The sequence below is a fragment of the Christiangramia aquimixticola genome, assembly GCF_048285835.1.
GTDB lineage: Bacteria > Bacteroidota > Bacteroidia > Flavobacteriales > Flavobacteriaceae > Christiangramia > Christiangramia aquimixticola.
Map to the genome: position 1 here is coordinate 604732 of NZ_JBLVTL010000002.1, position 43088 is coordinate 647819.

General features: G+C 38.5%; 44 protein-coding genes. 32 read left to right on the plus strand and 12 right to left on the minus strand.

Annotated elements, in window-relative coordinates:
• Positions 1 to 296, plus strand: a 296-nt coding sequence (locus ACNKXV_RS06380) for a F0F1 ATP synthase subunit delta/epsilon (RefSeq protein WP_417906870.1), incomplete at its 5' end; no start/stop codon positions are given.
• Between the two features lie 66 nt (positions 297 to 362).
• On the opposite strand, the gene ACNKXV_RS06385 is transcribed toward ACNKXV_RS06380, so the two are convergent.
• From ACNKXV_RS06385 to ACNKXV_RS06395, 3 genes are read right to left on the minus strand one after another with little or no spacing between them, the layout of a single operon-like run.
• The gene (locus ACNKXV_RS06385) at positions 363 to 2138 is read right to left on the minus strand and encodes a M61 family metallopeptidase (RefSeq protein ID WP_417906871.1); all 1776 of its coding nucleotides are present in this window, start codon (positions 2136 to 2138) and stop codon (positions 363 to 365) included.
• A 55-nt stretch (positions 2139 to 2193) separates the two neighbouring features.
• A complete protein-coding gene (locus ACNKXV_RS06390; protein ID WP_417906872.1) occupies positions 2194 to 2397 on the minus strand; it encodes a helix-turn-helix domain-containing protein in 204 nt (67 codons plus the stop codon).
• 2 nt (positions 2398 to 2399) lie between these two features.
• Positions 2400 to 2909, minus strand: a complete 510-nt coding sequence (locus ACNKXV_RS06395) for a DUF2975 domain-containing protein (RefSeq protein WP_417906873.1) — start codon at positions 2907 to 2909, stop codon at positions 2400 to 2402.
• A 241-nt stretch (positions 2910 to 3150) separates the two neighbouring features.
• Between ACNKXV_RS06395 and ACNKXV_RS06400 the strand changes: the two genes are divergently transcribed.
• The 7 genes from ACNKXV_RS06400 to mnhG are packed head-to-tail and all read left to right on the plus strand — an operon-like array spanning position 3151 to position 8945.
• Positions 3151 to 5490 (plus strand): putative monovalent cation/H+ antiporter subunit A, encoded by a 2340-nt coding sequence (locus ACNKXV_RS06400; protein ID WP_417906874.1) that lies wholly within the window; start codon positions 3151 to 3153, stop codon positions 5488 to 5490.
• A gap of 13 nt (positions 5491 to 5503) precedes the next feature.
• On the plus strand, positions 5504 to 5920 hold the full coding sequence (locus ACNKXV_RS06405; RefSeq protein WP_417906875.1) for a Na+/H+ antiporter subunit B: 417 nt from the start codon (positions 5504 to 5506) through the stop codon (positions 5918 to 5920).
• A gap of 1 nt (position 5921) precedes the next feature.
• A complete protein-coding gene (locus ACNKXV_RS06410; protein WP_417906876.1) occupies positions 5922 to 6275 on the plus strand; it encodes a Na+/H+ antiporter subunit C in 354 nt (117 codons plus the stop codon).
• Entirely contained in the window at positions 6272 to 7786 is a 1515-nt protein-coding gene (locus ACNKXV_RS06415) for a proton-conducting transporter transmembrane domain-containing protein (protein WP_417906877.1), read from the plus strand. The genes ACNKXV_RS06410 and ACNKXV_RS06415 overlap by 4 nt, the downstream gene beginning before the upstream one ends.
• 6 nt (positions 7787 to 7792) lie before the next feature.
• Positions 7793 to 8269 carry a Na+/H+ antiporter subunit E gene (locus ACNKXV_RS06420; protein WP_417906878.1) on the plus strand — a complete coding sequence of 159 codons (477 nt, stop codon included), beginning with the start codon at positions 7793 to 7795 and terminating at the stop codon, positions 8267 to 8269.
• Positions 8266 to 8538: a monovalent cation/H+ antiporter complex subunit F gene (locus tag ACNKXV_RS06425; protein ID WP_417906879.1), complete on the plus strand. Its 273-nt coding sequence runs from the start codon at positions 8266 to 8268 to the stop codon at positions 8536 to 8538. The genes ACNKXV_RS06420 and ACNKXV_RS06425 overlap by 4 nt, the downstream gene beginning before the upstream one ends.
• Entirely contained in the window at positions 8535 to 8945 is a 411-nt protein-coding gene (gene mnhG, locus ACNKXV_RS06430; RefSeq protein WP_417906880.1) for a monovalent cation/H(+) antiporter subunit G, read from the plus strand. Before ACNKXV_RS06425 ends, mnhG begins: the two co-directional genes overlap by 4 nt.
• Positions 8946 to 8953: 8 nt before the next feature.
• Here the strand turns inward: mnhG and ACNKXV_RS06435 are convergent, their stop codons facing one another.
• Complete coding sequence (locus ACNKXV_RS06435) at positions 8954 to 9391, minus strand: MgtC/SapB family protein (RefSeq protein WP_417906881.1); 438 nt, start codon at positions 9389 to 9391, stop codon at positions 8954 to 8956.
• Between the two features lie 32 nt (positions 9392 to 9423).
• Here ACNKXV_RS06435 and ACNKXV_RS06440 point away from each other — a divergent pair, with 32 nt between their 5' ends.
• The 7 genes from ACNKXV_RS06440 to ACNKXV_RS06470 all read left to right on the plus strand — a co-directional run bounded on the left by ACNKXV_RS06440 (position 9424) and on the right by ACNKXV_RS06470 (position 16676).
• Positions 9424 to 10575, plus strand: a complete 1152-nt coding sequence (locus tag ACNKXV_RS06440; protein ID WP_417906882.1) for an aminotransferase class I/II-fold pyridoxal phosphate-dependent enzyme — start codon at positions 9424 to 9426, stop codon at positions 10573 to 10575.
• Positions 10576 to 10580: 5 nt separating this feature from the next.
• Positions 10581 to 11204, plus strand: a complete 624-nt coding sequence (gene bioD, locus ACNKXV_RS06445; RefSeq protein WP_417906883.1) for a dethiobiotin synthase — start codon at positions 10581 to 10583, stop codon at positions 11202 to 11204.
• The gene (gene bioA / locus ACNKXV_RS06450; RefSeq protein WP_417906884.1) at positions 11192 to 12478 is read left to right on the plus strand and encodes an adenosylmethionine--8-amino-7-oxononanoate transaminase; all 1287 of its coding nucleotides are present in this window, start codon (positions 11192 to 11194) and stop codon (positions 12476 to 12478) included. The genes bioD and bioA overlap by 13 nt, the downstream gene beginning before the upstream one ends.
• A gap of 77 nt (positions 12479 to 12555) precedes the next feature.
• Complete coding sequence (locus tag ACNKXV_RS06455; RefSeq protein ID WP_417906885.1) at positions 12556 to 13155, plus strand: SET domain-containing protein; 600 nt, start codon at positions 12556 to 12558, stop codon at positions 13153 to 13155.
• Between the two features lie 57 nt (positions 13156 to 13212).
• The gene (locus ACNKXV_RS06460) at positions 13213 to 14361 is read left to right on the plus strand and encodes a beta-ketoacyl synthase N-terminal-like domain-containing protein (protein ID WP_417906886.1); all 1149 of its coding nucleotides are present in this window, start codon (positions 13213 to 13215) and stop codon (positions 14359 to 14361) included.
• A gap of 87 nt (positions 14362 to 14448) precedes the next feature.
• Complete coding sequence (gene bioB, locus ACNKXV_RS06465; protein WP_417906887.1) at positions 14449 to 15540, plus strand: biotin synthase BioB; 1092 nt, start codon at positions 14449 to 14451, stop codon at positions 15538 to 15540.
• Positions 15541 to 15794: 254 nt separating this feature from the next.
• Entirely contained in the window at positions 15795 to 16676 is an 882-nt protein-coding gene (locus ACNKXV_RS06470; protein WP_417906888.1) for a cupin-like domain-containing protein, read from the plus strand.
• Here ACNKXV_RS06470 and ACNKXV_RS06475 read toward each other — a convergent pair.
• From ACNKXV_RS06475 to ACNKXV_RS06490, 4 genes are all read right to left on the minus strand, one after another.
• Positions 16666 to 17142: a regulatory protein RecX gene (locus tag ACNKXV_RS06475; protein WP_417906889.1), complete on the minus strand. Its 477-nt coding sequence runs from the start codon at positions 17140 to 17142 to the stop codon at positions 16666 to 16668. The two genes, ACNKXV_RS06470 and ACNKXV_RS06475, sit on opposite strands and share 11 nt — an antisense overlap.
• 314 nt (positions 17143 to 17456) lie before the next feature.
• Positions 17457 to 17939 carry a YciE/YciF ferroxidase family protein gene (locus ACNKXV_RS06480; protein WP_417906890.1) on the minus strand — a complete coding sequence of 161 codons (483 nt, stop codon included), beginning with the start codon at positions 17937 to 17939 and terminating at the stop codon, positions 17457 to 17459.
• Positions 17940 to 18132: 193 nt separating this feature from the next.
• Positions 18133 to 19671: an Rne/Rng family ribonuclease gene (locus ACNKXV_RS06485; RefSeq protein WP_417906891.1), complete on the minus strand. Its 1539-nt coding sequence runs from the start codon at positions 19669 to 19671 to the stop codon at positions 18133 to 18135.
• A 312-nt stretch (positions 19672 to 19983) separates the two neighbouring features.
• Positions 19984 to 20274 carry an HU family DNA-binding protein gene (locus tag ACNKXV_RS06490; RefSeq protein WP_026913962.1) on the minus strand — a complete coding sequence of 97 codons (291 nt, stop codon included), beginning with the start codon at positions 20272 to 20274 and terminating at the stop codon, positions 19984 to 19986.
• A 140-nt stretch (positions 20275 to 20414) separates the two neighbouring features.
• On the opposite strand from ACNKXV_RS06490, the gene mutY reads away from it, so the two are divergent.
• The 7 genes from mutY to ACNKXV_RS06525 all read left to right on the plus strand — a co-directional run bounded on the left by mutY (position 20415) and on the right by ACNKXV_RS06525 (position 29351).
• Positions 20415 to 21467 (plus strand): A/G-specific adenine glycosylase, encoded by a 1053-nt coding sequence (mutY, locus tag ACNKXV_RS06495; protein ID WP_417906892.1) that lies wholly within the window; start codon positions 20415 to 20417, stop codon positions 21465 to 21467.
• Positions 21468 to 21575: 108 nt separating this feature from the next.
• The gene (locus tag ACNKXV_RS06500; protein WP_417906893.1) at positions 21576 to 22046 is read left to right on the plus strand and encodes a single-stranded DNA-binding protein; all 471 of its coding nucleotides are present in this window, start codon (positions 21576 to 21578) and stop codon (positions 22044 to 22046) included.
• Positions 22047 to 22067: 21 nt separating this feature from the next.
• The gene (locus tag ACNKXV_RS06505; protein WP_417906894.1) at positions 22068 to 23390 is read left to right on the plus strand and encodes a gliding motility-associated protein GldE; all 1323 of its coding nucleotides are present in this window, start codon (positions 22068 to 22070) and stop codon (positions 23388 to 23390) included.
• A complete protein-coding gene (gene gldD, locus ACNKXV_RS06510; protein WP_417906895.1) occupies positions 23387 to 23947 on the plus strand; it encodes a gliding motility lipoprotein GldD in 561 nt (186 codons plus the stop codon). The genes ACNKXV_RS06505 and gldD overlap by 4 nt, the downstream gene beginning before the upstream one ends.
• 90 nt (positions 23948 to 24037) lie before the next feature.
• On the plus strand, positions 24038 to 27016 hold the full coding sequence (locus ACNKXV_RS06515; protein ID WP_417906896.1) for a SusC/RagA family TonB-linked outer membrane protein: 2979 nt from the start codon (positions 24038 to 24040) through the stop codon (positions 27014 to 27016).
• Between the two features lie 7 nt (positions 27017 to 27023).
• A complete protein-coding gene (locus ACNKXV_RS06520) occupies positions 27024 to 28352 on the plus strand; it encodes a RagB/SusD family nutrient uptake outer membrane protein (RefSeq protein ID WP_417906897.1) in 1329 nt (442 codons plus the stop codon).
• Between the two features lie 93 nt (positions 28353 to 28445).
• Positions 28446 to 29351 (plus strand): DMT family transporter, encoded by a 906-nt coding sequence (locus tag ACNKXV_RS06525; protein WP_417906981.1) that lies wholly within the window; start codon positions 28446 to 28448, stop codon positions 29349 to 29351.
• A 47-nt stretch (positions 29352 to 29398) separates the two neighbouring features.
• Here the strand turns inward: ACNKXV_RS06525 and ACNKXV_RS06530 are convergent, their stop codons facing one another.
• Together ACNKXV_RS06530 and ACNKXV_RS06535 are read right to left on the minus strand one after the other, a co-directional pair.
• Positions 29399 to 31462: a M16 family metallopeptidase gene (locus ACNKXV_RS06530; protein WP_417906898.1), complete on the minus strand. Its 2064-nt coding sequence runs from the start codon at positions 31460 to 31462 to the stop codon at positions 29399 to 29401.
• A gap of 16 nt (positions 31463 to 31478) precedes the next feature.
• Entirely contained in the window at positions 31479 to 32804 is a 1326-nt protein-coding gene (locus ACNKXV_RS06535) for a M16 family metallopeptidase (protein WP_417906899.1), read from the minus strand.
• Between the two features lie 165 nt (positions 32805 to 32969).
• On the opposite strand from ACNKXV_RS06535, the gene ACNKXV_RS06540 reads away from it, so the two are divergent.
• The 3 genes from ACNKXV_RS06540 to rpmA all read left to right on the plus strand — a co-directional run bounded on the left by ACNKXV_RS06540 (position 32970) and on the right by rpmA (position 34303).
• Entirely contained in the window at positions 32970 to 33434 is a 465-nt protein-coding gene (locus ACNKXV_RS06540) for a DUF4199 domain-containing protein (protein ID WP_417906900.1), read from the plus strand.
• A 102-nt stretch (positions 33435 to 33536) separates the two neighbouring features.
• Positions 33537 to 34016, plus strand: coding sequence for a 50S ribosomal protein L21 (rplU, locus tag ACNKXV_RS06545; protein ID WP_417906901.1), 480 nt, complete (start codon positions 33537 to 33539; stop codon positions 34014 to 34016).
• 26 nt (positions 34017 to 34042) lie between these two features.
• Positions 34043 to 34303, plus strand: a complete 261-nt coding sequence (gene rpmA / locus ACNKXV_RS06550; RefSeq protein WP_417906902.1) for a 50S ribosomal protein L27 — start codon at positions 34043 to 34045, stop codon at positions 34301 to 34303.
• A 203-nt stretch (positions 34304 to 34506) separates the two neighbouring features.
• On the opposite strand, the gene ACNKXV_RS06555 is transcribed toward rpmA, so the two are convergent.
• Positions 34507 to 35730, minus strand: a complete 1224-nt coding sequence (locus tag ACNKXV_RS06555; RefSeq protein ID WP_417906903.1) for an LVIVD repeat-containing protein — start codon at positions 35728 to 35730, stop codon at positions 34507 to 34509.
• Between the two features lie 144 nt (positions 35731 to 35874).
• Here ACNKXV_RS06555 and miaB point away from each other — a divergent pair, with 144 nt between their 5' ends.
• The 7 genes from miaB to groL all read left to right on the plus strand — a co-directional run bounded on the left by miaB (position 35875) and on the right by groL (position 42550).
• Positions 35875 to 37320 carry a tRNA (N6-isopentenyl adenosine(37)-C2)-methylthiotransferase MiaB gene (miaB, locus tag ACNKXV_RS06560; RefSeq protein WP_417906904.1) on the plus strand — a complete coding sequence of 482 codons (1446 nt, stop codon included), beginning with the start codon at positions 35875 to 35877 and terminating at the stop codon, positions 37318 to 37320.
• 52 nt (positions 37321 to 37372) lie between these two features.
• On the plus strand, positions 37373 to 38638 hold the full coding sequence (locus ACNKXV_RS06565; protein WP_417906905.1) for a sigma-54 interaction domain-containing protein: 1266 nt from the start codon (positions 37373 to 37375) through the stop codon (positions 38636 to 38638).
• A 6-nt stretch (positions 38639 to 38644) separates the two neighbouring features.
• Positions 38645 to 39151, plus strand: coding sequence for an LptE family protein (locus ACNKXV_RS06570; protein WP_417906906.1), 507 nt, complete (start codon positions 38645 to 38647; stop codon positions 39149 to 39151).
• Positions 39151 to 40029, plus strand: a complete 879-nt coding sequence (locus tag ACNKXV_RS06575; protein ID WP_417906907.1) for a hypothetical protein — start codon at positions 39151 to 39153, stop codon at positions 40027 to 40029. Before ACNKXV_RS06570 ends, ACNKXV_RS06575 begins: the two co-directional genes overlap by 1 nt.
• 2 nt (positions 40030 to 40031) lie before the next feature.
• Positions 40032 to 40379, plus strand: a complete 348-nt coding sequence (gene secG, locus ACNKXV_RS06580; protein ID WP_417906908.1) for a preprotein translocase subunit SecG — start codon at positions 40032 to 40034, stop codon at positions 40377 to 40379.
• A 150-nt stretch (positions 40380 to 40529) separates the two neighbouring features.
• Positions 40530 to 40805, plus strand: coding sequence for a co-chaperone GroES (locus tag ACNKXV_RS06585; protein ID WP_417906909.1), 276 nt, complete (start codon positions 40530 to 40532; stop codon positions 40803 to 40805).
• 104 nt (positions 40806 to 40909) lie between these two features.
• Positions 40910 to 42550, plus strand: a complete 1641-nt coding sequence (gene groL, locus ACNKXV_RS06590) for a chaperonin GroEL (protein ID WP_417906910.1) — start codon at positions 40910 to 40912, stop codon at positions 42548 to 42550.
• Between the two features lie 70 nt (positions 42551 to 42620).
• Here the strand turns inward: groL and ACNKXV_RS06595 are convergent.
• Positions 42621 to 43088, minus strand: a 468-nt coding sequence (locus tag ACNKXV_RS06595; protein ID WP_417906911.1) for an SRPBCC domain-containing protein, incomplete at its 5' end; no start/stop codon positions are given.

Sequence of the window (43088 nt, forward strand, 5' to 3'; positions counted from 1 at the left end):
TGTATTTAGAGATAGTAACTCCAGAGGCAGTAGTTTTTAAAGCTGAAGTTGACGCGGTGAAAGTTCCGGGTCACGATGGTGAGTTTCAAATGTTGAATAATCACGCCCCTATAGTTTCAACCCTTGCTGAAGGTGATGTTAAGATTAGTCTTGCAGCCGGTAGTAAGAATGAGGTTAAATCTAAGGATCAAAGTGCTTTTAAAACAGAAAACTCTGAGCCTAATGTGCTTTACTACACTATTAAAGGTGGAGTTCTTGAGATGAAGGATAATAAAGCCATTATTCTGGCAGATTAACCTTTCGAATATTATATAAAAAAGGCCTTTCAATTTGAAAGGCCTTTTTCTTTTTAGGTCATTTGGTTATTTTGGGTCTAACCAAAGTTTTCTGTTTTTCAATTGCTCTTTTGATGGGTTCTTTGTTAATCTGATCTTATACTCAGGATTTGACACGAGGATAACCAGGGTTGTTTTCAGATTTCCGAATCTTTCAAATTCTACTTTTACAGTAGCTCCAGGTTTTTGTTTGCTTATATAATCTTTAAAGGATTCAGTGGTATTTAAAGCTTCTCCATCGATTTGCTGGATGATATCTCCTTTGTCCAGCCCTGCATTATATGCCGGACTATTCTTAAATGTGTTTTTGGTGATTTTAAGTCCTTCGTTTGTTTCGGTCACCGAAGCTCCGAAATAACTTTCCTCCTTGGATTGTACCAGTTCCACTCCAATTAATTTGAACAATTCTGTATAATCTGGCCTTTTACTGGAGTAGATATAGTTATTAAAGAAATTTTTAGAAAATTCAGTGCCGGCATATGTAGCCAGGCTTTGTTGAATATTTTGAACACTATATGCAATTTCCTTTTTTCCATAACGGTTCCACATTAATTTCATGAAATCATCCAGGTTTAATTGCTTCAGTCGTAATTCAAGATCCAGCGCCAGCCCAAGCATGCTTCCGTAGGAGTAATAAGAAATAAAAGTATTTTCTCTGTTTACAGGATCTACTGAGGTTGCAGCATCCACAAAAGGAGCCTGCATGCTCATTTCTATTGGGTTAAAATAAACTGTAGCCGGAGAATTCCATACATAATTGAAGGTTCCTGCAAGCCCTTCTATATATTCTGTTTCAGAAAGAATATTTGCTCTGCGTAAAATAAGCCCTGTGTAATAACTGGTGAAACCTTCAGCAAACCACAATGCTTTACTCATATTAGCTTCTGAAAAATTAAATGGTTCCAGGTCTTCCGGTCTTAATCGCTCCACGTTCCACCCATGAAAAAATTCATGAGCTACCGTGCCTATATTTCCTTTCATGCCTCCATTGGCAAGACTTTCGACATCGGTTAAAATAGTGCTGTTTCTGTGCTCCATTCCATCACCGGAGACATTAGGCATGTAACAAGCGAGAAAAGTATACCTGCCATAGTCATATTGAGGGAGTTCGTTAAATACGGCAGCTTCCTGTTTTACGATCTCCTTTACCTGATTAAAATATGCATCGAATTCGGCCTCGGTGCCGGGATGATGTAAGACAAATTGAATGGTTTGATTCTGATGCTCGAACTCTTTTATCTGATGATCACTTATTTCAACGGGGCTATCCATAAAATAGTAAAGATCTGGTGCGGCATACGTGTGACCTGATTTCTTTTCCAGCTGGGTAGCGATTTTCCAGTTAAGATCATCTCTTACATCAAAATTCACCTCTATGGGTCTGTGTTTTAGATCCTCCGCATATACAAATGTTGCCGGAATATTTAGGTGTGCATGGGTTTCATCAATTTGGGAATAGGTACCGTCACCGCGGTTCGCAAACAGGATGTATTCAATGTTAACCGTCCCGTCATGATCGCTAACTATCCAGGAAGATGGATCAGGTCGGGTTATTGTTAAAGGTTGCCCTTTGCTGTTAGTTGCTTTGAATCCGTATACGTTCTTGGCAAATTCATGAAGCGCATAACGGCCCGGGGATGTTCTGCTCATTCTCAAATGAAGCTTTCCTGATTTAATATCCGGGAAGCTAACCTTGATCTTAGCTTCATGATGAACCGCATTATCAAAAGAGATTTGATATTGATTAGTTTGAGCATTTAGCGAAATACTAATAAGTAAAAGGAGAATGAACAGGTGACGCATATATTTAATTTTTATCTAAAGTAAAGAAATTGAATGATTGGGAATGGGGAATGTTTTATGGTTTGTATTCAAGAATATCCCCGGGCTGGCAATTTAAAGCAGCGCAGATAGCTTCCAGAGTAGAAAATCTAATGGCCTTCGCTTTTCCGGTTTTTAGAATGGAAAGATTTGCGGTAGTTATCCCAACTATTTCTGCCAGCTCATTGCTTTTCATCCCGCGTTCTTCAAGTATTTTGTCAAGGTTTATGTGAATAGCCATATTTAAACAGTTAGTTCATTTTCTTCACGCAATGCCTTTGCCTTATGGAAAATCTGGGAAATGAATATGAAAAATAACCCAAGAGCAATGATCAGCCAGAATTCGAGGAAATCAAATTTTATTCTGAAGTGGTTTTTAGATATAAAGTCGAAAATAAATGAGAATATGGTATCGAGAATGGATAAAAAGATGAGTAATTGTCCAATAATTTTGAAGCTGCTTATTTGAAAGTTCGTGAAAATTGATTTTGAAGTTAAACTATCCATCAGGTTCCTTATCATTCGGAATAGGTAGATCCAGAAGGCAAATGATATTAAAGAATAACCCAAGGTTGTGATTAATGCCGCTTTTGAAGTTATTTTCAAATACTCTGAATTCTTGAAAAGTTGAATGGCCGATTCTTCATCCCCAAAGATTGAATAAATAAAGATCCCTAATAGTATTATCCAAAAAAGGATCATGCAGTAATAAGTAATGCTGATAATATTTCTAAGAAGAACTGAAGATTTCATGATTAAATTATTGTTTTTCGATAACAAACATATATAAAATTATTGAATAACGATAAATATTATATTTTCCTGTGGCGGTGTGAATTAAAATTCTACAGCTTTTTGCCAAATATCATCACCAGATTATACAAATCTGTTATAAATGTATTTTTCACACTAATAGTTGGGGATTAACTGTTTCCTGAAATCTTATTCTTCAATAATAACTATTATATTTGCGGGAAACAGATTTTTACTAAGTATGCTAATTGCAATTCTTACAGGATTTATTTTTTCATTTCTGCTGGTTTTCGCCGGCAGATTATTTAAGGGTAAACTCGCAATTCTTGCATCCTTAGTTCCACTAAGCCTGTTTTTATACTTTTTTCAGTTCATTTCGCCTGTCTCTCAGGGAGATGTTATTGTCCGTTCTTATGAATGGGTTCCTTCCTTTGGAGTAGATCTTGGGTTTAAACTTGATGGATTATCCCTGCTGTTTTCTTTAATGATCACGGGAATTGGATTCCTTGTATTCGCATATACTTCATCATATCTCAAAGGACATCACTACCTCGATCGTTTTTATGGCTATTTAGGAGCCTTTATGGGTGCGATGCTTGGATTAGTCCTTTCAGACAATATGATCACCTTATTTGTGTTCTGGGAGCTTACAAGTATCAGTTCCTTTTTTCTAATCGGGTTCAATAATAATAATCCGGCCTCAAGGAAATCGGCATTAACAGCCTTAGGGATCACCGGGATTGGAGGTTTGTTTTTACTGGCCGGTGCCTTGCTTTTAAATAACATTTCAGGGACTTACAGTATTTCTGAAATGCTTACAATGAGAGATCTCATTGTTGGTGATGAGTTCTATTATATAGCCGTATTGCTATTATTCGGTGCTGCTTTTACAAAATCTGCTCAGTTCCCTTTTCATTTTTGGTTACCTGGCGCAATGAAAGCTCCAACTCCTGTTTCTACTTACCTGCATTCCGCGACTATGGTAAAAGCAGGGATTTATTTATTGATGCGTTTTACGCCAATCCTTGGAGGAGAAAATTTCTGGAATACAACTTTAATTATAGTTGGAGGGATAACCATGCTTTATTCTGCTATCCACACCCTTTTTAGAACCGATCTTAAAGGAATTCTGGCTTATTCCACGATTTCTGCGCTTGGAATCCTGGTATTCCTGATTGGTTTAGGAACTCAGGAAGCATTTCTTGCTGCCGCAGTTTTTATAATTGTGCATGCATTATATAAAGCGACTTTATTCCTGGTAACAGGGATTATAGATCATCAAACTCATACCAGGGATGTTACCAGACTGTCCGGATTAAATAAGATAATGTTGCCGGTGGGGATTGCCGGAATTTTGGCCGCTATTTCCAGTGCTGGAATCCCTCCAAGTATTGGGTTTGTGGGGAAAGAACTTACTTATGAAGCCTCTCATAATTCTGAAACGATTGTGATTCTGGTAATGATAGCGATCGTGCTAACTAAGATTTTACTTCTGTATGCCGGTTTTGTAGCCGGAATAAAACCTTTTACCGGTAAACTGCCAGAAGAGCACACCAATGTAAAAATGCCTGGCTTTATTATGTGGGCACCGCCTTTATTGCTGGCAACCTTAGGAATTGTGTTTGGAGTAGCACCATTTCTTATCGATGGACCTATAATAAAACCTGTGGTTACTGCACTTGGTGCCGATGCTTCAGAAATTCATTTAGCCCTTTGGCATGGTTTTAATCTTACTTTTATTCTGAGTTTGATCACCATTGGAGTGGGGACAGCCTTGTATTTCTTCCTGACACCTTCAAAAAAACTTGAAAACGGGATTGCAAAATATGACTCCATAGCTCCTGAGAACTTAATGATCAGGTTCAATAATTTTTTCGTGGAGCTTTCTGCTTTATGGACTAATTTCTTTCAGAATGGATATTTAAGAAATTATATTTCTATAATAGTTTTGTTCCTGGTTGTCCTGGTAGGTTATATCATAATTGGAAATACCAGTTTCAGTATTAATTATGATTCTTTATCGCGGGTTACCGTCTATGAGATTATCACTACCCTGATTCTAATCGCCGGAATTTTTTATACCGTATTTACTGAATCACGACTGGCGGCAGTTGCTGCGATGGGAGTGGTTGGATTGTCCATCTGTCTCATTTTTGTATTTTACAGTGCGCCGGACCTTGCGATGACGCAATTTTCTATTGATACCTTAACAGTAATTCTGTTTGTATTAGTTCTATATAAATTGCCGAAATATTTAAAGTTATCAGATCATAAAACCAGAATCAGAGATGGAGTTCTTTCCACGGTTTTTGGATTGATCATCACTGCCCTTGCTTTAGAGGTTCTTTCAGAGCCGGTAAGTAAAGATGTAGGTAATTTCTATGCAGCTAATTCCTATATTGAAGCACATGGTAAAAATGTGGTGAATGTTATTCTGGTCGACTTTAGGGGAGCAGATACGCTTATAGAAATATCAGTATTATCCATTGCCGCTGTAGGTGTTTTTGGCCTTATGAAATTAAGGTTGAAAATGAAGGATAGAATGAGGTATACCGACAGGAAAACCGATACAAAAAAATAAGAAATAAGAATCCATGCGAACTACTATAATCTTAAAAACAGCTTCAAATTACCTACTGCCGGTATTGTTGGTGTTTTCTATTTTTATTTTGCTTCGTGGGCATTATTTGCCTGGAGGTGGATTTGTGGGCGGATTAATCGCATCCATTGCATTCATCCTGCATTCTTTTGCCAATGGCCTGAATAAAACCAAAGAAATTTTGATCGTACACCCCGGATTTTTGCTTCCGGTAGGTCTTGCCATTTCTTTTATGAGTGGTCTGGCTCCGGTAATTATGTATGATCTGCCGTTTATGACCGGTTTATGGTCTCATGATCCAATTGCCATCCTTGGGAGTGTGGGTTCAGCCCTATTTTTTGACATAGGGGTGTATTGCGTGGTGAATGGAGTGACCTTAACCATAATTTTTACAATTTCAGAATCAGCCTAATATGGAGATCCTTTTAGCATTGATGGTAGGAATATTATACGGGACGGGCATTTATATGATGCTTAGACGAAGTATGGTTAAGCTTATCATTGGGATTATTTTGCTCGGAAATGGTGCTAACTTGCTGATCTTTTTACTCGGAAGACTCACTAAAGGTGCCCCGCCTATAATTCCCGGTGAAGCCAAGGTTTTTGCTGAAGCTTTTGCAGATCCTGTTCCACAGGCTCTAATTCTTACTGCCATTGTAATAAGTTTTGGATTACAGTCCTTCGCTATTGTACTGGTTAAAAGAGCCCATACGGTAGTTAGGACAGATGATCTTGATGAAATGAACGCAACCGACGAAGATTCATGACACAACAATTAATATTATATCCCCTTTTCCTGCAAATGGCTATTAGCATCATTTTGATGTTTGGATGGTCCAGGATCCGGTTTCAGAAAGTTTTCAGTATAATTGGAAGTGTGCTGGGTGTAATTCTCGCCATAGTTCTGTTTACATACGTTTGGAACAATGGTACTCAAACCATCCAGGCTGGAAACTGGGAAGCTCCCTTCGGAATTACTTTCGTGGCAGATTCACTGGCGGCAACCCTCGTGCTTTTAACTGCAATTTCAGGTCTTGCTGTTTCCATATTTTCGGCCGGCTCGGTGCTTATTGACAGATTAAAATTCGGCTATTTTCCCATATTTCACTTTTTGATATTGGGATTAAATGGTGCGTTTTTAACAGGTGATATTTTTAACCTGTATGTATGGTTTGAGATTATAATTATAAGTTCCTTCGTTCTAATCACCATAGGTGGGGAGAAAGCACAGCTTGAAGGTGCGGTGAAATATTTCACTTTGAATATACTTGCTTCCATGATCTTCCTTACTGCCATTGCAGTACTTTATGGGATTACCGGAAGTTTGAATATGGCCGACCTTGCGGGGCAGATCGCCCAAGTAGAGAATAGGGGGCTTGTGCAGATCACTGCGTTGTTATTTCTTGTTGGTTTTGGTATTAAAGCCGGGGTCTTTCCATTGTATTTCTGGCTTCCTGCATCCTACCATACACCTCCGTTTGCAGTTTCTGCAATATTTGGGGGCTTGCTTACTAAAGTTGGAGTATATGCCTTGATAAGAGTATTTACGTTAATATTTGTTGGAGACTCTTTCCTGGATAATCTTATTATGATAATTGCCATCTTAACGCTGGTTAGTGGTGGAATTGGAGCTCTGGTTCAGAATAATTTGAGGAAGGTATTCTCCTATCTTATCATCTGTCACATTGGATATATGATAGCTGGTTTGGGGATGTTTACTGAAGTTGCTATCGCCGGAGCTATATTTTACCTTATTCATGATATTATAGTTAAAACCAATTTGTTTATGGTTAGTGGAGTGGTTTACCGTATAAAAGGTACCAATAGTATAAGAGATCTGGGAGGAATATATGCAAAGTATCCTAAGATCAGTTTATTGCTTTTTATCCCGCTATTTTCCCTTGTTGGAATTCCGCCACTTTCCGGATTCTGGCCTAAGATCAATTTAATAAAAGCGGGTTTTGCCGGTGATAATTACTTTACCGTAGGGGCCATTATTTTCGCCAGTTTTATTACTCTGGTGATAATTGCTAAATTATGGGCAGAGGTATTCTGGAAAGAAGCAAAGGAGCTTCCGGAGCGTAGTAATTTTGGATATTATGATAAAATGACTACTTCCAAGCGTATGCAATTTATTGTGCCTGTTGCCTTATTGAGTATTGTATCTTTGTATATTGGTTTTGGAGCAGAACATATTCAGGCACTTTCTGCAAGAATAGCAGACGAACTTGTAAATAGCGAGGGCTATATTAATGCCGTTTTAAAGTCGAAGAATTAAGGATAGATGAAGAATAAATTTCTTTCGAACATATTATTGACATTTGTATGGGTTGCCCTTACAGGAGATTTCTCGTTTGAGAATTACCTCTTTGGGTTCTTCCTTAATTTCCATATTCTTTGGTTGATCACCAGTGGAAGAAAAAGAAGTAAATACTTTCTTATAGTTCCTAAGGTCATCCTGTTGTTATTTGCCTTTTTATACGAATTGATCAAGGCTAATCTTGAGGTTGCCTATGAAGTTATTACGCCAAGTCTAAATATGAGACCGGGAATTATCATGGTGCCTCTGGATGTGAAATCTGATATTGGGATCACTGTACTGGCGAATATGATATCTCTTACTCCCGGAACCCTAAGTCTTGATGTATCTAATGATAAGAAAGTACTTTTTGTTCACGCGATGTACATCAAAGATAGAGAGAAATTTATAAGAAGTATCAAAGACGGATTTGAAAGACGAATATTGGAGGTGCTATCATGACATTATTTGAATATTTACATTACGTAATCCTGCCCATTTTGATATTATCTGCCGTGCTTATTGTATGGCGGTTCATTAAGGGTCCGAGTATCGCCGACAAAATTGTTGCGCTTGACCTTCTTATCACTACCGGGATTGGGATAATTGCTATATATAGCATTATCTATAATCAATCCACCTTGATGGATACTGCATTGATTCTTGCTCTTATTGCATTTTTGAGTACGGTAGCACTGTCTTATTATCTTGAAAAAAGGAGAAGAAAATGATAGATATATTAATAGGAACAATAGCCACCTTTGGAGCTCTTTTTGTGCTTCTTGCAGCGATAGGGATAGTGCGTATGCCGGATACTTATTTGCGCATATCTGTTACCACCAAGGCGGCAACTTTAGGAGTGGGACTGGTACTATTGTCTACCACTGTTTTCTTTAGTAATTCAGATGTTACTTCTCAGGCTTTTGTGATCATTCTTTTTCTGTTTTTAACTGCTCCGGTAAGTGCGCATTTAATTGGACGAGCATCTTATTTTATAGGGGTAAAACTTTGGGATAAGTCTGTGATGGACGACCTGCAGGGGAAATATCAGAAGAATACTCATATTCTAAAAAGTATTGTGGATGATACTCCGGAGGATAATGTTGATCACTCTAAGATGAAAGACAAGGATAAATAAGACCTTGATTAGTCCTTATTTGCCATTTTCCTTTTCTCTATCAGCTTTTTTTCAAAATATCCAAAACCAAGGTTGATAATAAGTATGATTCCGCTTACTATCGCCAGTTCAGCAAACATCCCAAAACCAGCGAGACAACCGGTTGCAGCACTACACCAAATGGTTGCAGCGGTGGTTAAACCTTTTACCTCCTTACCTTTTTGAAGAATGGTCCCCGCGCCTATAAATCCAATTCCCACAACTACCTGACCAAGAACCCGGGTAATGTCAACATACTTGTCTCCTTCAAATTCCAGAGCCATTAATATAAACAATGCAGCTCCAAGAGATACCAGTGCATTTGTTTTTAAACCGGCTTCTTTTCCCTGGATCTCCCTTTCAAATCCAATGATCAACCCGGCAATGGTTGCCAGAACTACCCTTAGTGTAAAAAGTTCCCAATCCATGGTAAGAAGTATTGAATGATTATTTTTGCGATATGTATAAGTTCCCGGTAAAATTAGCGAAAAGACTGAAAAGTAGGAAAGAGGATAATTCTTTTAGGGAATTATTAGCATTCCCGGCGGGTGTGGATTTTTTTTCGAATGATTATTTAGGCCTTGCCAGGTCTACCGAAGTGCAGGCTGTAGCTGATGATATTCTTAAAGATTATTCCGTAGTCAATGGATCAACCGGCTCTCGACTTCTATCTGGGAATCATGAACTTTTCCAACAAGCTGAAGATATTATAGCCAGATTTCATAATGCTGAATCAGCTTTGATATTTAATTCAGGTTACGATGCTAACCTGGGTTTTTTTTCTTCTGTTCCCCAAAAGAACGATCTGATTATTTACGATGAATTGAGTCATGCTTCCATTCGTGACGGACTAAAAATGAATCTGGCAAAATCTTTTAAGTTCAGGCATAATGATATTAAAGACCTTGAAAGATTACTATCAAAACATACTGAAAATGCCATATATGAAAATATTTATGTGGTTACAGAATCAGTGTTTTCCATGGATGGAGATTCACCAGATCTTACTGAAATGGCAAATATTTGCCTGAAGTTTTCGGGATATCTGGTGGTTGACGAGGCACATGCTACCGGAGTTATTGGTGCCAGGGGGCAGGGATTAATTCAGGAATTGGAACTTGAAGAAAAAGTGTTTGCCAGAATTCAAACCTTTGGGAAAGGTTTAGGTTGCCATGGGGCCGCTATTCTTGGAAACGATCAGTTAAAAGATTATCTGGTTAATTTTTCCAGAAGCTTCATTTATACTACCGCACTTTCACCACATTCTGTAGTAACAATTCTGGCAGCTTACAGGCAGTTAGAAGGTAACAAGACTAATATTGAGCAGCTTGCAGAAAATATTAAAATATTTAAGGATACAATCCGGGAATTAGGCTTGGAATCCAGTTTTATTCCGAGTAATTCGGCTATTCAAAGTTGTGTGGTAGGAGGGAATTTAAGAACAAGAGAATTGGGTGGCATGCTTCAGGAAAATGGATATGCCGTAAAGCCAATTTTGTCACCCACAGTAGAAAAAGGAAAAGAAAGACTGCGATTTTGCCTGCATAGCTATAATTCATCAAAGGAAATTAAGGAGGTTCTAAAACTCCTCGCTAATTTTGTCAAAAATTAAATGGAATGCCAAAGAATTTTTTTATTACCGGAATTGGAACTGATGTGGGGAAAACCATTGCCGCAGCTATTGTAACTGAAGCATTGGAAGCAGAGTACTGGAAACCTATCCAGGCTGGGGATCTTGAGAATTCAGATACTCATAAAGTTCAAAAATTGATTTCCAGTGAACAGACCAAATTCCATCCAAATTCATATGCTTTAAAAACTCCTATGAGTCCGCACGCTGCAGCTGAAATTGATGGTGTAGAAATTGAAATCTCCAACATTCATCGTCCGGAAACCGATTCAGATCTGGTAATAGAAGGTGCGGGAGGATTAATGGTGCCATTCAACGGGAAGGATACTATTATGGACCTGATTGATAAAGAGGATAAAGTAATTCTTGTTTCAAGGCATTATCTGGGTAGTATTAACCATACCTTATTAAGTATCGCTGCCCTTCGTTCAAAAGGGTTTGAAAATATTTATGTAATCTTTAATGGGGAAGAGCATCCAACAACCGAAGCTGCAATTAAGCAAATGGGAAATATTACTGTTTTGGGAAGAATAGAGCCTGAGCCATATTTCGATAAAATGGTAGTAAAAGATTATGCAGAAAAATTCAAAGAAAGTTTATGTACGATATAAATGAAGAAGGTTCCCTGAAAAAAAGGGACCAGGATCATATTTGGCACCCTTTAACTCAGCATAAAACAGCTTCAGAAATGCTGCCGGTAAAATCGTCTAAGGGATGTATTTTGACAGATCACTCGGGGAAAGAATATATTGATGGAATTTCCTCCTGGTATACTGCCGTATATGGGCATTGTAATGAATATATAACCGGGAAAGTTGCTGCGCAAATGCAGGAACTTGATCAGATCGTTTTTAGCGGATTCACTCATAAACCCGCTATAGACCTGGCAGAAGCACTTGTAAAAATACTTCCCGAAGGACAGCAGAAACTATTTTTTAATGATAATGGTTCCACCGCTACAGAAATTGGGATCAAAATGGCTTTGCAGTATCATTTTAATCAGGGGAACGACCGTAAGGTAATGCTGGCGTTTGAAGAAGGCTTTCATGGCGATACTTTTGGGGCGATGTCTGTTTCGGGACTTTCTGTTTATAATGGTGCATTCGAAGATCATTTTATTCGTGTGGAACGTATTCCTGTGCCCACAGGCGAGAATAATGCCGAAGTCTGTGAACTTCTCCGAAGCAAGATCTCGGAGTTCCGAATTGCCGGATTTATCTATGAGCCGCTAATTCAGGGTGCTGCGGCGATGAAATTTCATGATGCTGAAGGACTGAATGAAATTTTAAAGATCTGTAAGGAAAACGACATTGTTTTGGTCGCAGATGAGGTGATGACGGGATTCGGAAAAACCGGTTCCTATTTTGCATCAGATCATGTTTCGACTAAACCTGACGTGGTATGTATGTCCAAGGCACTTACCGCGGGCTTACTACCTATGGGTCTAACTTCCTGTTCTCAGAAAATCTTTAATGCCTTTTATTCTGAAAAAATTGAAAAAGGTCTTTTTCATGGTCACACTTATACGGCCAATCCTTTGGCATGCAGAGCTGCATTAGCCGGATTGGAACTATTGGTTTCAGACCAAATCCAGTTAAACATTCAAAGAATTTCGAAGTCGAACCAGGAATTTGCTGATAGGTTCAGAGATCATCCAAAAGTAAAAAACATTCGCAGCCTTGGGGTGATCCTTGCCTTTGAGCTTGATGTGCAAATTGAAAGATATGGTGGGCTAAGAGATCAACTCTTCAGGTATTTTATGGAAAATGGTGTATTCCTGCGACCATTGGGAAACACCATCTATATCTTGCCTCCATATGTTATAAGTGAGGAAGAACTTCAAAAAGTTCATAAGGTTTTAGAGGGCTCATTATCAGAATTTTAAAAATTTAATCATAATCCTGTTAATTCTGATTTTCGGATTCGTTTTTTGTCTAATTTAGATAGGTTAATCTGAAAATTATGATGCATCCTCACACAAGATTAGAGTGGATCAACGACAAGAAAGGATTCGGGGTGATCGCTACTCAAATGATTCCAAAAGGCACGATAACCTGGGTTCAGGATCAATTGGATATTGTCTTTTTACAAAAGGATGCAGACGAATTAAATCCTATAACCCGTGAAGCTTTTGAAAAATATAGCTTTAGAAATAGTGCCGGGGAATATATTCTTTGCTGGGATCTGGCGAAATATGTAAACCATAGTTTTAAATCCAACTGTTTGTCTACCGCGTATAATTTTGAAATCGCCGTAAGGGATATCCAAATTGGGGAAGAGCTTACAGATGATTATGGATATTTGAACATATCTGAAGAATTTATTCCTGAAGATGAGGGTGTGGAACGAAAAGCCGTGCAGCCGGATGATATTTTAAAATGTTATAAAGAGTGGGACCTGGATTTAGAAAGAGTTTTTCCTCTTATTCTGGATATAGCTCAGCCATTGTATCAATTGCTTTCAGAATCTGTGCAACAGGAGATAAGAAAAATCACTTCCGGAGATAAGAAAATGCTTTCTACCAAAAACCTCTATTTTATGCCTGAAAAAAGCAGAATTTAATCTCTATAATTTAGGGAAGCGAGTTTTGAGGCTTATTTTTGCACCAAAATTCCATTGTTGAAGCAACCAATATCCATAAATTCAATAGCCACGATTTCTGCCTTAGGAGAAACTGAGGAACAAATATGGGAGAACTATATTTCCGCAGATCATTTCTTTCATAAAAAAGCATTCGGTTCTCAAAGCTATTGGGTAAGTGAACTTCCCGGCCAAATTAAAAGTAGCATTAGCGCATTACGAGAGGAGAGTAGTAAATACCGACATTTAGATGAGTCGGTACTTTTTGCCATCATGGTGGCGAGACGCTGCATGAAGAAAAGCACTCTAAAAGATCTTGATGCCGGTATTAATATAGGAAGCAGCAGAGGAGCTACAGGTCTTTTCGAGAAGTATCATAAAGAATATCTGGAGACGGGAAGATCTTCAACCTATAGTTCTCCCACTACAACTCTGGGTAATATCTCGTCATGGGTTGCTCAGGATCTGCAGTTAAATGGCCCTGAATTTTCGCATAGTGTTACTTGTTCCACAGGGATGCATTCCGTTTTAAATGCTATTGCCTGGATACAAAGCGGGATGGTCAATAACTTTCTTGCCGGTGGCAGTGAGGCACCTCTAACAGGATTTACCCTGGCGCAAATGAAGGCCATGAAAATCTATTCAAATGAAAATGGTGCTTATCCCTGTCGTGCTCTGGATATGGAAAAGAAGCAGAATTCCATGATATTAAGTGAAGCGGCCGGAGTTCTTTCTTTAGGTCAGGATGTTCAGAGGGATTCAATGGCAAGGATTACGGGAATAGGCTATGCCAACGAAAAACTGAAACATGGGGCCTCGCTTTCTAAAAATGGAAAATGTCTTCAGAAGTCTATGAAAATGGCGATGGGTGATACAAAAAATGTAGATGCAATTGTGATGCATGCCCCGGGAACTATTGGAGGGGATTCGGCAGAGTTGAATGCCATAAAGCAGATCTTTCAGCATAAAATTCCGGCCATTACTTCTAACAAATGGAAGATTGGGCATAGTTTTGCAGCTTCCGGAATTCTGAATCTTGAAATGGCTGTTCTTATGCTTAAAAATCAGGAATTTATACCAGTTCCGTTTTCAAAATTTGATAGAAAACCGGAAAAACTTGAAAGAATTTTAGTGAATTCTGTAGGATTTGGGGGGAATGCGGTGTCCCTTCTGGTGGAATTAAACTAAATATAATAGCAAATCGTCTTTTTAAAACATAATCACACTTCCCTATAACCTTTAGTTTCTTTATTTTTGAAGAACAAATCGAATTACATGGCAATTAAACACGACTGGACAAAAGAAGAAATTCTCGATATATATAATAAACCTTTTATGGAGCTGCTCTATGAAGCAGCGACGGTTCATAGACAACATCATGACCCGAATACCGTACAGGTTTCTACCTTACTTTCTATTAAAACCGGTGGGTGTCCTGAAGATTGTGGCTATTGTCCACAAGCAGCTAGATATCATACAGACCTTGAGGGGAACGATCTTATGAGCGTTAATCAGGTTAAAGCCCAGGCTCTTAGAGCAAAGGCTTCGGGAAGTTCCCGAGTTTGCATGGGAGCAGCATGGAGAAATGTAAAGGATGGGGAGGAGTTTGATAATGTACTTGAAATGGTGCGCAGCATTAATAAGCTGGACATGGAAGTGTGCTGTACCTTAGGAATGCTAACCGAGAATCAGGCGCAACGTCTTGCTGAAGCTGGATTGTATGCCTACAATCATAATCTTGATACTTCTGAAGATTACTATAAAGAAGTGATTTCTACCAGAGGTTTTGACGACAGGCTTAAAACCATTGATAACGTTAGAAAAACCAACGTGACTGTTTGTAGCGGAGGGATTATAGGAATGGGAGAAACCAAGGAAGATCGTGCTGGAATGCTGGTTGCTTTGGCTACTTTGAATCCACAACCTGAATCTGTGCCTATCAATGCGCTGGTGCCAGTAGAGGGAACACCTATGGAAGAGCAGGAGCCTGTTCCAATCTGGGATATGATTAGAATGGTGGCAACTACAAGAATAGTAATGCCGGAAACTCAGGTAAGATTATCAGCAGGAAGAACACAGATGAGCAGAGAAGGACAGGCAATGTGTTTCTTTGCCGGAGCGAATTCAATTTTTGCCGGAGATAAATTACTTACTACTCCTAATCCGGATGTGAATGAGGACATGGAAATGTTCAAAATGCTGGGATTAAATCCGCAAAAGCCATTTGTTAAAAAATCTCAGCCGGAAAGTGTGGCTGCTGAAGATTCTCAATTCCAAAGTCAGGGAGAAAAACCAAAATGGTCAAGACCGGGACATAAGATCGAAAGAAATCTTGAAGCTCAGGGAAAAGCTAAAACCCGTGCTTAAATAATATCTGATTATATTGAAACTTGATTTTTAAAATATTCCCGGAGGAGAAATCTTTAAATGAAGGTTTCCTTCGGGAATATTTGAAATCATGCAGATCTTTATAATAGATCTGAAGTTTGCCAGTTTATCAAGCTTGTTTTGAATTGAACTCAATAAAATGTTTGAGTATTTATTACTCCTGCACTTTTGAGAAAAAAAATCTTTTAGAATAACTTATAAACGGATAGGGAAATATAAAATCCAGGGATTACATGAAGCAGGAAAAATTGAACTTGGAACAAATACCTCGTGTAGAAAGAATTTCAAAAGAAGACTTTCTGCGGAATTATGTCCAGCCTCAAAAACCGGTTGTAATAGAAAAACTTATTGAAAACTGGCCAGCTTATGATAAATGGAACCTGGATTATATTAAGAAGCTAGCCGGAAATAAAGAGGTGCCGCTTTATGATAACCGGCCTATCTCCTCAAAATATAAGTTCAATGAGCCTCATACGTACATGAAAATGGCTGATTATATTGACCTTATAAAGTCCGGACCAACCAATTACCGAATTTTTCTATATCATTTGATGAAGGAAGTTCCTGCCCTTCAGAAGGATTTCAGGATTCCTAAGATCGGGTTGAAAATTATAAAGCAGGTTCCAATGCTGTTTTTTGGCGGTGAGAACTCGAAAGTATTTATGCATTATGATATAGATTATGCAAACATACTTCACTTCCATTTTCACGGTAAAAAGCAATGCATTTTGTTTGGCCCGGAACAAAGTAAATATCTGTATAAAGTGCCGCATGCGTTGATAGCTCGGGAAGACATTAATTTTGAGAATCCTGATTTTGATAAATTCCCTGTTCTAAGGAAAGCTAAAGGCTATATAGCAGAACTAAATCATGGAGAATCTTTATATATGCCGGAAGGATACTGGCATCACATGACCTATAAAACGGCAGGCTTTAGCATGAGTCTGAGAGCTGCCCCACGTACCCTCACCAATTTTTCAAAAGCGGTATATAACCTCATTTTTATGCGTCACTTCGATAATTATATGCGGAAGTTAAGAGGTCAAAAATGGATCGATTATAAAAACGAACAGGCGATCAAGCGGACTCATAAAAAGAATGAAATTAGTCTATAAGTTCGTTTGCGCAATCGAAAACAAGTGAAGACTCATAACCTTTACGCAGTAAGTGATCTGCTAATTTACCTTTTTTCTTGAAGGAATTTGGCTCCGTAAGTTTCTCCAGTTTCTTTTCTGCTAATTCATATAAGGTGGCGCGATATTCCGATTCTTTAATTTCAGTAAGACCAAGTTTTATAATTGGTGAAGATATTCCCCGCTTTTTTAATTCCTGTGTGATCTTGATCCTTCCCCATTTTTTAATTCTGAATTTTCCCCGCACAAAACTTCTTGAAAAGCGTTCTTCGTTCAAAAAATTTTCCTGCATTAACTCTATTATGATCTTTTCTTTCGCAGCAGGGATCATATTCATAGAATCCAGCTTGTCTTCTACTTCTTTTTGAGAACGGTCCCGGTAGGCGCAAAAATGCATTAGTTTTTGCAGGGCTTCATCAACGGTAAAAGAGGGTTGGTTAAATTTCATTTTTTCTGAAAAAGTTTTTCAAATGAAAGAGTAGGAAAATTAACATTATAAGTAGCCAGGCTGCAAAACAAATCACTTCCGCAGCGATAACATAATAAGTATCATGTAGCGATATGCTGACAAATTCTCCATAAAAAGTGAAGCCGAAAATAAGTGTGATAATGCTTATAAGAAACCTGTATTTTGCCATGGCTTCAAATATAGTTATTCAAATTCACCTATTCGTTAATTGGAAGATGGGAAGGTTTGAAGTAGGCGATTTACAAAATAAAAAACCTCCCGGTTGGGAGGTTTTTGAAATAGAGGAGTGATAACTATTTGGCTTTTTTATTAAGTCTACCTTCAGCCATTTTGTCTAATTTGTTGTCGGCATCGTATTCTTCATCCAAAGTTTTCTGAAGTTTTTTTGCGATCTCATTGTGTCCAAGTTCTTTGGCGTATCGTACAACCGTTCCGTAGCCGGAAATTTCATAATGTTCCACTCTTTGAGCATCTGCAATTAGCCCGGCATCTCTTACCTCTTCAGTGGCATCTTCTTTCAGGAAATCCTCCACTTCTTCAATAAGACCTTTCATGGCTTTACAGGTTTCACCATTTGGGCTAATATTAAGTTCCTTGCAAATTACCTCCAGACGGCTCTTGTGTTCTTTGGTTTCTTCAAGATGACTTTCAAATGCTTTTTTAAGCTTCTCGTCATGCGCTTTTTTGGCCATCTTGGGAAGAGCTTTTATGAGCTGGCTCTCCGCACTGAAAAGGTCTTTCAGCTGATGCTCGAATAACTCATTTAAATCTTTCATTAGTCTAATATTTTATGGTTAATGAAGTTGAAATTACACCCTTAATCCATGAGGAACAGTTAAATGAGCGCCAAAGAAATGTTGGGGATTTATTAAATGTTTGAAGAAGAAATGAACTGGTAAATTTTGATAAGATTTCACTGAATTTAGAGCATAAAAAAACGCCTTCCAATTGCTTGAAAGGCGTTTTTTTTTATTTGATCACTTTCCCGTCACTGTCGTGAAAGTGGTACTCTAAATACGTGTAAGCATCGCGAGGTAAAATTTTCACCCATCGTTTGTGGTCTACAAACCACTTAGATCGGGGAGATGGAAAGCCTTTGGTTAAAAAGGCTGCAATAAAGGGGTGCGCGCTGAGAGTGATCTTTTTATGATCTTTCTTGATCAGCTTTTCAAGGTCCACTTTGATCTTGTTCACCAAACTTATTGGTGCTTCGACCTCACCATCACCGTTCGGGTTTTCCTCACGGGTCTTGATGTTCATTTCTGGCCTTACGCGTTGTCTTGTAATCTGGATCAATCCAAACTTACTTGGTGGCAAAATTTTGTGTTTTGCGCGGTCATCACTCATTTCTTCACGAAGGTGATCATAAAGCTTTTTTCGGTTTTCAGCTTTATTCATGTCTATGAAGTCTACTACGATAATACCTCCCATGTCACGAAGTCGTAACTGGCGGGCTATCTCAGTAGCGCTAATCATATTTACCTCCAGAGCGGTATCTTCCTGGTTCTTAGATTTGTTAGAACGGTTTCCACTATTCACGTCTATAACGTGCATTGCTTCAGTGTGTTCTATTACCAGGTAGGCGCCTTTACTCATTGATACAGTGCGCCCAAAGGAAGTTTTTATTTGTCTTTCGATACCATTCTTTTCAAAAATGGGTTGATTGGATTGATGCAATTTTACGATTGATTCTTTGTCAGGAGCAATTTCGCTCACATAATCTTTGATTTGAGTATAAAGTGTTTCATCATCAACGACAATGGAAGTAAAAGAGTCATTAAAAATGTCTCTTAACAAGGACGAAGCCCTGTTTAATTCTCCCAATACCTTAGAAGGATGATGTGCTTTATACAGTTTTTTACACATTGCCGTCCAGCGACCCATCAAATTTTGAAGGTCTCTGTCCAGTTCTGCTACTTTTTTGCCTTCGGCTACGGTTCTTACAATAACCCCAAAACCTTTGGGTCTAATGCTTTTTACCAGTCTCTTAAGACGTTCCTTTTCTTCTTTGCTTTCGATTTTCTGTGAAACCGAGATTCTGTTTGAAAAAGGCACTAAAACAATATAGCGGCCCGGTAAGGAAAGTTCTGAACTTATCCTTGGACCTTTTGTTGAGATTGGTTCTTTTACAATTTGAACCAGTAGCGACTGATTTGATTTTAAGACATCGGCAATCGTGCCGTTTTTGTCTATATCCTTTTCAAAAGTAAAATTCTTTAAAGAATAATCTTTTAATTTACCTGTGCTTACACGTTTTATGAACTTTACTAAAGAAGCGATTTGAGGACCAAGATCATGATAGTGTAAAAAACCATCTTTCTCATAGCCAACATTTACAAATGCGGCGTTTAGTCCAGGTACAGCTTTTCTAATTTTAGCGATATAAATATCCCCAACATTAAATTTATTACTGTCTTCTTCCTTGTTAAGTTCAATAAGTTTTCCATCTTTTAATAAGGCAAAATCTACAGCAGAAGGTTCGGACCGGATAATTAATTCTTTGTCCACGCTTCCAGATTTTATTATCCATATCTAAATTAGATACAGATGGATTAAACATTATTTTTTCACAGGTTTTTAATCCTGAAGAAACCTCATCGACACAGGAATTCTGCCGGGGGTTTCATTTTCAAAGAACGATTGTTGTTTAAATAAAAAAAGTAGTTGTCACACTACTTTTTCTTGTGGCGATTAGCTCTTCTTCTCTTCTTACGCTTGTGCGTAGCCACCTTATGTCTTTTTCTTTTTTTACCACTTGGCATAGTGCAATATTGTTTAGATTAATACTTATTTCTTGAGTCCTTAATAAGGACTACATTTTTACTTTACTTCTACGTTAGATTTTACTCCTTCAACAAAAATCTTTGCAGGCTTAAATGCCGGAATATTGTGTGCAGGGATTTTGATGGTAGTATTTTTTGAAATGTTTCTTCCGGTCTTCTCAGCTCTCGTCTTAACAACAAAACTTCCAAAACCACGAAGGTAAACGTTATCTCCACTCTCAAGAGAAGTTTTCACTTCATCCATAAAAGATTCGATAGTAGCTTGTACATCTGCTTTCTCCATTCCAAGTTTTTCTGAAATGTTTGCTACGATATCTGCTTTCGTCATTTTCGTGCTATTTAAATTAATTATTGGGGATTCAATTTTTCAAGGGGGCAAATATAAGAATTAAATCTGCAATATTTCAAACCTAATTCACTAATAATAACGTAATAAACTCCTATTATTGCGGAGATTCTATTTTTGCTATGGTTTTTTCCAATAGATTGACACAATGGTACTTGCAGAGAAAACGCGATCTTCCCTGGAGAAAGACAAAAGATCCTTACCGTATTTGGCTTAGTGAGATCATGCTTCAGCAAACGCGAATTGAACAGGGTTTACCTTATTATAACAAGTTTACACAAGCCTATCCAACCGTATTTGATCTTGCCAAAGCTCCTCTTGAAGAAGTGCTGAAATTATGGCAAGGCCTGGGCTATTATTCCCGCGCCCGTAACCTCCATGAAACCGCCAATTTTGTGGCCAATGATTTAGGTGGCCACTTTCCGGATAACTATAAAGGATTAAAAGCATTAAAAGGCGTAGGTGATTACACCGCCAGTGCTATTGCCTCCATATGTTATAATGAACCGGTCGCTGTGGTAGATGGAAATGTATATAGAGTCCTGTCCAGAATTTTTGAGATAAGTACTCCTATTAATTCTACAGCAGGGATCAAAGAGTTTAAAGCATTGGCTCAGGAGTTACTTGATCATAAAGATCCTTCTACTTTTAATCAGGCCATCATGGAATTTGGAGCGCTTCATTGTAAACCTCAAAATCCATTATGTGATACCTGTCCTTTTAATGATATGTGTCTTGCCTTAAAAAATGACAGGATTAAAAATCTTCCTGTAAAACTGAAAAAGGCCAGGGTGAGGAAACGATATTTTAATTATCTGGTTTTTGACCTGAAGGATGAAAAAACCATTCTCGAAAAAAGAGAGGGAAAAGGCATATGGAATGGTTTATATCAATTTCCCTTGATCGAGACTGAAGGGTTGTTGGAGGAAGAGGAGCTTTTAAATCATCAGGAATTTCAGAATATGCTTGATTCCTCGCTATTTGAACTGGAGCTGCATAATGAAAATCCCGTTGTTCATAAATTATCCCATCAACACCTTTATACCCGGTTCTGGAAAATATATACTCATGAGGTGGCTGAAGAAGCGATTCCTTTAAAGAAAGTGACTGATTATCCCGTGCCGGTACTAATAGAAAATTTTCTAAATGAGTACCTTCCCGATGATTATAAATAGATGCTTGTTTATATCTTTGCCCGCTTTTGCTTTTTGAGGCAAAAAAATTAGTATTTTAGAATAAATTTATTTCAATAGGTCTTTTTCGAGACATCAAAAGTTTAAATTATGACAGGTACATTGAACAAAGTAATGTTAATTGGACATACGGGTGATGACGTAAAAATGCATTATTTTGAAGGAGGCGGGTCTCTTGGGCGTTTTCCGCTTGCTACCAATGAGAGCTATACTAATAAAACTACGGGTGAACGTGTTACCAATACAGAGTGGCACAATGTGGTGGTGAGAAACAAAGCTGCCGAGATCTGTGAGAAATACCTCAAAAAAGGGGATAAAGTTTATATAGAAGGACGTATTAAAACCCGTAAATGGCAGGATGATGCAGGGAACGAAAAGTATTCTACAGAAATTCACTGTACAGAGTTTACTTTTCTAACTCCAAAAGACTCTTCCGGGGCTGCTCCGGCGGGTAACCAGCAACAGTCGGCTTCCCAGCCAGCCAGACCTCAAAGTGATAATTTTACCAATAAGAATGAATCTTTCTCTCAGGAAGAAGAAGAAGACGATTTACCATTCTAAGTTTAACCAAAATTTTTGCCTTTGGACTCGGAGCCTCCCAGTTTGCTTTTGTTTTTAGCCACAATGGGAATTTCCCATCTTTTCAGCTTGATCTCTTTATTCTTGCTACTATTATGTTCTGCTCTTATTTCGGGGGCTGAAGTAGCCTTTTTTTCTCTTACTCCTGCTAATTTTATTACTGAAGACGGGAAAAGGAGTAAAACTCAGAATATTGTAATCAATCTGCTTGAAAAGCCTAAAAAGTTGCTTGCTACTATTCTTGTAGCGAATAACTTCATCAATATTGCAATTGTTTTACTGTTCGATAATCTGGCAGATGATCTGTTTGCTGATATCAATACTCAGTTTTACGGGATAGACCTTAGATTCCTATTCGAAGTAGGATTGGTTACTTTCCTAATCCTTTTATTCGGGGAAATTCTTCCGAAGGTTTATGCCAGCAGGAATAAGGTGCAGTTCTCAAATTTTATGGCGTACCCCATCAATATCCTGGATACTTTATTTTCTCCGCTTAGTACACCAATGAGGGCGGTGACGCTATATTTTCATGAGAAATTTGGTAAACAACGATCTTTTATAAGTATAGATCATCTTTCTCAGGCGCTTGAGCTAACCAGTGAAGAAGATACCACCCGGGAAGAACAAAAAATTCTGCAGGGGATCGTGAGTTTCGGGAATACAGATACCAAACAGGTAATGCGTCCTAGAATGGATCTTTTCGCTTTGAGTGAGGAGAGTCCGTATGAAGAGATCATCCCTTTAATCGTGGAGAATGGTTATTCAAGGATCCCGGTCTATAAAGAGAATATCGATAATATAATAGGGATATTGTATATCAAGGATCTGTTGCCTTATCTAAATCAAAAAAAGTTCAACTGGACGAGTTTGGTTCGTGAGCCATATTTTGTGCCGGAGAATAAAAAGCTTGATGATCTCCTGAATGATTTTAAGAATAAAAGAAACCATTTGGCTATCGTGGTGGATGAATATGGGGGGACCAGTGGTTTAATCTCTCTGGAAGATATAATTGAAGAAATTGTTGGAGATATAAGCGATGAATTTGATGATGAAGATCTTATTTATTCAAAGCTTGATGAGAACAATTTTGTTTTCGAGGGTAAAACACCGCTAAAAGATTTTTATAAGATCGCCAAGGTGGAAGATCCAGCTTTATTCGAGGATCAAAAAGGAGAAGCAGATACTCTGGCTGGATTTCTACTGGAAATTTCCGGAGGTTTTCCTAAAAAGAATGACGAGATCATTTTCAATAATTTCGTTTTTGTAATTGAGGTTATTGATGATAAAAGGATTAAGCAAATCAAGCTAAGTATTAATCCGCTATGAGAAAAATTGGTTTAATTCTTTTATTGATTTCATTGCTTGTTTCCTGTAAGGATAATGTTCTGCCCAAACCCAGGGGGTTTCTTGCACTTGAATATCCAGAAGCCAAATACCAAAATATTGATGTTGGCTGCCCCTATATATTTGAGAAAAATGCCGTGGCAGAGATATCAGCTTCCCGCAACAACATTCCCTGTTGGATGGATCTTCAGTATAAATCCATGAATGGAGCTATATTTCTAACCTATCAACCAGTTAAGAATAATCTCGACTCCCTGCTTGCCGATGCTCAAAAATTGCCATTACAGCATACTATTAAAGCAGAGGTGATTGAAGGGGATATTTATACCAACGACATTCATAAAACTTACGGAATGTTTTATCAGGTTGATGGGGATGCTGCGTCTCAGGCTCAGTTTTATCTTACAGATAGTGTAGACCATTTTATTACCGGCTCGATTTATTTTAACAGTCTTCCCAATTTCGATTCAATCGTACCGGCAGCCAATTATTTGAAGAAGGACATGCGCCATTTAATGGAAACCTTGCAGTGGAAGTAGGGCCAAATCATCCGTAAAAGTCACGAATAAGTAGATATAATTTAATAAAAATCCTTATTATTGTTAATATAACTATAAAATTAACAAATTATGAGGCAATTTTCTTTGAGTTATTTCAAAGTGATCTTCCTTTTGTTATTTCCTTCCATAGTTTTTTCTCAGGAAGTATTGGAGGGGAAAACTATCAATCAAAGCACAGGTGAAATAGTACCATTTGTGAATGTGATTGAAAAAGGAACTAGCAACGGTACTACCAGTGATTTTGAAGGTAACTTCAGTATTTCGGTAGAATCACTCCCTACAACGCTGGTGTTTTCTTACTTAGGTTTCGAAACCCAGGAAATTAAAGTAACTGAGAACTCTCCTTTAACTGTACAATTCGTGGAATCTGCCGCCGCCCTGGACGAGGTGGTTGTTACAGGTTTAGCCACATCTATCAAAAGACAGAATGCGGCTAACTCTGTTGCTTCCTTATCTGCTGATGATATTGCAGGTAGAACTCCACCTCCAACTTTAGATGGAGCTTTATACGGAAAATTTGCGGGAGCTACGGTAAGCGCGAATTCAGGTGCTCCCGGTGGTGGACTCTCTGTAAAGTTAAGAGGGGCAACCTCGATACAGGGTAATACACAACCATTATATATTGTGGATGGGGTATATATTGATAACTCATCGATCGCAGCAGGACTAAATGTAGTTTCGGCTGCATCCTCCGGAGGTAGTGCATCCAACCAGGATAACCCTTCTAACAGGATCGCAGATATCAACCCGGAAGATATTGCAAACATTGAAATTTTAAAAGGTGCATCTGCAGCAGCGATCTATGGATCCAGAGCGGCCGCGGGTGTGGTTATTATAACTACCAAACGTGGTAAAGCCGGAGAAACCAAATTCAGTTTTTCTCAGGCAACCGGATGGACAGAAGTTACCAATCTACTTGGTCTAAGAGACTACAACGAAGATCGTGTACGAGCTAGTTTTGGAGATGAAGCTGCGGCGAGTTTTGTTGCTGCACAACAGGCCGGTAGACTTGTAGATTACGAAAAAGAAATTTTTGGTGAGAAAGGTCTTATCAGCATTACCAACTTCAGCTTAAGCGGAGGTGGTGAAAACACAAAATTCTATACCGGGATCACTCATAATGATGAGGACGGAATCGTGAATAATACAGGTTATAAGAAAACTTCCTTAAGATTGAATCTTGATCATAAACCAGCCGATTTTATAAAGCTTGGTCTTAGTTCAAGTTATATTCACTCTTCAGCTAACCGTGGATTTTTTAATAATGATAACTCGGGAACCAGTATTGGGGTAACTCTTACCGGAACTACTCCGTGGCTGGAATTATTTCCAAACGAGGATGGTATCTATCCAGATAACCCGGCAGGAGCTTCTAACCCACTTCAAACCCGTGACCTTGTAAGAAACAATGAGACTATTAACAGGTTTATTATGGGTGCAAATGCAAACATTGATCTTTACAGAGGCGATAGTTCAAATTTAGAACTTATCCTTCGTGGAGGTTTGGATATGTATGGACTTAAAACCCGTGCTATCTTCCCTAAGGCCTTACAATTCCAAAAGCCATCCAATGGTGGTTTAAATGGTGTTGCGGTACAGGGTGATACTCAAAACAAGAACTACAACCTTTCTGCTTTCTTAGTTCACAATTATTATACAGATAATGATTTGAACTTTAGAACTCAGGCAGGTCTTACCAGAGAGTACTTTGACAGAAATACTCAACTTATCACTGCTACAGGACTTGTAGCTTCTGAAACCAATGTAGACCAGGCAGCGAATACCGGAGTTGATCAAACAAGATTGCTTCAGGAAGATGCCGGATTCTTTGTTCAGGAAGAGGTAAATTATCAGGATAAGTTAATCGCAACTTTAGGTTTGCGTGGGGATAAGTCTTCGAATAACGGTGATGTAGATAAGATCTATTACTATCCAAAAGCTTCTCTCGCCTTGAATTTTAATGAATTCGACTTCTGGAATGATACCAGCAACTGGGATCAGTTCAAATTGAGAGTTGCTTATGGTGAAGCCGGAAACTTCCCGCAGTTTGGTTCGCTTTTTACTTCGTATAACACCTACAGTACAGACGGTCTTTTAGGGATTAGTCTTATTGGGGTTCGTGGAGACAGGCAGCTGGAATCTGAAAGACAAAAAGAACTTGAATTTGGTACAGATATAAGTTTCTTTGAAAACAAACTGAATTTCTCTGCTACTTACTACGTTAAAACGATTGATGACCTGATCCTTCAGGCAGCGTTAGAGCCAAGTACAGGTTTTACTTCAGAATTTGTTAATGCGGGAGCATTAAGAAACAATGGTATCGAATTATCCATGAATGCAGTGCCGGTTGCTACTGAAGACTGGAACTGGAGTGTTGGAATCAACTTCTTTAAGAACAAGTCTGAAATTACCAGACTGGATGTAGATCCATTCAACATTGGTGCTTTTGGTGCAACTTTGGGAACTTTCAGAATTGAAGAAGGAGAAAGTGCTACTCAAATTGTTGGGATTGGACCAAACCCTGGAGCTAATGGTTTCCAGAAATTTGGAGATGCTGAACCGGATTTCCAGATGGGATTCAATTCAGAAATTATTTATAAGAACTTCGACCTGTCATTTGTATGGCAATGGAAAAATGGAGGTGAAAATATAAATCTTACTGCTTTATTGACCGATCTTAACGGAACGAGTCATGATTATGATACGATCGATCTTGATCCAAACGGAGAACTTGGAAACGGTGCTTACAGAGTAAGCCAGTTAGGATCTTCAGCTGAAGTTTTCGTGGAAGATGCTTCTTATGTTCGACTTAGAGAATTAGGTCTATACTACAATGTTCCGGATACTTTCTACGAAAGCTGGTTCGGCGGTAGTCTGGATAACATTAAGCTTGGATTTTCAGGTACCAACCTGATCAATATCTTTGATTATAATAGTTATGATCCTGAGGTTTCCAACTTTGGAGCGAATGGTATTTTTACTGGTGTTGAGGTAACGCCATTCCCATCTTCAAAAAGATACCTATTTCACTTAGCAGTTAATTTTTAATAAATAGATGATGAAAAATATATTCAAAAAAATATTCTTATTCCTGGCGATCATGGGCGTGATGCAAGCTTGTGACGTGGAAGAATTTTCAGATCTAAACAACCCCGAAGTCGATGCGTTTCGTGATAACCTTACCAGAGGTGACTTGCAGGACCTTGTAGGCGGAGTGTTGTATAGTATGAGAGTAAGACTTGGAACCTACTTTGATGATGTAGGTGTAATTGGACGTGAATACTGGAGATTTGCAAGTTCAGATCCTCGTTTTACTGCCGATCTTTTAGGAAAGCAGGATGCCATCCTGGATAATAACACTTTTTACATTACCAATCCCTGGGCAGCCAGATATCGTAGTGTGAAAAATGCTAATCTTATCCTGGAATTTATGGAAAGTCAGGATCTTTCAGCTCAGTTTACCACATCAGAGTTAAGCGCGACGAAAGGTTTCCTTAAAACCCTTAAGGCTTATGAGTTATTGTTAAACCTTAACCTGACTTACCAAAACGGAATCAGAGTTGATGTGGCCGATCAAAATAACCTTGGACCATTCCTTGGTTATAATGAGTCTTTGGCTGCTTTAAGAAGCTTGCTTGACGAAGCTGCTCAGGATCTGCAAAGTGGAGGAACACATTTCCCTTTCACCTTGCCATCAGGTTTTGACGGCTTTAGGACTCCTTCTTCTTTCCTTGAGGTAAACAAGGCGTTTGCTGCAAGAATTGCTGCATATCAGGGAGACCATGATGCAGTGTTAAATTATCTGGAGGATTCCTTCATGACAATGGATGCAGGTCAATTAGATAAAGGAATTTATTACACTTTTAGTGGAGATCAAACAGATCTTTTAAATCCGCTTTACTTCCCGGTTGAAGCTACTACAGCAGGAGCGCGAATCGTTCAGCCAGACTTTGTTGCAGATGCAGAAGATGATGATGAAAGACTTAATAAGATCGCAAAACGTAGTGAGCCGCTTACTTTTGATGGTCTAACCGGCGAGTATGCTGTATTCAGATATAAATCTAATGTGGATAATATTCCAATTATTAGAAATGAAGAGTTAATACTTCTTTATGCTGAAGCTAATATTTTCATTAATCCTGATGAGGCTGTTGATGCATTGAATTTTATTAGAAATGCAGCTGGTCTTGATGATTATTCCGGAGCTGAAACTGAAGATGCTTTGATCGAGGAAATGCTGATGCAAAGACGTTATTCTCTTTTTGCTGAAGGTCACAGATGGATTGATGTAAGAAGGTATGACATGTTAGATACTTTGCCACTGGATAGAGATGGTGATGATGTGTTTACACAATTCCCAATTCCTCTTACAGAGAATCAATAATATCAATTTGATAATTAAAAAAATCCACCCTGTTATTCGGGGTGGATTTTTTATTTAAGGTCCTTTTCAAAGACATATCTTCGCGAAAAATTTATTGAAGTGAAGAATATCAAATGGATCTACCTGATCATACTTTCCCTGGTTTGGGGAAGTTCCTTTATCCTTATTAAAAAATCTCTTATTGGTTTAACCGCTTTACAGGTTGGCTCCTTCAGAATTATTTTTGCAGGCCTGTTCCTGGTTCTTGTTGGCTTTAATAGCCTGAGGAAAATTTCTTCAGCACAATGGAGATGGGTTATACTTTCAGGTTTTCTGGGCTCCTTTTTTCCGGTCTATCTTTTTGCTTTTGCTGAAACAGAAATAGACAGTGCCATCGCTTCCATTTTAAATGCGACCACCCCTTTAATGACTCTAATTTTTGGTGGTTTGCTGTTCAATGCGGTTTTCACTCAGAATAAGATCACCGGGGTAATAATAGGATTATTAGGTACAGCTGGTTTGATCTATTCCGGTGCGAGCATAGATCCGGACCAGAATTACCTGTATTCATTTTTGGTAGTTCTTGCTGCCGCATGTTATGCCATGAATGTGAATATTCTAAAAACCAAGATGAGTAATATTAGTCCGTTAGGAATTGCCGCGGGTAATTTTACCGTGCTTTTAATTCCTGCAACCATAGTATTATATTTTTCAGGATTCTTTGAAGCTCCCGGAATTACCGAAGAGATTAAGTTATCACTGGTTTATGTGGGGATATTGGGAATTATAGGTACCGGAGTTGCGATGATCATATTTAATAAACTGGTGCAAATCTCAGATCCCGTTTTTACTTCTTCTGTTACCTATACCATTCCAGTGGTTGCATTAGGATGGGGAATGCTGGATGGAGAAACTTTTAGTATTGGGCAGTTGATCTCTGCTCTCGTGATATTGATCGGGGTATTTATAGTGAACAGATCTAAAAATATCATCTCTAAATTCAGAAAACAAGCCATATAAAAAAAGCCCCGAATACGGGGCTTTTCATTTATTGACTGGCGAAAGATTTACTCTACTTTGAAATCTTCTGCAGATACTCCTTCGTTCACAAGGATCTTGGAAACCTTAAACTCGAATGATTGAGGTCCCATACTCTGTGTGATCATAAATGGGAATTTCACACCATTTACTTCCTGGTAGTCACTATAACCTGTTGGGATCGTCATTGTTTGACCTCCCTGGCTAACAGTTTTTACTGACTGGATCTTAAGACCTGATTCAACAGAATAGAAATTCTGGTTATTCTCATCGATAGCTACTACATAAGCATCTTCACCATTTACTTTTTCCATTCCGGTAACCTTAGCGTCTCCAACTTTTAATTCTGGGAATAGTTGAGCATCGGTTTTTGCCATTGCGATCTGCTCTTCGTTGTAAGGCATTTTTTGTCCCTGAGCCATTACGAATCCGGCAGTACCATCAAAAACCTGCTTGTTCATTACGTTTCCGGCCATGGAGATAGACTGGTTTAATTTCCCGTCTGATGTTCTTTTCATTTCCAGATCCAAATTCATACCCTGAACCTGTGCCTGAGCGATCATCACGGTGCTTTTAACGTCGTTTACTGCCTTTTCACCACCAATGGCATCAATGTACTTAGCGAAAACACTTGCCGTTGTTACAGAAGGATCAAGCTCTTTAGCAGTTGGTTTTTCAACTTCTTCTCCAAGCTTGTTATAATATTTAACCGGGATGGTTTTACTATTGAATTTGATCTTTTCAAGATTCTCTCCAATTTCTGAAGCTTTTCCGGCAACTACAATTCTCATCTTATCGGTTTGGTAATATTTATTAGCAACCCTTTTGATGTCTTCAGCAGTTACGGCATTGATCTTTTTAAGGAAGTTCTGATAAAAATCTTTAGGAAGATCATTTGTCTTTACATTCAATGCGTAATTGGCTATGGTAGATGGACTCTCCAGTCTAAGAACAAAATCACCTGCAAATTTGTTTTTAGCATTTGCTAAAATTTCCGGATCAACAAGTTCAGTTTTTATTCTTTGGATCTCTTTTAGAGATTCTACAATTGCACTGTCTGTCACCGCATTTCTTACACTTGCCTGAGCAACGAATCTTGAAGCGTATTTATCTGCTCCTGTGCTTGTTCTTGCTCCGTAAGTATAACCTTTGTCCTCTCTAAGGTTCATGTTAAGGTAACTTCCAAAACTACCTCCAAGGATCTGGTTAGCAACCAGTACCGGGAAATAATCTTCGTCAGACATCTTAAGTTTAATAGTATTCTGCAGTCTAAGTTCGCTTTGTACAGCGTTTGGCATATCGATTAAGTTGATCTGCGTTTGATCTGCATTGGTAACTTTAGGAAGTTCTTTGGTGGTTGGTGCTCCTTTAGCCCATTTTCCAAAATTCTTCTTTACCAGTTTTTTTACTTCTGAAGTTTTGATGTCTCCAACTACTACCAAGTAAGCGTTTGCCGGCTTGAAGTAAGTGTTGTAGAACTTCTCAACATCCTGAAGGGTTACTTTTTCTGTATTCTCAACAGTTGCAAATTCACCGTAGGGGTGATCGTTACCGTAGGCCAAAGCTGCACTTACACGGCTGGCAATAGAACCAACATCTTTATCGATGGACTTAAGACCTTCGATTTGTTTGTTCTTTTCAGCATCAAATTCTTCCTGAACAAATTTTGGTCTAAGGGCACCTTCAGCCATTAGTTCCATTACTCTTGGGAAGAATTTTGATAGTGAACTTGCATAAACACTTTCAGATCCAAAATTTAAGTTGGCTCCAAGAAAATCGATTTCTTCGTTAAAAGCATCCTTGGAAATGTTCTGTGTACCGGTTCCCAATAAAGAAGAAACTAAAGCGGCAGTTGCCGGTTTGTCCTCTGCATGTGGAGGGTTGTCGATTATTAACGATGCGGCAACTCTTGGAAGTTTATGGTTTTCAACCACTAAAACCTTAAGGCCATTGTCAAGAACAAATTCCTCTGGCTGTCCAAGATTGATCTTAGGAGCAGGTCCCGGTTCCGGTTGTTTAGATCGGTCAACCTGTGCTATTGACGCGGTTGTCAAAAAACAGGCTATAAATAATGTAAGTATATTAAATTTCATTCTCTTAATTTTTTAGTTATTCCTTGGCGCTTTCAGGAAGATAATCCAGTTCCAGTCGTTGGTTCTTTTGAAGATATTCATTGGCTACTCTCTTAATATCTTCTCTGCTGATATTTCTGTAGATCTCAATTTCTTCATTTAAAAGATTAGTGTCATCGTATAATACACTGTAAGTTGCCAGAGAAGCAGCGATACCCTGAATGCTGCTATTGGAATTTACAAAGCGGTTCTCAAATTTATTCTGAAGTTTCTGGTATTCTTTTTCAGTAATAAGTTCAGTTTGTAATTTTTTAATTTCTTCATCCATTGAAGTTCCAAGCTTGTCTAATGGTGTTTCTCCAAGTGCAAGTGCTCCCATGATGTAAGTCCCGTAGTCTTCCATAGATCTTGGAAAAGCAAGTACCTGTAGGGCAGTTTTTTCTTCATCTACCATTTTCTTGTACATTCTTGAACTTTTCCCATCGGTAAGGATAGAAGAGATCAAGTCCAAAATGTAAGCATCTTTCTCAACCATGGCCGGAGTGCGATACACGTATAATTTTGCAGGAATCTGGATGTTACTGTCATATTCTTTAGCCTTGATGGTCTCCGTAATAGGCTCTTCTTTAACTTTCACTCTTTCTACTTCAGGTCCCTTAGGAATACTGCTGAAGTAATCTTTGATCATTTTTTTAGTTTCATCAATATTGATGTCACCCGCTACAACCAAAGTGGCATTGTTAGGGCCATAATATTTTTTGAAGAAAGACTTGAATTCATCAAGTTCAGCCGCATCAAGATCCTCCATAGTTCCAATTACCGAATTCTTATATGGATGCTGGTTAAACACATATTTGTTGATCCCGGTAGCGTAGATGATCTTTCCATAAGGAGCGTTATCTATTCTGGAACGTTTCTCTTCTTTTACAACTTCATTCTGAGTTTTTACTCCAATCTCGTTGATTACAGGGTGAAGCATTCTTTCAGATTCCATCCAAAGTCCCAGTTCAAGGTTGTTGGATGGGAAGGTTTCATAGTAATATGTTCTGTCCTGGGTGGTATTTGCGTTATTGCTTCCTCCATTGGCTGCAACTATATCGAACCATTTTCCACGTTCAATATTCTCAGTCCCTTCGAACAACAGGTGTTCAAAAAAGTGGGCGAAACCAGATCTTCCTGGAGCTTCATCTTTTGAGCCTACATGATACATTACCCCTACGGTTACAACTGGCGCGGTTTTATCCTGGTGAAGGATAACATCCAGTCCATTATCAAGTTCGTACTCAGTAAATTCCACTTCCTGAGCGAATCCTGCGATTCCAATACAAGAAAAGCAGAAGAACAGTCTTAATTTATTAATCATTTTTATAAAAGTTTTGCGATTGTCCTATTAGTATCAAAGCGGAAAGAAAAGTTACATGAAAATAGGTTAAATACTGGATTTGTGGCATATGCGTCAAAATTAACACGCTATTAAGGCAAATACCGCTACATTTTTAAGAAATTTACTAGAGATAAACACAACATCATGGGTAATTTCAGCATCCCAATCAAATATGGAATCGCAATTGGAGCGGGTTTGATTGCTTATTTTTTAATTCTTTCACTTTTTGGCGCACATAAATATCCAATATATAGTCTTTTTAACGGTGTGATCATGGGGTACGGGATGTTTCAGGCAATTAAGCATTACCGCTTATCCAAAGGAAATAAATTTAAATACGAAAAGGGTTTTATAGCCAGTCTAACCACAGGTTTTAATGCTTCGATCATCTTTACAATATTCTTTGGTTTATATGCTACTGAATTTAATCCGGGTTTTATAGATGAGTTAATAACGGTTTGGATTGCAGATTATAATACGCATATTGGAATTGTGATTTTTATTGTGGCTATAATGGGTTTTGCAACCAGTTTGGTGTTAACCCTGGCTTATATGCAATTATTTAAGGATTCCTGGAATACTACTGAAGGAAAAAAACACCACCTATAGGAGTAAAAACCTTTGCTAATTAATTAATTAGGATTATATTTGCACCCGCTTTCGTAAAAACGTGAGCTGAATTTTAAGTATTTAAATAATTAATTTTAAGCTATGTACGCAATTGTAGAGATAGCAGGGCAGCAATTTAAAGTTGCAAAAGACCAGAAGGTTTTTGTTAACCGTTTAGCAGGAGAAGAAGGAGATAGTATTTCTTTCGATAAAGTTCTTATGACTGCAGATGGAGACAATGTTACCGTTGGCGCCCCGGCTATAGAAGGAGCTTTGGTTGGAGCAAAGATCAACCGTCACCTAAAAGGTGATAAAGTAATCGTTTTCAAGAAGAAAAGACGTAAAGGTTACCGTGTAAAGAATGGTCACAGACAAGCCTTAACTGAAATTCTTATTGAAGGAATCGACCTTAAAGGTGGAAAGAAATCAACTTCAGCTAAGAAAGAAGAGCCGAAGAAAGATTCAGATTCTAATGACCTTAGTCAAAAAACAGTTGTAGAACTGAGAGAAATGGCTAAAGAAAAAGGTGTTGAAGGTTATTCTTCAATGAAAAAGGCAGAATTAATTGCTGCATTAAGCTAAATTTAAACTACTAAAAACGAAATAAAATGGCACATAAAAAAGGAGTTGGTAGTTCCAAGAACGGTAGAGAGTCAGAATCGAAACGCTTAGGTGTGAAGATCTTTGGAGGACAAGCTGCTGTTGCGGGAAATATTATCGTAAGACAAAGAGGTACTGCACACCGTCCAGGTGAGAATGTATATGCAGGAAAAGATCATACTTTACATGCCAAGGTAGACGGTCTTGTGAAATTCACGAAGAAGAAAGATGATAAATCTTATGTTTCTATTGAGCCTTTTAAAGCTTAATTAAAACAGATCTTATATTAAGAGCCCTTTCTGGAAACGGAAAGGGTTTTTTTATGGGATTATTTTTGGCCGCAGGAGGGTTCAAGGTTTAATTGTCTTAGGGTTTGTGGGTGTCGAACAATATTGCTCTTGCGGTTAGCAGAAGTTGCTCCATAAAAAAAATCCCCGCAGAACGGGGATTCAAAAAACCAAACAGAAATGGATCAGTTCAAACTAAAACTGCTTATTAAGCTTATTTCATTTCCCTTATAAGAATACTGGCTAAGAGTATTATCTCCAACCATTAGTAATTTGTCTTCAAGGGGAATGACATCATAGGTGTTAATGTGAGTGAACTGATCTATTAAATTTAGACCGGGGGTGTCTTTTATATCAAATACTTTTAAACCGGCACTGCCATCACATACAAATAGCCAGTCGTCCTTAATGCCCAGGCCGTATGGATTAGTCATCTCATAGCTGTTGGCTATTTGTGGATTGGATTTATCTGAAATGTCAACTATGTCCAGCTGATTGAAATTCTGTTCACAGGTATTGCCTCCGCGAATGGTTACATAAGCATAGTTTCCTTTTACCACTACCGGGTCACATCCCAGCACATGTTGTAAAAATGAAACCTTTGCGGGTTGTGAAGGATCAACAAGGTCGTAGATGTACATACCCGTTGCGCTACCTATATATAGGTGATCTTCATAGTTAAAAATGGTTTCGGTGCGCCAACCCACGTAAGCCTCGGAGGTTTTAGAAGGATTATCGGGACTTGAAATATCAAAAGCATTTAAAAAAGCTTCGTCTATTACATAAAGATGATCACCTACAATGCTAAAAGCGGCCATGCTTCCTCCAGTTCCCCTGTTCCCTTCAGCGGTGGATACTGCATCCAACAAACGAGGATCTGAAGTTGTATGGTCGATTTTTCGTTTTTCGGTATAATAGCCAACAATTACCTGAGTTTGAGGATCAAAATTTTTAAAATCTACATAGTGTACTCCTGCCGGTGTTATGTAATAGTAATCAGGGAACACATCTTCAATTCTATTAATTTCGGTAATGTTCTCAATATCACTTATATCAAAAACTACCAGATCCATCCCTTGATTTGCATATAGTTTATTATTGCGAATAGCGATATCGGTATTTCCCGGGATGCTTAAAAATTTGATCTTAACAGGGTTTTTGGAGTAGGTGTTATCTATTATGTGAATTCCTTCAGACTTATCATTTATAAACACATAGTTTTCCCAGGCATAAATTTTCCCTGACTCTTTAATAAACCTTGGTTCCATGATCTTAACTGAAGATCTAAACTTTTCTACCGTTTGAGTTACGGGGATGGCCACTATAGAATACGGGCCGGTATCCTCTTCCTGTTCACAGGAAGTAAAAACTAACAAAAGCAGAACTGGCAGGAAAAGTAGTTTTTTCATTATTTTTTATGATCAGTCTTTAAGTAGATGTAAAAGTAAACGGAAGGTTGCGTAAATAATTTGAAAAAAAATTATGTCACTTTGTCAGAACTGACTTTAGTTCTATCTTTGCAACTCTTAAAACCGAAAGGTTATTATAGAATTATGGAGAAGATAATAGACGAAAAAAAGCAGGGAAATACTTTGGTAATGGAGCAAAAGGCTGAAAACAGCCGAAAGCTTTTCATAGAAAGTTATGGGTGCGCGATGAATTTTAGTGATTCAGAGATCGTGGCTTCCATTTTATCAAAGGAAGGTTTTAATACCACTCAAAACCTGGAAGAAGCAGATCTTGTTCTGGTAAATACCTGTTCAATTAGAGAAAAGGCTGAGCAAACGGTTAGAAAGCGTTTGCAGAAATATAATGCTGTCAAGAAAATAAATCCGGGAATGAAGGTGGGCGTTTTAGGCTGTATGGCTGAACGTCTAAAAAGTAAATTCCTGGAAGAAGAAAAAATCGTAGATCTGGTTGTTGGACCGGATGCCTATAAAGACCTTCCCAACCTTATCAATGAGGTGGAAGAAGGACGTGACGCCATCAATGTAATTTTGAGTAAAGAAGAAACTTACGGGGATATTTCTCCGGTAAGGCTTCAAACCAATGGGGTGTCGGCATTTGTATCCATCACCCGCGGGTGTGATAATATGTGTACTTTTTGCGTAGTGCCGTTTACCCGCGGTAGAGAACGAAGCCGTGATCCACAAAGTATTATAGAGGAGGTAAATGATCTTGCCGCAAAAGGATATAAAGAGATCACTTTGCTTGGGCAAAATGTAGATAGTTACCTGTGGTATGGTGGCGGAATGAAAAAAGATTTCAAAAACGCAACCGATATCCAAAAGGCGACTGCTACTAATTTTGCGCAACTTTTGAGGCTGGTGGCAGAAGCACAGCCAAAAATGAGAATTAGATTCTCCACCTCGAATCCTCAGGATATGACACTTGATGTAATTGAGGTGATGGCGAAATACAGGAATATATGTGATTATATTCATTTGCCGGTTCAAAGCGGTAGTGACCGAATCCTTAAAAAAATGAACAGGTTACATACCCGTGAGGAATATTTTAATTTGATAGATAATATCAAAAAAATGATCCCGGGATGTGGGATTTCCCATGATCTTATCACCGGCTTCCCTACAGAAACTGAAGAAGACCATCAGGATACCTTATCTCTTATGGAATACGTTCAATACGATTTTGGATATATGTTCGCGTATTCTGAAAGACCGGGAACTCTGGCTGAAAGAAAATTGGAAGATGATGTGCCGGAAGAGGTGAAAAAGAGAAGGCTTCAGGAAATTGTTGATCTTCAACAAAAGCATAGTAAGCTTAGAACTCAAAGATTCCTTGGGCAAACCGTAGAAGTGCTTATAGAAAAGGAATCTAAAAAATCTTCAGCTCACTGGAGTGGTAGAAATTCTCAAAATACCGTGGTAGTTTTCGATAAAGAGAATTATAAGGTAGGAGATTTTGTAAATGTAAAGATTAACGACTGTACCAGTGCCACTCTAATTGGAGAGGCTGTGGGATATAGTGATAACAACTAATTACAGGCTTTCAATCAAAGTTTAAAGCATTTTATATAATACAATATTATCAATGGAATCAGTTCAGGCTATAAAACAACGATTTGGTATCATAGGAGACGATCCTAAACTAAACCGTGCCGTAGAAAAGGCGATCCAGGTTGCCCCAACAGATATTTCTGTGCTGGTTACGGGAGAAAGTGGAGTGGGAAAAGAAAGTATTCCAAAAATCGTCCATGCACTCTCTCACAGAAAACACGGGAAATATATAGCGGTAAACTGCGGGGCTATTCCTGAAGGAACTATAGATAGTGAACTTTTTGGTCACGAGAAAGGAGCCTTTACCGGGGCTACTCAAACCCGAAGCGGTTATTTTGAAGTGGCCGATGGAGGAACGATTTTTCTTGATGAGGTTGGAGAACTGCCTTTGCCTACTCAGGTTCGCCTGCTAAGGGTTCTTGAAAATGGTGAATTTATTAAAGTTGGATCGTCCAAGGTGCAGAAGACAGATGTACGTATCGTGGCGGCGACCAATATTAATATGTTCGAATCTATAAAAAAGGAACGTTTTCGTGAAGACCTTTATTATCGACTAAGTACAGTGGAGATAAATCTTCCACCTTTAAGAGAGCGAAAAGATGATATCCATTTGTTGTTTAGAAAGTTTGCTTCAGATTTTGGGCTGAAGTATAAAATGCCCACCATCAAACTTGAAGATGAAGCTGTTGAGTTATTGCTCAAATATCGTTGGGGTGGAAATATCAGGCAATTGAGAAATATTGCAGAACAGATCTCCGTACTCGAGCAAAACAGAAGTATCAGCGCTTCAGATCTTCGGCATTATTTACCTGATGTTGGAAGCAACCTTCCTGCGGTGATAGCCGATAAAAAGAAAGAAAGCGATTTCAGTAATGAAAGAGAGATCCTCTACAAGGTTCTTTTCGATATGAAAAGTGATCTTAACGATCTTAAAAAGCTTACCCTTAAACTTATGCAGGAGGGAGACAGCAAGCAGGTGCAGGATGAGAATGAAGGTTTGATCCAGAAAATCTACGGGAATAGCGGTGATGATATAGACGAAGCCGATATTGATAATGAAGAACTGAACGTATTGCAAATTCCTCAGGAAAATTCTTCAGGTGCCCGTCAGGAAGAAAAAGATAAATATTATTTTGCTGAAGAAATTGAAGAGGAAGAAACCCTGTCTCTTCAGGATAAAGAACTGGAGCTAATCAAGAAATCCCTGGAAAGGCATGGCGGTAAACGTAAAGCTGCCGCTGAAGAATTGGGAATTAGCGAAAGAACACTTTATCGCAAGATCAAACAATATAACCTGTAATATTACATGAGAAAGTTTTTAATGATTTTCACCGTACTCGTAACAAGTTTAAGCTTGTATTCGTGTATGTCATATTCATTTACAGGAGCCGATACCGGAGAAGCCGAAACCTTTCAGGTAAATTTCTTTCAGAATAATGCCGATCTGGTTGAGCCGGGTATCGACAGAGCTTTTACCAACAGCCTGCAGGATCTTATTCAAAACCAGACCAGTTTAAGCCTGGTAAATAACAATGGGGATTTGATATTTGAAGGTGAGATCACTGAATATTATATCTCTCCAATGTCAGCCACTTCTGAAAATACCGCGGCGCAAAACAGGCTTACCATTGCTATTAATGTAAGGTATTTTAATACTCTGGAGCCGGAAAAGGATTTTGAGAGAAGATTTTCGTTTTATTTCGATTATCCGGCAACCACTCAATTAGTGGGTGCAAATCTGGAAACTGCGATTGATGAGATCTATAACCGGATCACTCAGGATATTTTTAATGCGGCACTTACCGATTGGTAATGGACAAAAAAGTACTCACATATTTACTTGATCATCCTGGTGAAATAACTCCGGAGCAAACTCGTGAGATCGAAAAGATTCTTATAAAATATCCATATTTTCAAGCGGCAAGAGCGGTTAGATTAAAAGGATTAAAGGAATATCAGGAGTTCAGCTATAATGATGCTTTAAAGAAGACTGCAGCTTATACAACAGACCGTAGCATTCTTTTTGACTTTATTACTTCCAGAGAATTCAATCAAAATCATATTGCAAAGCAAATCCGTGATCAGGAAGAGCGTTTAAAGCAAATGACTGTTTATGAGCCTGAAGAGGTTCACGGCAACCGAAGTATGGCTATTAACGAAGCCATTAAAATGCGGCAGTCTGAGTCAGATCGCGTTATGGATCCGGCTTTATTTGAGCCTGTGATCCAAAAGCAGAAGGTGGAGCCCGAAGCTGAAGAAGTTCAGGAAACTCAGGGTGCAGATCTGGGCATTGGAAAACCACTGGATTTCGATAAAAAAGAATCGCATTCGTTCTCAGAATGGTTAAAGCTTACCAAAGCTCAACCGGTGGAAAGGGAAACCGAAAATGAGGAAACCGAAACAGATGAGTCGCGATTAAGAAAATTTGAACTTATAGAAGAGTTTATTTCCAAAAATCCTAAGATCAAACCTGGGGGAACAGCTTCCAAAACAAATTTGGCAGATGCTTCTGCCGCCGCTCCGGAATCCCTTATGACGGAGACTTTAGCCAAGGTTTATCTGGAACAGAAAAACTATAAAAAAGCCATTCAGGCATATAAAATATTAATTTTGAAAAATCCCGAAAAAAGTGGTTTCTTTGCAGACCAAATTCGGGCAATCGAGAATTTACAAGACACTAATAACGCATAAGAATGAGTACATTCACTATTTTTTTAGCATTAATAATTATCGTAGCATTTTTGCTGGTAGTTGTAATTATGGTTCAAAACCCTAAGGGTGGCGGACTTTCTTCATCTTTTGGTGGAGGTGGACAGCAAATGGGAGGGGTTAAGAAAACCACAGATTTTCTTGACAAATCTACCTGGACGCTTGCGACTTTATTATTAGCACTTATCCTGCTTTCTAATGTAGCTATTATGGATTCACCGGCAGAAGCTGGAACTCAGATTTTTGAAAGCGATGAACCTGTAAATACTGAAATTCCTGCAACTCAATCTCCGGCACAACAGCCTGCAACGAATACTGACAACGGGCAGTAATTCAGTTATAAAATATTTAATTCGAATGCCAGCTTATGACAAGCTGGCATTTTTTTTTGGTTAATGGCAGAAATAATGTAGTGGCATAATTTTAGAAATATCCCTCACACATTAGAAAAATTAATTAACCTAATAATAAAATTTTTAAAAATGGGACTAAACATTAAACCGCTTTCAGACAGGGTTGTTATTGAGCCTGTTGCTGCAGAAAACAAAACTGCATCTGGTATTATCATTCCTGAAACTGCTAAAGAAAAACCTCAAAAAGGTAAAGTAGTGGCAGTTGGAGGAGGGACCAATGACCATACAATGACTGTAAAGGAAGGTGATATGGTACTTTATGGAAAGTATGCCGGTACCGAGCTTAAGTTAGAAGGTACAGATTACCTTATTATGCGGGAAGATGATATACTTGCAATAGTATAATTAACCCCTCTTTGAATATCCGGCGCCCGCCGGACAAAATTCACAATTAACTTATTAAATAAATAGTTCGGATTGATTTTCGAAAATTTTAAAATTTATAAAAAATGGCAAAAGATATAAAATTTGACATCCAGGCCCGTAACGGGATCAAGCGCGGTGTAGATGCATTGGCTAATGCTGTAAAAGTTACTTTAGGACCTAAAGGTCGTAACGTGATCATCAGTAAATCTTTCGGTGCTCCAACAGTTACTAAAGATGGTGTAACTGTAGCAAAAGAGATCGAACTGGAAGATGCTCTTGAGAATATGGGAGCTCAGATGGTTAAAGAAGTAGCTTCTAAAACCAACGATCTTGCCGGTGATGGTACTACCACTGCTACTGTTCTTGCTCAGGCTATCGTAAAAGAAGGTCTTAAGAACGTTGCTGCTGGTGCAAACCCAATGGATCTTAAAAGAGGTATCGACAAGGCTGTTGAATCTTTAACTGAAGATCTTGCTAAGCAAACTAAAGAAGTAGGTGATTCTTCAGAAAAGATCAAGCAGGTAGCTTCTATTTCTGCTAACAACGACGATGTAATTGGTGATCTTATCGCTCAGGCATTTGGAAAAGTTGGGAAAGAAGGAGTTATCACTGTAGAAGAAGCAAAAGGAACTGAAACTTATGTTGATGTTGTAGAAGGTATGCAGTTTGACAGAGGTTACCTTTCTCCTTACTTCGTAACTAACAGTGAGAAAATGACTGCAGATCTTGACGATCCATATATCCTTCTTTTTGACAAGAAGATCTCTTCTATGAAAGATTTGCTTCCTGTTCTTGAGCCGGTAGCTCAGTCTGGAAAACCATTATTGATCATTGCTGAAGATGTTGATGGAGAAGCTCTTGCTACTCTTGTTGTAAACAAACTTCGTGGATCACTTAAGATCGCTGCAGTAAAAGCTCCAGGATTTGGTGACCGTAGAAAAGCAATGCTTGAAGATATCGCAATCCTTACAGGTGGTACTGTAATTTCTGAAGAAAGAGGATTTACTTTAGAGAACGCTACTATCGATATGTTAGGTACTGCTGAAAAAGTAGCTATCGACAAGGATAATACTACTATTGTTAACGGTTCAGGAAACAACGAAGATATCCAGAACAGAGTTAACCAGATCAAAGCTCAGATCGAATCTACAACTTCAGATTACGATAAGGAAAAACTTCAGGAGCGTCTTGCTAAATTAGCAGGAGGTGTAGCTGTACTTTATGTAGGTGCTGCTTCAGAAGTTGAAATGAAAGAGAAGAAAGACCGTGTAGATGATGCACTTCACGCAACCAGAGCGGCTGTAGAAGAAGGTATTGTTGCCGGTGGTGGTGTTGCCCTAGTTAGAGCTCAGGCCGTACTAAGCAATATCAAAACTGAAAATGCGGATGAAGCTACAGGTGTACAAATCGTTTCTAAGGCTATCGAAGCTCCGCTTAGAACAATCGTTCAGAATGCCGGAGGTGAAGGATCTGTTGTAATCAACAAAGTACTTGAAGGAAAAGGTGATTATGGATACGATGCTAAAACAGATACTTATGTAGATATGCTTAAAGCAGGTATCATCGATCCTAAGAAAGTAACCAGAGTTGCACTTGAAAATGCTGCTTCTGTTGCCGGAATGATCCTTACTACAGAATGTGCCCTTATCGAAATTCCGGAAGATAACGCCGGTGGTGGTGGAATGCCACAAGGTATGGGAGGCGGAATGCCAGGAATGATGTAGTAGATACTACAAACTATTATAAAAAACCCGCTTCTTTAAGGAAGCGGGTTTTTGTTTTTAAGAAGTGTAGTTACATTTCTCCTTTCATAAAATCGAAACCTCCTTTTCGTAAATTGATGTCATATTCCAGGTAGGCTTTCATGCAGGCAAGGAAATTTGCCCATCCACCGGAATTACGACCATACCATTCCAGGCCTTCTTTATCGTTTTCCATTTTCCCTTCCGTAATTTTGACTAAAGTGGCGTTGTTACCCACTGATTCCAGTTTGATTTCCACTTTTAAGGTCTTTCCGGGATTTCCTTCCCACTTAAATTCTACTAACTCATCTTTTTTGATACGTGTTAACTCCACCGGAAATCTCATGTCAAATTCGGGAAACTTCCAGGTGAGGGTTTCACCTTCTTCCATTCTGCCACTGCTTTCAGAAATAAAATAGTTCGACATTTTATCTGGGTCTACTATGGCTTCAAAAACCACATCTTTAGGTTTTCCTATTTGGAGAGCAGAATGGATTTCAAGTTCTTTCATGGCTGGTTC

What these genes read in the sequence shown, in the direction of transcription:
- ACNKXV_RS06385 (WP_417906871.1), bottom strand. Translation starts at nt 2,138, where the DNA reads ATGCGTCACCTGTTCATTCTCCTTTTACTTATTAGTATTTCGCTAAAT.
- ACNKXV_RS06390 (WP_417906872.1), bottom strand. Translation starts at nt 2,397, where the DNA reads ATGGCTATTCACATAAACCTTGACAAAATACTTGAAGAACGCGGGATG.
- ACNKXV_RS06395 (WP_417906873.1), bottom strand. Translation starts at nt 2,909, where the DNA reads ATGAAATCTTCAGTTCTTCTTAGAAATATTATCAGCATTACTTATTAC.
- ACNKXV_RS06400 (WP_417906874.1), top strand. Translation starts at nt 3,151, where the DNA reads ATGCTAATTGCAATTCTTACAGGATTTATTTTTTCATTTCTGCTGGTT.
- ACNKXV_RS06405 (WP_417906875.1), top strand. Translation starts at nt 5,504, where the DNA reads ATGCGAACTACTATAATCTTAAAAACAGCTTCAAATTACCTACTGCCG.
- ACNKXV_RS06410 (WP_417906876.1), top strand. Translation starts at nt 5,922, where the DNA reads ATGGAGATCCTTTTAGCATTGATGGTAGGAATATTATACGGGACGGGC.
- ACNKXV_RS06415 (WP_417906877.1), top strand. Translation starts at nt 6,272, where the DNA reads ATGACACAACAATTAATATTATATCCCCTTTTCCTGCAAATGGCTATT.
- ACNKXV_RS06420 (WP_417906878.1), top strand. Translation starts at nt 7,793, where the DNA reads ATGAAGAATAAATTTCTTTCGAACATATTATTGACATTTGTATGGGTT.
- ACNKXV_RS06425 (WP_417906879.1), top strand. Translation starts at nt 8,266, where the DNA reads ATGACATTATTTGAATATTTACATTACGTAATCCTGCCCATTTTGATA.
- mnhG (WP_417906880.1), top strand. Translation starts at nt 8,535, where the DNA reads ATGATAGATATATTAATAGGAACAATAGCCACCTTTGGAGCTCTTTTT.
- ACNKXV_RS06435 (WP_417906881.1), bottom strand. Translation starts at nt 9,391, where the DNA reads ATGGATTGGGAACTTTTTACACTAAGGGTAGTTCTGGCAACCATTGCC.
- ACNKXV_RS06440 (WP_417906882.1), top strand. Translation starts at nt 9,424, where the DNA reads ATGTATAAGTTCCCGGTAAAATTAGCGAAAAGACTGAAAAGTAGGAAA.
- bioD (WP_417906883.1), top strand. Translation starts at nt 10,581, where the DNA reads ATGCCAAAGAATTTTTTTATTACCGGAATTGGAACTGATGTGGGGAAA.
- bioA (WP_417906884.1), top strand. Translation starts at nt 11,192, where the DNA reads ATGTACGATATAAATGAAGAAGGTTCCCTGAAAAAAAGGGACCAGGAT.
- ACNKXV_RS06455 (WP_417906885.1), top strand. Translation starts at nt 12,556, where the DNA reads ATGATGCATCCTCACACAAGATTAGAGTGGATCAACGACAAGAAAGGA.
- bioB (WP_417906887.1), top strand. Translation starts at nt 14,449, where the DNA reads ATGGCAATTAAACACGACTGGACAAAAGAAGAAATTCTCGATATATAT.
- ACNKXV_RS06470 (WP_417906888.1), top strand. Translation starts at nt 15,795, where the DNA reads ATGAAGCAGGAAAAATTGAACTTGGAACAAATACCTCGTGTAGAAAGA.
- ACNKXV_RS06475 (WP_417906889.1), bottom strand. Translation starts at nt 17,142, where the DNA reads ATGAAATTTAACCAACCCTCTTTTACCGTTGATGAAGCCCTGCAAAAA.
- ACNKXV_RS06480 (WP_417906890.1), bottom strand. Translation starts at nt 17,939, where the DNA reads ATGAAAGATTTAAATGAGTTATTCGAGCATCAGCTGAAAGACCTTTTC.
- ACNKXV_RS06490 (WP_026913962.1), bottom strand. Translation starts at nt 20,274, where the DNA reads ATGACGAAAGCAGATATCGTAGCAAACATTTCAGAAAAACTTGGAATG.
- mutY (WP_417906892.1), top strand. Translation starts at nt 20,415, where the DNA reads ATGGTTTTTTCCAATAGATTGACACAATGGTACTTGCAGAGAAAACGC.
- ACNKXV_RS06500 (WP_417906893.1), top strand. Translation starts at nt 21,576, where the DNA reads ATGACAGGTACATTGAACAAAGTAATGTTAATTGGACATACGGGTGAT.
- gldD (WP_417906895.1), top strand. Translation starts at nt 23,387, where the DNA reads ATGAGAAAAATTGGTTTAATTCTTTTATTGATTTCATTGCTTGTTTCC.
- ACNKXV_RS06515 (WP_417906896.1), top strand. Translation starts at nt 24,038, where the DNA reads ATGAGGCAATTTTCTTTGAGTTATTTCAAAGTGATCTTCCTTTTGTTA.
- ACNKXV_RS06520 (WP_417906897.1), top strand. Translation starts at nt 27,024, where the DNA reads ATGATGAAAAATATATTCAAAAAAATATTCTTATTCCTGGCGATCATG.
- ACNKXV_RS06530 (WP_417906898.1), bottom strand. Translation starts at nt 31,462, where the DNA reads ATGAAATTTAATATACTTACATTATTTATAGCCTGTTTTTTGACAACC.
- ACNKXV_RS06535 (WP_417906899.1), bottom strand. Translation starts at nt 32,804, where the DNA reads ATGATTAATAAATTAAGACTGTTCTTCTGCTTTTCTTGTATTGGAATC.
- ACNKXV_RS06540 (WP_417906900.1), top strand. Translation starts at nt 32,970, where the DNA reads ATGGGTAATTTCAGCATCCCAATCAAATATGGAATCGCAATTGGAGCG.
- rplU (WP_417906901.1), top strand. Translation starts at nt 33,537, where the DNA reads ATGTACGCAATTGTAGAGATAGCAGGGCAGCAATTTAAAGTTGCAAAA.
- rpmA (WP_417906902.1), top strand. Translation starts at nt 34,043, where the DNA reads ATGGCACATAAAAAAGGAGTTGGTAGTTCCAAGAACGGTAGAGAGTCA.
- ACNKXV_RS06555 (WP_417906903.1), bottom strand. Translation starts at nt 35,730, where the DNA reads ATGAAAAAACTACTTTTCCTGCCAGTTCTGCTTTTGTTAGTTTTTACT.
- miaB (WP_417906904.1), top strand. Translation starts at nt 35,875, where the DNA reads ATGGAGAAGATAATAGACGAAAAAAAGCAGGGAAATACTTTGGTAATG.
- ACNKXV_RS06565 (WP_417906905.1), top strand. Translation starts at nt 37,373, where the DNA reads ATGGAATCAGTTCAGGCTATAAAACAACGATTTGGTATCATAGGAGAC.
- ACNKXV_RS06570 (WP_417906906.1), top strand. Translation starts at nt 38,645, where the DNA reads ATGAGAAAGTTTTTAATGATTTTCACCGTACTCGTAACAAGTTTAAGC.
- ACNKXV_RS06575 (WP_417906907.1), top strand. Translation starts at nt 39,151, where the DNA reads ATGGACAAAAAAGTACTCACATATTTACTTGATCATCCTGGTGAAATA.
- secG (WP_417906908.1), top strand. Translation starts at nt 40,032, where the DNA reads ATGAGTACATTCACTATTTTTTTAGCATTAATAATTATCGTAGCATTT.
- ACNKXV_RS06585 (WP_417906909.1), top strand. Translation starts at nt 40,530, where the DNA reads ATGGGACTAAACATTAAACCGCTTTCAGACAGGGTTGTTATTGAGCCT.
- groL (WP_417906910.1), top strand. Translation starts at nt 40,910, where the DNA reads ATGGCAAAAGATATAAAATTTGACATCCAGGCCCGTAACGGGATCAAG.